Raw genomic sequence first — 57,112 nt, forward strand, 5'->3', positions numbered from 1 at the left:
GCCGCCCGACGCCTGACAGGAACGTGCGACCGCGCCCATCAAACCAACATCTCCCGCACCATAGACCAGACGCCAGCCCTCGCGCGCGATCTCGCGGCCAAGGGTTGTGGCATCCGCGTGAAAGGCGGGTTTGTTCCCGTCACGTGATCCGCAATAGACGCAAAGCGAGAAGGGAACGGCGGGATTTTGGTCTTGCATGGGCAGGGGCCTCGATTTTGACGGGGAGAAAGAAAGGAATGCTTTACCACTGTTAGACCCGTTGCTAGGCTCCCTCAAGCCTTGAAAAAAACAAAGGGCGCATGGTGTTGCTGGACACCTTTTGCGCGTGTCACGACAGGCGCGCGTGGTAGTGACATAGGGTGCGGATGCGCCCGAGGGGGACTAGGATATGACGGAAAAATCCGTATTCACGTCGGCTGCGACGCCTGTTGCGGGAGTGGCGGCTGTGGCTGTGGCGGCTGTGATCGGGGGAGTGCTTTATTTCGCCAACCCGTCGCAGGATGGTGAGGTGCCCGCCGAGAGTGCCACCGATGCGGCCATGACGACCCCTGAACCTGCGGCGGATACTCCGCCTGACGATGCGCAGGACGAGACTTCCGTGAATACGCCCGAGGTTGAGGCCGAACAGGCCGCGAAAGCCGCGATTGAAGCGCCCAAGGCACTAGATACCAGCGAGACCCCTGATATGAGTGCGGGCGAGGCGGTTGCACAGTCTGACGATGCGCAGATCGAAAATGCAGAGGATAATGGCGCAGAGGCTACGGAACAGGCGCAGGGCACCGATCTTTCCTTGTCACCGCCCAGTTTTGACGTTGTTCGGGTGCCGTCCGAAGGGTTTACCACGGTCGCTGGCCGCGCGGCGCCGTCCTCGGAGATCACGGTTTTCGTCGATGGTGTTGAGGTTGCGCGCACGCAGGCGGGGGCCACGGGTGAATTCGTCGCGCTCTTTGATCTGGCCGCCGATGGGGCCGCGCGGGAGATGACGATTGCCGCGAGTATTGACGGGGAGACGGTGTTTGGTGCGGAGAGCATCCTGATCGCCCCAGCCGCCGAGGTGGCCTCCGAGGAGACGCCCGCTGCCATGGCCGATGCGGGTGGCGAGGCGATGTCCGATGTGCCATCCGACACGATGGCGGCGGATACGGCGGAAACGATGGCAAGCGAAGAGGCGCAGGTAGCCGCCGAGGTGGCCCACGATGTTGAGGCATCCACCGAGCCTGCCGCGTCCAGCGAGGTGGCTCAGGTGGAAACCGATGCGCAGCCCGCCGAGCCAAGCGAAACAGCCGAAACAGAAATGGACGTTGCGGATACCACAGAGGTTAACGAGGACACGGCTTCCGTTGAAATGGCAAATGCGGACGCGGTGCAATCCAGTGAAAGCCCCGCTCAAGAACAGCAATCCGCAATGGATAGCGCGCCAACAGATGCGCAGGCCGAGACGCAAACCGCGTCAGTGATGGATGAGGCACCTACCGTCCTGCGTGCCGATGATGACGGGGTGAAGGTTCTGGCTCAGGGGGGCGTGGCAGATGATCTGCGGATCGACGCGATCACCTATGATCCCGAGGGGCGTGTCTATGTCTCTGGCCGTGCGCAAGCAGGTGCGGCGCTTCGGCTCTATGTCGACAATGCGTTGATTGCGGAGACAGAGGTCGGGCAGGACGGGCAATGGCGCGCCGAACTGGCGGATGTCGCGGCGGGGATTTACACGTTGCGTGCCGATGTGATCGGGGAGGGCGGTGCAGTTGTCGCTCGTGCCGAAACACCGTTCAAGCGCGAGACTGTTGATGTTCTGGCACAGATTGCTGGGCTGGATACGCCTGCCGAAGAGCCCGCGCCCGCAGCTTCCGATGATGCGAGCGGCGACGCAGAGACTGTTGCGCAGGCCAACAGTGCGCCTGCCGAGGCTGCCGCTGATGCGGTGGATGCGACCCCGACACCGCCCAAGCGCGTGGTTTCCGTGACCGTTCAGCCCGGCAATACCCTTTGGGGGATCGCAACAGACCGCTATGACGATGGCTTGCTCTACACGCGGGTGTTCAACGCCAACCGTGACCAGATCCGCGATCCCGATCTGATCTACCCTGGTCAGGTGTTCCGCCTGCCTGAATAGGGCGGCGTCGATCCGCGCGGGTCTGTCTTGTGCGTATGTGAATAGATGGGCTGTGCGCGCCGCGGCCCTTGTTGCCGCGCGGGCAGAGGGTTAGATCAGGCGAAACGGACCCCCGTGATGGTCCGCAGGAACGAAGGTCGGACAGATGCGCGGACGCCCCACAGTGACAACGACAAAAGGCCCCTCGGACGGGATGCGGGTGATCAAATCGGTCGCGCCCTATTTCTGGCCGAAGGACGATCGCGGCGCACGGGCGCGTGTGGTCCTCGCGCTTGTCGCGCTTGCGCTGTCGAAGGCGCTGCTTTCAGGCACGCCCTTGCTCTACGGCTATGCGGTGGACGCGCTGTCGGGCAAAGATACCGCGCCTGAGTTTCTGCTGGCGATCGGGGCGGTCGGTCTGACCATCGCCTACGGGATGACGCGGATACTCGCCTCGGGTTTCCAGCAGCTGCGCAACGTGATCTTCGCGCCTGTGTCGAATGCCGCGCTGCGCAAGATCGCGCTGGAGACCTTCAACCATATCCATGCGCTCTCGATGCGCTACCACATTACCCGCAAAACGGGGGGACTGAGCCGTATCATGGAGCGCGGTGTGAAGGGCGTCTCCTTCCTGCTGCAATTCCTAGTATTCTCCATCGGGCCGCTGATCCTCGAACTGGCAATTGTCTTGGTGATTATCGGGTCAAAGCTGGGTCTGTCTTACCTCTTGATCCTGCTTGTGACCTTCACCTCCTACATTGTTTTCACTCTCAAAGTGACCGAATGGCGCGTGAAAATCCGTAAGGAAATGAACGATCTGGACACAGACGCCAACCAGAAGGCCATCGACAGCCTGCTCAATTTCGAGACAGTGAAATACTTCGTCGCCGAAAGCCGCGAGGCGGACCGCTATAACGTGGCGATGCGTGGCTATGAGAAGGCGTCGATCAAGACCGAAAGTTCGCTGGCCTTCCTCAACTTCGGCCAGTCTTTGATCATCACCTGCGGGCTTGTCGCCTCGATGGTTCTGGCTGCCGTTGGCGTGGGGCGTGGCGATATTTCCGTGGGCGATTTCGTCATGGTCAACGCCTATATGGTGCAAATCACCATGCCGCTCAATTTCCTCGGCTCCATGTATCGCAACATCCGTCAGGCGCTGGTGGATATGGAGGAGATGTTCACGCTGCTCCACCAACCCGCCGAGATCACCGACAAGCCCGACGCCAAGGATCTCGTGGTCACGGGCGGGACGGTGCATCTCAACGGGGTCGAGTTTGCCTATGACCCTGCGCGGCCCATTCTCAAGGGCGTCGATATCGAAGTGCCGGCGGGCAAGACGCTGGCCATTGTCGGCCCCTCGGGGTCGGGGAAATCCACCATCGGTCGGCTTCTTTTCCGCTTCTATGACGTGACGGGTGGGGCGCTGACCATCGACGGGCAGGATTTGCGCGATGTGACGCAGGAGAGCCTGCACCGCGCCATCGGTGTGGTGCCGCAGGACACGGTGCTGTTCAACGACACGATCCGCTACAACATCGGTTACGGGCGCGACGGGGCGACCTTCGACGAGATTGTTGCCGCCGCGAAGAAGGCGCGCATCCATGACTTCGTGCAGGCGCTTCCCGAAGGTTACGAGACACAGGTGGGCGAGCGCGGGCTGAAGCTTTCGGGCGGGGAGAAGCAGCGTGTGGGCATTGCGCGCACGCTCCTGAAAAACCCTCCGATCCTCCTGCTCGACGAGGCCACATCGGCGCTCGACACCCAGACCGAACGCGACATTCTCGGTGCGCTGGAAGAGGCGGGCAAAGGGCGCACGGTTGTCACCATTGCGCACCGCCTGTCTACCGTGGCCGATGCCGACGAGATCGTCGTGCTGGAGGCGGGCAGGGTTGTCGAGCGCGGCACCCATGAAGAATTGCTTGCGCGCGGGACCAAATATGCCGCCATGTGGTCGGCGCAGGCCGAGGATCGCGACGCTGCTGAATAAGCGGAAGAGTGATCCAAGGGCAGGGCGCGTGCGTATGATCCTCAGGATCAACTTACCGAAAGCCGCCCCGTGACAGATACATCTCTGACCGACAAATCAACCCCCGCGATCTGGTGGGTTCGCCGTGACTTCCGCCTTTCCGACAATCCCGCACTTGTAGCGGCTGCACATGCTGGGCCCGTGGTGCCTGTTTTCGTGTGCGACGGGACGGTTGCGGGGCTTGGTGCTGCGCCGAAATGGCGGATGGGGTTGGGGCTTGCCCATCTGCTCTCGGTGATCGAGGCACAGGGCGGGCGGGTCATCCTGCGCGCAGGGGACGCGCGTGTGGTGATCCCTGCGCTGGCGCAGGAGTTGGGCGCAACGTCGGTCCATTGGTCGCGGGCCTATGACGCAGAGGCAATCGAACGCGATACTGAGGTCAAGGCGCTGCTCAAAGGTGCGGGCGTGGCGGCGGAGAGCCACGCGGGCCACCTCCTGCATGAGCCTTGGACGGTCGAGACCAAGACGGGCGGCTATTACAAGGTCTATTCCCCTTATTGGCGCACGGTGTCCGAGCGGCCTGTGGATGAGCCTTTGCCCGCTCCTGATGTGGTTTGGGCGAGCACGGATATGGAAAGCGATGCCCTTGATGATTGGGCGCTTGACGCGGCGATGGATCGTGGTGCGGATGTGGTGGCTGCCCATGTATGTGTTGGCGAGGTGGCGGCGCGTGAGCGGCTGTCGCGTTTCATCGACGCGCGGATGGAGGCTTATAAAAGACGCCGTGACTATCCCGCCGAGCCTGCCTGTTCGGGCCTGTCGGAGAACCTTACCTATGGCGAGATTTCTCCCCGCACGATCTGGCATGCTGCGCACAGCGCGATGGCTGAGGGCGAGAGCGGAGCCGAGCATTTCCTGAAAGAACTGGTCTGGCGCGAGTTTGCCTATCACCTGCTTTTCCACGAACCCGATCTGCCACATGAAAACCACCGCAAGGGGTGGGACGGTTTCCCGTGGGATCAAGATGCGCAGAGTGCTGAGGTCAAGGCGTGGCAACAGGGGCGCACGGGTGTGGACTTTGTCGATGCTGCCATGCGCGAGATGTATGTCACGGGCACCATGCACAACCGCGCGCGGATGATCGTGGCCTCCTATCTAACCAAGCACCTGCTGGTGGATTGGCGTATCGGGCGGGCGTGGTTTGAGGACTGTCTGATTGACTGGGATGTCGCCGCGAACGCTATGGGATGGCAATGGGTGGCGGGCTGTGGCCCTGATGCCGCGCCTTATTTCCGCATTTTCAATCCCGATGGGCAGGCGGAGAAATTCGACCCGCAGGGGGCTTACAGGTGCGCATGGATTGCCGAAGGGCAGGCCGCACCACCCGATACGGCGTTGCGCTATTTCGACGCCATCCCGCGCGCGTGGGACATGCACCCCGACGCTCCGCGCCCCGATCCCGTGGTGGGGCTCAAGGAGGGGCGCGAGCGTGCGCTTGCGGCCTATTCCGCGCACCGCGATGGCTGATCCTAAAGGGGAAGAAATGTGCGGCGGCACTGCGTCACTGGCTGCGAAACCCGCAAGATGACAGGCTTTTTCCTTGATTTCGCCCTTTGGGAGCGGAAAATGCCCTTCGTATTTACCAAGAAGAACGAGCAGCCCCATGCCCACAATGCCCCGATTGATTGCCGCGCTCTGGTATGCGCTTCTGGCGTGGTTTGTCGCGGAAATGTCCAAAACCCATATGCCCGAAGGCACGCAATTCGGACGGATGTCGCTCTATGCGGGCGCGATCGGTCTGGGCGTTGGTTGGGTCTTTGCCGGACGGCGCGCGGGCGACTCGATGCGTGCGGCCTATGGTTACGGTTTCACATCGGGTGTTCTAATCGCATTTTGGGGCGTTGGTTTCTTCGCCGTTGTCGAAATGCTCAGACGGGCGTGGGACGGGCGTTTTCGGGGGCCGATGCACGCTCTGGCGGGGATGGTTGATCTGGCGCGGGAATACGCGCTGATTGTGCTGCTCAATCCCGACATGCTGATCGTGCTTTTGGGTGGTGGTGTCTTCGGTGGCTGGCTGGTGGAGAAATCCGCACGGAAGTGGTCGTGATGGAGGCCAAGACGCGCGCGGCGCTGGACGACTTTTCGCAAGACCTCACCGAGGATCAACGGCGCTATCTTGATACCTGTTTCGCGGCGGTGGATATCCCCGATCCCGCGCTGGTGCCTGCCGCCGCCGCGGAGCTTTTGCAACACCACCGCGAGGGCCGCAGCGCCGAGGCAGTTGCCGCCGTAATGCCGCAGGTTTTGTCACGGGCATGGGCGCGGGTGCGGGCGCGCGAGGGCCGCCCGACGATGGAGCGCGCGGGTCTTCCCGATGTGGAGGCTGTCAGGACCACCGAGCGCAAGATCGGCTATCTTGGTTATTTCGCTTTGGAAGATAACACCTACGAGCAACCGCGCTTTGATGGCGGGCGGATGGGGGATGTGCCGCGCATGGTCTTTATGATGGCCGATGCGGTGACGGTTCTGCCCTACGATCCTGTGCGTGACCGCGTGCTGGTGGTCGAGCAACTGCGCTACGGGCCGCTTCTGCGCGGGGATCGCCGTCCGTGGGTGCTGGAACCGATTGCGGGGCGCGTAGATGCGGGTGAGGGGCCTGAGGCCACCGCGCGGCGCGAGGCCGAGGAGGAAGCGGGTGTCACCCTTGGTGCGCTGCATTTGATCGGGGAGCATTACGTCAGCCCCGGCGCTGTGACCGAATGCCTGATCTCCTATGTGGGCGAAGCGGATTTGCCCGACGATATCACGGGGATCAGCGGCCTTGATGTCGAGCAGGAGGACATCCGTTCGCACTTGTTGAGCTTTGATCGCCTGATGGAGCTGTGCGATGCGGGCGCACTTGATACTGGCCCGCTGTTTCTCGCAGCACTCTGGCTGTCACGGCACCGCGACCGCCTGCGTGAGGCGCGGCTCTAGCGTTCGCGCGGCTGCAACCACAGCCAGATCAGCGCCGCACCTGCGAGTGTCAGGAAGGGGATCATGGCGAGGTTTACCGCCGCCCAACCGTCCTGCGCCGAACCGCCCGAACAGTTCATCAGCCCGCCAGAGGCCAGCGAGGCCACGGTCACACCGCCAAAGACGATCAAATCGTTGATGCCCTGAATGCGGCCGCGCTCGGAAGGTTCATGCGCCGAGGCAAGCATGGAGGTCGCGCCGATGAAGCCGAAGTTCCAACCGATGCCGAGCAGGACAAGGGCGACGAAGAAGTTCTCGATATTGACGCCCGCAAGCCCCGTGATCCCCGCAATCCCGAGGATCACAAGGCCGAGCGCCATGATCCGTTCAACGCCGAAACGTGCGATCAGGTGGCCGGTGAAGAAGGAGGGGATGAACATCGCAAGCACGTGGGCGGAGACGATATCGGCCGCCGTGTTCTGCTCGAAGCCACAGCCGACAACCGCCAGCGGGGTGGAGGTCATCACGAGGTTCATCAGGGCGTAGGACACCATTGCGACAATGATCGCCACAGCCACGCGCGGGGTCTTGAGCAACTCCATGCGCGTGCGGCCCAGATGTTCGCCCTCTTTGGCAACGGGCGGCTTGGGGATGTCGAGGAAGAGGAAAAGCGCCGAGCCGACGACGTTGATCACGATCACCGCGAGGTAGGTGCCGAGGAAAGGCACGACCATCATCTGGCTAGTGACCTTGACCAGTTGCGGCCCGATGATGGCGGAAATCAATCCTCCTGCGAGAACATAGGAGATGGCTTTGGGTTTGAAGGCCTCGTCAGCGGTATCGGTCGCGGCAAAGCGGAAGAACCCCTGACTGGACTGGTAAACCCCAGTGAACAGCCCGCCCAGCACGAAAAGCCAGAAGTTCTGTTGCAGCAGCCCGATCGCCCCGACGGCCGCGCCCGTGGCGCCAGCACTCGTGCCGATCCAGAACCCCGCGCGGCGTCCGTATTTCTGCATCACGGCGGAAAGCGGTGTGGCCGAGAGCATGGAGCCCAGCACGGTGGCGGTGATGGGCAGGGTGGCAAAACACAGGTTGGAGGCCAGCGATTGTCCTGCAAGCCCCGCGATGGTGAAGATCATCGCCATCTGCGCCCCGAGGAAGGCTTGCGCCGCGACGAGGATAAACACGTTGCGGCGGGCTTTTGCCTGTGCGGCGGGGGACGTGGCGATGTCGGGCATAGGGTCTGGTCCTTGAAACTGTCCGACCCGTTTAGCGGTGCCCGTGACGTTTGGAAAGCGGCAGGGTGTCGCTGTTGTCTTGCGAATTTGTGATAGGGGTAATCAGCGACTGTGCGGTTTTGTGACGAGTGCCTTATGGAGCGGGCAGGGCGTGTGCACAATCTTCATCCACTCAGGCCCTATCGATCAGGTGCAGGAACGATCCCGACACGCTGCCACGGACAAGTCCCTGCGGCCCCAGATCGGCCCCTTCCGCGTCGGTCGCGGTGAAGAGCGGCGTGCCGTCAGCCTTTAGTGTGGTTGCATAGTGGAACTCGTGGGCGGTCCATGTGCCCTCGAATGGGACAGCCGAGGCCACAGAGGTGGCCGTGCGATAGCCGAGGTGCAGTTTGCGCGTGGCGAAGGAGGTCTCCAGATCGAGCAGGCCCGCCATGCGGTGCCGCAGGCCGTCACGGTCCACCAGCCCGTCGCCCAGCACCATATACCCCCCGCATTCGCCATAGACGCGGGCGCGCGCCGCCGCCTCGCGCAGCGATTGCAGCGTGCGGTGGTTCGCGGCGATCTTGCCCGCGTGCAATTCGGGATAGCCGCCTGGAAGGTAAACCAGATCGGCGGGCGGGGCGGGTTGGTCGTCCAATGGCGAGAAGGTGACAATCTCCGCGCCCTGCGCGTGCCAATCGTCGAGCAGGTGTGGATAGGCGAAGGCAAAGGCGGCGTCCTGCGCCACGGCGATCCGCTGCGCGGGCGGGGGCGTGCGTGTCGCGTCCTTGCTGCCCTCGAAAGGCGTGGCCAACGCTGTCAGGGCGTCGAGGTCCAGCGCCTCCTCCACCGTTTCGGCGGCACGGTCGAGAAAGGCGTCGAGGTCGGGTCGCTCTCCCGCCTGCACCAGACCGAGGTGGCGGGAGGGTGTGGCGAGGGCTTTGTCGCGCAGGATGCAGCCGATGAGCGGCACACCCACACGTCCCAACGCGCGGGTGATCATAGCAGCGTGCCGCGGGCTGCCGACTTTGTTAACGATGACACCCGCGATTGTGAGCGTGGGGTCATGGGCGATGAACCCCGCCACAAGGGGTGCGATGGATTGCGCCATATGGGAGGCATCGACCACGAGGATCACAGCGGCTCCGAGCTGGCGGGCCAGATCGGCCGAGGCGCCCTTGCCATCGCGGGTTGGATCGGTGGCATGGGGTGCCCCGTCGAAGAGGCCCATTGCGCCTTCGATTACCAATAGGTCGTCAGATCGTCCCGCGAGGGCTGCAATCCGCGCGGGCGTCATCGCCCATGCGTCAAGGTTGACGCAGGGCGCGCCGCTAGCGGCTTCGTGAAAGCGCGGGTCGATATAGTCGGGGCCCGATTTGGCGGAGGAGACGGTTACACCACGCCGCGCCAGTGCCCGCAGGATGCCGAGCGTCACGGTCGTCTTGCCCGATCCCGAAGCGGGTGCGGCGATCAGAAGTGCGCGGGGCATGTCAGGCCTCTTCGGCCGGTTTGCCACGTCCCAAGGGATCGAGGTCGCGCGGGGTCTCGCCGCGCATGAGCGCCTGCCAGTCCAACACCTGCCGCATCAGCACCGCGCGCCCGACGCAGATGATCGCGGGCGGTTCCATATCCGCCGCCGCGATGTCGTCGAGCATGGTGCCGAGCGTGGTTTCAAGAACCTTCTGGTCGGCGGTTGTGGCCTGCGTGACGATGGCGACGGGTTCATCTGCCGCGCGTCCTGCATCCATGAGACCCTTGCGGATGTGGGGGGCGTGTTTCATCCCCATGTAGATCACCAGAACGCCAGCGGAGCGCGAAAGCGCATCCCAGTCGAGACTGCCTGTTGGCCCGCCTGTCTGGTCATGGCCTGTGACGAAGGTCACGGCTTGGTTTACATCGCGGTGTGTCACAGGGATGCCCGCATAGGCCAGACCGCCAATCCCCGCCGAAATACCAGGAACGATGCGCACGGGAATGCCGTGTTGAATGAGTGTCTGTGCTTCCTCGCCGCCACGACCAAAGACAAAGGGATCGCCGCCCTTGAGGCGCAACACCCGTTTGCCCTCGCGGGCCAGTTCGATCAGGCGCAGGGAGATATCCGCCTGTTTCGCTGACGGCTTTCCTCCGCGTTTTCCTGCGTAAATTTTCTCCGCATCGGCGCGCGCCCATTCGAGAATTTCCGAGGCCACCAACGCGTCATAGACGATCACATCGGCCTGTCGCAGCGCGTTGATCGCGTGGAGTGTCATCAGCCCCGGATCACCCGGACCTGCGCCACAAAGCCAGACCCAGCCGGGTTCGATTACGGGCCAGTCACCAGTCGGGAGGGGAAGATGCGATTCGGTCATGGACACTTTATGGCGTGACGCGCGGGTCTGGGGAAGTGGTGGCGCGGCGGTTCCTGAGGGGGACGTGAAAAAACCCCGTGGTCATTTCCCCGCGCATCTTCCTATAGTGCGACCATGAGCGAGACCACATCCCAAAGCGATCCCCCCAAGCTGCGGCGCGGCTGGACCACGGGGGCCTGTGCCACTGCGGCGACGCGGGCGGCGCTTATGGCGCTATGGGGCGAGGGGTTTCCCGACCGCGTGCGGATAACACTGCCCAAGGGCGAACGGCCCGAATTCGCGCTATCTCACATGGCGCAAGGAGAAGGCTGGGCCGAGGCGGGGATCATCAAGGATGCGGGCGACGATCCCGACGTGACCCACGGCGCGGAAATCCGTGCTCGGGTGGCGGTGTCTGCGGGCGGTGTGATCTTCCGCGCGGGCAAGGGGGTCGGCATGGTGACGAAGGCGGGGCTACCCATCGGTGTGGGAGAACCCGCAATCAACCCCGTGCCGCGCCGCATGATGTGTGAACAGGTCGAGGAGATGGCTGCGCGGCTTGGCAAGTCGCCCGATGTGGAGATCACCGTCTCCATTCCCGAGGGCGAGACGCTCGCGCAAAAAACATGGAACCCGCGTTTGGGGATCAAAGGCGGATTGAGCGTGCTTGGCACCACGGGGATCGTGCGTCCCTTCTCCTGTGCTGCGTGGATCGCGTCGATCCATCGCGGGATCGACGTGGCGCGGGCCGAGGGGCTGACCCATGTGGCGGGCTGCACGGGCGCAACTTCCGAACGGGTGGTGATGGCGCATCACGGGCTTGGCGAAAGCGCAATGCTGGATATGGGCGATTTTGCGGGCGGGATGCTGAAATACCTCGCCAAACACCCCGTGCCGCGCGTCACCATCGGCGGCGGCATCGGCAAGATTGCCAAGCTCGCGCAGGGAGAAATGGACCTTCATTCCAAACGCGCACAGGTCGATCTGCCCTATTGGGCGGAGCTTCTGGGCGACCCGAAACTCGCGCAAATGAACACGGCGCTGGAGGTTTACGAGGCGCGCGGGGGTGACTTTGCCCGACTGGTGGCGCAGAAGGCACTTGAGGCGGTCGAGGCGCGGTTTGGGGGGCAGGGGATGTCCTTCGATGTCGTTGTGATAGATCGGGCGGGAACCATTATCGGAACAGCGGGCGCATGATTTTACTTCTGGCGGGCACGATGGAGGCACGCAACCTTGCGGGGATGCTCGCGCAAAGCGGCATCGACTGCATCGCCTCGCTGGCGGGCGTGACCGAAAGCCCCGCACCCTATCCCGTGGAAACCCGCGTGGGTGGTTTTGGCGGGGCGGAAGGGTTTGAGGCCTTTCTCGACGCCCAAGAGATCACGGCGGTGATCGACGCGACACATCCGTTCGCCACAGAGATCACGCGGCGCACGGCCAAAATCTGTGCCGCGCGAGGACTTCCCTATTTGCGTTTCGAGCGACGCGAATGGCGGTCACGTCAGGGGGACGCATGGCACGAAGCGGCAGACATTGCCGATCTCGCCCGTATCATCCCGCCGCGACAGCGTATTTTTCTCGCCACGGGGCGGCAGACGGTGGATCAGATGGGCCACCTTGAACACGCCTATATCTGGGCGCGGGTCGTGGACGCGCCGAGCGAACCGTTTCCGCTTGAAAACGGTGCATGGGTGGTCGGACGTCCGCCCTTTTCACAAGCCGCCGAGGAGGCGCTTTTTGCCGAGTTGCGCCCCGACTGGCTGGTGGTGAAGAATGCGGGTGGCGCGAGCGGGCGGGCCAAACTGGATGCGGCGCGTGCCCTTGGCATGTCGGTCGCCATGATTGCCCGTCCTCCCGCGCCCGAAGGGATCACTCGGCGCGAGGATGTGCTGGATGCATTGGAATGGGCGGAGGCGCACGCATGAGGATTATCGAATCTGATGAATGCGTGGCCGAAGGTGCCGCACATCTGGCGCGGGTCGAGCCGCGTTTCGCCCATGCGCTGACGCTCACGGGGCCGTTGCCTTTGCGCCGGCGCAAGGACGGGTTCGAGCAATTGTTGTCGGCTATCGTCAGCCAACAGATCTCGGTCGCCGCCGCCAATGGCATCTGGAAACGGCTCAAGGCGGCCAAACTGACGGGGCCGCGCAAGATCATGTGGGCCAGTGAAGAGGAGTTGCGGGCCTGTGGCCTGTCGCGCCAGAAGGTGCGCTATGCCAAGGCGCTGGCCGAGGCGCGGATCGACTTCCAAGCCCTGCGCGATGCGCCCTCCGAGGAGGTGATTGCCACACTCACGCAGGTGTCTGGCATCGGGGTCTGGACTGCCGAGATATACGCCATGTTTTCGCTAGGTCACGCGGATGTCTTCGCACCTGGCGATCTGGCGCTGCAGGAATCGGCACGGGTGCTTTTCGACCTACCCGAGCGGCCCAAGGAGCGTGCCTTTCGGACCATGGCGGAGGAATGGTCGCCGTGGAGATCGGTTGCAGCGCGGCTGCTCTGGGCCTACTACCATGTGGAGAAATCACGAGAGGGAATACGGTGATGGGTGCGCTTGAGAGCAAAATGAGAGACAGCCATTCGGGGCGCGTGGGCTCCGTTGTGGTCTTCCTGCACGGTTATGGCGCGGATGGCGCGGACCTGCTGGGTCTGGCCGATCCGCTGGCCGAGCATCTCCCTGACACGGTGTTCTTTGCTCCAGATGCGCCCGAACGCTGCATCGGCAATCCGATGGGCTACCAGTGGTTCCCGATCCCGTGGATCGACGGCTCGTCGGAGGAAGAGGCCCGCACGGGAATGCTGCGTGCGGTGGATGAACTCAACGACTACCTCGACAATATCCTCGTGGATTACGGGCTTGAGCCTGAACAGATGGCGCTGGTGGGCTTCAGCCAAGGCACGATGATGGCGCTCCATGTTGCCCCGCGCCGCGAGGATGCGCTGGCCGCGGTGGTGGGTTTCTCTGGCCGCCTGCTCGAACCCGAACTGCTCGAAGACGAAAAGCGCGTCGATTTTCCCGTTCTGCTCCTGCATGGCGACGAGGATGACGTGGTGCCGCCGCAATCGCTGCCAGAGGCGGCGGAAGCCCTGCAAGGGGCAGGGTTCGAGAAGGTCTACGCCCATATCATGCGCGGCACGGGGCACGGGATCGCGCCTGACGGGTTGGAGGTTGCCGTGGCCTTCCTGCGTGACCAGTTGGGCTATTCGTAACAGGGCGCGAGGATGCGGTGTGTCAGGGGGTGATGGCCGTTTACGCGGCGTTATCCCGCTCACTTTATATTCGCGCTCCGAGATCGCTTGACGCGCCGCAGCATCGTGTTACCTTTCTCACATAGAAATCTGGAGGGCTTTCCTATGGACATCATCATGACAACCGTCTTCGCATTTGCTGCAACTGCTGTCGTGATCGCCTATGGCCTCCGTTCTTCCGAGCAACGTCTCCCTGTCCGCATCCGTGTCGAGGACCGCAAACGCCGCCGCTAAGGCGCCGCGCGGGACCATTGACCTTAGCCTTTCCGACGGAGCCTACGGGCTTGTCGGACGCAAAGGTGCGGGCAAATCCACCCTTCTGAACCTCATCGCGGGCCGTGTTGGCGCGCCTTTGGTGTCGGGCTCCTGCACAACATCCGATCCAGTTCGGCTGCTTGACCAGTCGCCCGATCCTTGAGGGCCGTTTTTCGAACGATATGAGCGAACTGGACGGTGGAGGACCGTTTGACCGCGCGGCTGTCGGGGTTGAGCGGGATGTGGTATTGCATTTCGGCAGTGGATGATCCGCGCTTTGCCTGAATTTTCGTCACGGTGATGTTACAGGGGGCTGCTTAACTAGGCTCAGGGCGGCGCGCATATGCTGGGGGTTGTCAGGGCGCAACCGCGATATATAGTGATTGCAAGGGACGACATGCCGCGTCCGCAGCATTGGAAACCCTGTGACAACCGCAATCGTGGGAGCTATGATTGCAATATGGACGGTGACTTCAGAACGCAATTCGTGCGGGAACCCAATTCCTCCAAAGCGCATCCAGCGCTGGTCTTGAACGCTGATTACAGGCCACTGAGCTACTACCCGCTCTCGCTATGGCCCTGGCAGGAGGCGATAAAGGCGGTGTTCCTCGATCGCGTTGATATTGTCGCCGAATACGACAGTTTCGTGCATTCGCCGAGTTGCAAGATCAGGGTGCCTTCGGTTGTCGTTCTGAAAGATTATGTGAAACCTCAAAAGCGCGTGGCCTTCACGCGCTTTAATTTATTTCTGAGGGACGAATTCCGTTGTCAGTATTGCGGGTCGAAAGGCGAGTTGACCTTTGACCACGTAATTCCGCGCGCACGGGGCGGGGTGACGAGTTGGGAAAATATCGTCGCTGCCTGCGTGCCCTGCAATTTGCGCAAGGGGTCGAAGTCACTCCGACAGGCGAACATGAGCCTGCGCAAGCCACCCATTGCGCCCGATGCCGAGCAGCTCAAGAACATCGGACGCAAGTTTCCGCCAGGCCATCTACATGAAAGCTGGATGGATTTTCTCTATTGGGACAGTGAGTTGGACGCCTAAGCTAATGTGATGGTCTAAGCATCACACCGAACAGGACGCCCCGCCCAAGACGCAGAATTTCGCGCAATGCGGATGGTTAAGCGCAACCTCACGTTCGGCGGCGGCCAATGTATGTCCAAGGTCAAATTCCGCCTCATAGGGCAAAAGCGTGCAGGCCGCTACGCTCAGTGGCTGACCCTTGCGTTTGACAACCATTCGGCTGCTGGAGCACATGATATCTTTGGGCGATTTGTCGAGGATGGACCAGCAGGACGTGGTAATCTCGGGCACGTCGACGCTTTCGTCCATTTCAGGAAAAATAACCGTTGTGGCAGGATCTTGCGCGTCGATGTTGAAGCTCTCTCGCGCATAGAGATCCGCAAATCCGGCACGCGATTGCGCGTCGGTTTCATTCCATAGGGCGCGTGCAGCAACCGCCATGCGGAACCCGTTGTCGCGCAGCCAGCGCATTCCCATCAATGTGCGTTTGTAGCTGCCCTTGCCGCGCATCTCGTCATGATGCTCTTCGGCCCAGTGATCGAGGGAAATGCGCAAGGTGAGCTTTTCACTGTAAGTCTTTTGCAAATCGAGCAAACCTTCGCGCACGGCGGGGCGCATCATCGGCAACATGGCATTGGTGAGGATCAGCACCTCATAGCCGCGCTCCAGACAATGACGCGCCATTTCTACCATTTGCGGGTTCATGAAGGGTTCGCCGCCCGTGAAACCGATTTCGCGCAGCCCCCAGCCGCGGGCCTCTGCCTCGTCGAGGTAGGGGATCATATCATCGACGGTGATATATTCGAGCGCGTCATTGGTGGGTGAGCTGTCGATATAGCAGTTCACACAGGTGATGTTGCACAGGGTGCCCGTGTTGAACCACAGCGTTTGTGGATCGGTCAGCGCCACTGTGGCTCGCGGCTCGCCTTTGGCGGTGCGCTGCGGGTCGGTGAATTTGCCCGTGGTGGCGGGGCGGGTGGCGACTTGGTCTTTCATGCGCGGTCCTATGAATAGTTGGCGCGCAGGGTATTCAGGTGGCGTGGGTTTGGAAAGCATTCATACGCGAACGTGATGATGTGGTGGCTGGTGTGGTTTGGTGGCGAGATTTTGCGCTCTTGATGGGCATGGGGATGATTTGCGGGGCAATGCGCGCTCAAAGGGTTGTTGATGTGCGGATGGGTGCTAGACTTTGCATCGTGCGAAAGGTAAACCGCCCTCGTTAGCGCTAACGATCTTGCGCTGGTGCTGTGGCGTGATCCTCTGGCGTCCGCGCTCACGGGATCGGGTCGGACAAGGCGGCGCATGAGAGACGAAACGCGAATTGGCGAGCGCCCGTGACCGTGGCGGCTTGCGACAGGAGATGGATCATGGTGTCACGTGTCATTCCGGTCGAGGACTTCGATCTGGTGATCTTCGGGGGGACGGGCGATCTGGCGCGTCGCAAGATCCTTCCGGGTCTTTACCGCCGTTTCTGTGCGGGTCAGATGCCCGAAAACAGCCGTATCATCGGGGCTGCCCGTTCCGAAATGGACGATGCGGGCTTCCGCGACATGGTTGCGAGCGCGATCCGCGAATTTGCCAAGAAGCACGCCTGTGACGACGATCAGGTCGAAAACTTCCTCAAACGCGTTCATTACGTGGCGATTGACGCCAAGGGCGAGGGCGGCTGGAAAGCACTGAAGTCACTGGTGTGCAGCGATATCGTGAATGCCTTTTATTTCTCTGTTGCGCCGAGCCTGTTCGGCGATCTCGCACAGCGGTTGCATGACAATGGCATTGCCGATGACGATGCACGGATCGTGGTGGAGAAGCCCTTCGGTCGCGATCTGGAAAGTGCGCGCGCGCTCAATAATGTTCTGGCCGAGCACTTCGACGAGACGCAGATTTACCGCATCGACCATTACCTCGGTAAAGAGACGGTGCAGAACCTGATGGCCGTTCGCTTTGGCAATATCCTTTTCGAGCCGCTGTGGAACAGCCAGTATGTTGATCACATCCAGATCACCGTGGCCGAAACCGTAGGCGTTGGCGGGCGGGGTGAATATTACGACAAATCGGGCGCGATGCGCGACATGGTGCAAAACCACCTGATGCAGCTTCTGTGCCTCATTGCAATGGAGCCGCCGAGCCGTTTCGAGCCGGATTCGGTGCGCGACGAGAAGCTCAAGGTGATCCGTGCGCTTGAACCTATCGACCATCACCACATCGTGCGTGGCCAGTATGATGCCACTAAAGACGAGCCGAGCTACCGCGATGATGCGGGCGATCCGCGTTCGCGCACCGAAAGCTACATCGCGCTGCGCTGTATGATCTCCAACTGGAGATGGGCGGGCACGCCGTTCTACCTGCGCACGGGCAAGAAGCTCAAAGCGCGCACCTCCGAGATTGCCGTGGTGTTCAAGGATGCACCGCATTCGATCTTTGGCGAGGATGCGGGGCGGCACGCCAATGTGCTCTCGATCCGTCTTCAGCCCAACGAGGGCATGACGCTCAAGGTGACGATCAAGGAACCCGGTCCGGGGGGGATGCGTCTGGTCGACGTGCCGCTCGACATGACCTTTGCCGATGCGCTTGGTGATGATGCCGAGGAAATCACCGATGCCTACGAGCGTCTGATCATGGATGTGATCCGTGGCAACCAAACCCTGTTCATGCGCGGCGACGAGGTCGAAGCGGCATGGGGCTGGACTGATCCGCTCATTCAGGGCTGGGAGCTGCGCAACGATGTGCCGAAACTCTATGATGCCTATTCGGCAGGTCCCGAGGATGCGGCGATGATGCTGCATCGTGAGGGCCGTCGCTGGCGGGAGATCAAGGAATGAACCTCACCACCTATTCGGACCGCGATGAAATGATGCTGGCGCTGTCTCAGCGGATTGCTGGCGAATTGCGTCAGGCGTTGGAACAGAAAGACCGCGCGACATTCTGCGTCCCCGGCGGCACGACACCTGGGCCGATCTTCGACATGCTTTCCGAAGTGGCGCTCGACTGGGACCGCGTGGACGTGATGCTCAATGACGAACGCTGGGTGGATGAAAGCTCGGAGCGTTCCAACACGGCGCTGCTCAAGCGGCGGCTTCTTGTGGGGCGGGCGGCAGCGGCTAATCTTGTGCCACTTTACCGTGACACTCCCACGCCTGAAGAAGGTCTGGACGCGTTGATGCCAGCGGTCGAGGCAACATTGCCGATTGATGTGCTGCTGCTCGGTATGGGCGGTGACATGCACACGGCGAGCCTCTTCCCTGGAGCCGATCAGTTGGATATGGCGCTCTCCGACGATGCGCCGACGCTTCTGGCGATGCGCGCGGCGGGGGCGCCCGAGCCACGGATCACGCTTTCCGCCAAGGCACTGAAAACCGCGATCAACACGCATATCCTTATCGCGGGCAAGGAGAAGCGTGTCGCACTCGATCAGGCGCGCAGCTCTTCCGCGACAGATGCGCCTGTCTCGGTGTTCCTCGACGTGGCCGCGGTGCATTGGGCGCCGTAAGAGCGCCAGTCGGGCCGCCTACGCGGGCGCTTTAAGCCAATCTGTAATATTCGCGTGCTATGCGCGAACCGATCTCGATCTGACCAAGACAGGGGACCCCTCATGGCTGTAGATTTTTCCGCACTGAAATCGCTTCGCACCGCGCAGTCCGAGCGCAGCATTCTTGATCTTTTCGAGGCGGATGACGCGCGGGCCTCGACTTTCTCGGTCAAAGCCGAAGGGCTGCTGTTCGACTATTCCAAGACGCAGATCGGAGCGCAGGAGCGCGAGGGGCTTTTGGCGCTGCTTGATCAGGCGGGGTTTGCTGAGAAACGCGAGGCGATGTTCACGGGTGCGCCGATCAATGACACCGAGGGGCGTGCGGTGCTCCATACCGCGCTGCGCAATCTCGACGGTGACGGGATCTTGGTGGACGGGGCCGACGTCATGCCCGATGTGCGGCGCACGCTGGCGCGGATGGATGATTTCGCCGACCGTGTACGACGCGGGGAGATTACCTCCTTTTCTGGGGATGCTTTCGAAGATGTGGTCAACATCGGGATCGGCGGCTCCGACCTTGGCCCCGTTATGGCCTATGAGGCGTTGCAGCCCTATGTGGACGGGCCGCGGTGCCATTTCGTCTCAAACGTCGACGGGGCGCATATCCATGACATTCTGGCCAGGGTGAACCCGCACAAGACGCTCTTCATCGTCGCGTCCAAAACCTTCACGACCATCGAGACAATGACCAATGCGCAGACCGCCCGCGACTGGCTCCTTCCGCATGTCGGCGAGGACGGTCTGTCGCGGCATTTCGCGGCGCTGTCCACCGCCAAGGATAAGACCGCCGCATTCGGGGTGGACCCCGATCTGGTCTTCGGTTTCGAGGATTGGGTGGGCGGTCGTTATTCGGTCTGGGGGCCTATTGGCCTGTCGCTGATGCTCGCCATCGGGCCTCAGCGGTTCGCAGAATTCCTGCGTGGCGGTCAGGCGATGGATCGCCATTTCCGCTCAGCCTCACCGCTCGAAAACCTGCCCGTGATGCTGGCATTGGTCGGGCTGTGGCACAATCAGGTCTGCGGCCACGCGACCCGCGCCGTGCTGCCATACGAGCAACGCCTTGTTCGCCTGCCTGCCTATCTTCAGCAGTTGGAAATGGAGAGCAATGGCAAGCGCGTGGCGATGGACGGCTCGGCGCTTGAGTATCATTCGGGGCCTGTGGTCTGGGGCGAGCCCGGCACGAACGGTCAGCACGCCTTTTACCAATTGATCCATCAGGGCACCCGCGTGGTTCCTTGCGAATTCATGGTCGGCAAGCGCGGGCACGAGCCTGATCTGGCTCATCAGCACGAATTGCTCGTCGCAAACTGCCTTGCGCAATCGGAGGCGCTCATGCGCGGGCGCAGCCTCGATGAGGCACGTGCAATCATGGCGGCGAAAGGAGTTGAGGGCGCGGAGTTAGAGCGTCAGGCACGGCATCGCGTCTTCCCTGGCAACCGTCCATCGACGACGCTGGCCTATGACCTGCTCACGCCCTACGTGCTGGGCCAGATCATTGCGCTCTATGAACACCGCGTCTTTGTCGAAGGGGTGGTGCTCGGTATCAACTCTTTTGACCAATGGGGCGTGGAACTGGGCAAGGAGCTTGCCGTGGCGCTGCAACCTATCGTGGCGGGTGAGGAAGATGGCGCGGAGAAGGATGGCTCGACCCGTCAACTCGTGGCCTTCCTGCGCGGCGAGGGCTAAGCGCCATACGCGACGACGCATCAACACGAATGACACGCCCGCCTGCGCAAATTGCGCGGCGGGCGTTTTGTTGTTTGAGAGGAGTGGGTGCGTTTAGCCGAAAAGCTTCCCGAACTTGGCCGCAGTGGCCACGTCTCCCGTGACCTTCATCTTGCCAAAGAGGATCGCCTTCATCGGATGCAGATCGCCCGCGAGGATCTTCTCCAAGGTGCTGCGGTCCGACAGGATGGCGCAATCGGCGCGTGCGTCGCTGATTTCGGCCCCGTTTCCTTCGATGACGATATTGCCGACATCCTTGATGCGCAGACTCACGGATTTGGCAAAATCATGCCCCACAAGTCGCTCTAAAAGCGCGCTGCGGGCGGTGTCGAGAAAATTGTCGGCCATGGGTGGTCCTCCCCTTTGCGTAAAAGGGGTAACAGGTCACATGCGCCCGCACCACACGAACGCAGCGTCGCCCAGACGGGATGAAGGGTGGATATTCGGGGAGACGTTGGAGCGGGTAACGGGAATCGAACCCGTAACTAAAGCTTGGGAAGCTGCCGTGATACCTTTTCACCATACCCGCTCGTGGGTCAGAGAGGTAGTCAAAGCGGGCAGGGTGGTCAAGCGGATTTCGCATTCGTGATGCGCTCGATATCGTGGTTCCGCGTGCCGTTGATAGTGTGAAAAAGAGGGCCGCCCCGAAAGGCGACCCTCCCCGCATGCCCCCTTGCGGGGGAACGCAATATACCGTCGGTTACATCACCGGCATTATCACACCGTCGATGACGTGCATCACGCCGTTACCTTGAGCCATGTCCTCCTCGATGGAGGTGATGACCTGACTGGCCGCGCCGCTTACAACGATCTGATCTGTGACACCGCCGTCGATGCGAATTTTGGTGCCCGACAGGGTGGTGAGCGTGAGCATGTCCTCATCGACAAAGGCGTTGGCATCGGGGTCGGCCTCACCGTTCATCAACTCGCGCATGTGAGCGGTGGTATATTCCCCCTCGACCACATGTGTGCCAAGCACGGCGATCAGGTCATCGCGGTTTTCGGGCTGCATCAGGCTGTCGAGTGCGCCTTCAGGCAGATCGGCAAAGGCCGCGTCAGTCGGGGCGAAAACGGTCAGGGGACCGTCACCCATGAGATCATCCGCCAGCCCCGCGGTTTTCACCGCCTCAACCAGCGTGGAGAGGTTGCTGATCTTCATGGCGTTTTCCGTCACAGTGGCGTTTTCATCGAGATATTCACCATTGATGATTTCGGCGCTCAGCGGCGCAGCCGTCATAGCAACAGCGGTGGACAGGGCGAGAAATGCGTTGCGGGTCTTCATAGTGGACCTCCGGTTTATCTAGGCATTGGGCAAGGGTTGGTCCCTTGCGCCTTCCGATGAGACAACCTGTGAGGACGATAGGCGTTCCGAATGCGGCCATAAACTAAGTGTGATTGTGGCTGGTGATCCGGATTTCGCCGTTTGTCGTAAGAGCGCAGTTTCGATCAACTGCGCCGTTTACGCCTGTTCCCGCGACCCGCCCGTGCGCCGCCTTCGCCCGAGTTGAAAGACAGGTCGGGCAGGGGAACCGTGGCCCTGAGCCCCGTGAAGGGATCGGTGGCATGGGGGATCGCGTTGGCGGCGACGAAATGCTCCTGAAACTTCGGCGCGATGGCGGTCTCTACCTTGGTGATGTCATGCACAAGTGCCTCGACCTCGCGGCGTGCGGCGCGGTTGATGAGTGCGATCTGTGCCCCTGTGCCTGCCGCGTTGCCTGCCGACGTGACCTGTTCGAGGGGGCAGTCGGGGATCATGCCGAGCACCATGGCGTGTTTGGGCGAGATATGCGCGCCAAAGGCCCCCGCAAGCACCACCCGCTCAACGGTATCGGTGCCGAATTCATCCATGAGCAGCCGCGCACCCGCGTAAAGCGCGGATTTGGCCAACTGGATGGCACGAATGTCGCCTTGGGTCACTTCGATGACGGGGCCGCCTTCGGCGGAACCATCGTGAAGGAGATAGGCGTGGGTGCGCCCAGACGGGCGGCAACGCGCCGTGCCCGTGGCCTCTGACGAGCCGATCAGCCCGCCCGCATCCACCAGTCCCGCCATCCGCATTTCCGCCACGGCCTCGATAATGCCCGATCCGCAGATGCCCGAAATTCCCGTATGCAGCACCGCCGTGGTGAACTCGGGATCATCAGACCAGAGGTCGCACCCGATCACCTTGAAACGCGGTTCTTTGGTGGCGGGATCAATCTCGACCCGTTCGATGGCACCAGGCGCGGCGCGTTGGCCGCTTGAGATTTGCGCCCCTTCAAAGGCTGGGCCCGTGGGCGAGGAGCAAGCCAGAACGCGGGTTGTGTTGCCGAGCAGAATTTCCGCATTGGTGCCCACATCCACGATGAGGGTCAGCGGTTCGGCCTTCTGTGGTGCCTCGGAAAGCGCCACTGCGGCAGCATCCGCCCCGACATGGCCCGCGATCAGGGGCAGGATATAGACCTGTGCCTCTTCCGCGAAGTCGAGATCGAGTACACGGGCGGGCAGATCAAGCGCGGCATTGGTTGCCAGCGCGAAGGGCGCTTGTCCCAGCGGCGTGGGATCGAGACCGAGCAGAAGGTGGTGCATCACGGGATTCATGACGCAGACCATCTCGTAGATGTCGCCCGTAGCGATCGCGCCTTCCTTGGCCAGTTCTTCGGCCAGACCGTTGAGCGCCTCGCGCACGGCAGCGGTCATCTCGCCCGCGCCGCCCTCGTTCATCATCGCGTAGGAGACACGGCTCATGAGGTCTTCGCCAAAGCGGATTTGTGGATTCATCACGCCACCCGATGCCACAACTTCGCCCGTGACGAGGTTGGTGAGGTGGGCTGCAATGGTGGTTGATCCAAGGTCCACGGCGAGGCCATAGAGCGGCGGCTCGGCAAATCCGCCCCAGACGCCGATCACCTGCGCGGCGCCTTCATGGGCGCTGTGGATGGCCAGAGTGACCTTATAGTCGTCCTTGATCAGCGCGGCTTGCAGCTTGGCCAGCATGCGCGGGGGCAGGGTGACACCCTCGATCTCCCATTCTCGTTTGAGCGCAGCCTTGGTGCGTTCCCAGTCGCCTGTGGGCGCATGCATATCGGCAGGCTCCACCTCGACGTAGAAAAGCCGCGTGGCGGGGTCCATTTCGATCTCGCGCGTGGTCGCGGCCTTGCGCACGACTTGTTTGTGGACCTGACTTTCGGGAGGCACGTCGAGGACGACATCGCCCTGAATACAGGCCTGACAGCCCAGACGCCGTCCCGGCTTCAACCCGCGCACACGGTCATAGCGTTCTTCGACCGCGTTGAACTCGGTGAGCGCGTCCTCGGCGACGGTGATCCCGTGTTTGGAGTGCGCGCCGAAGGAGGGCTGCACCTGACATTTCGAGCAGATACCCCGCCCACCACAAACACTGTCGAGGTCCACACCCATCTTCCGCGCGGCTTCCAGAACGGGGGTGCCTGCGGGGATGCGGGCGCGTTTGCCCGATGGAGTGAAGATCACCAGAGGATCATTGTCGTTGCTCATGTCTGTTCCCAAATTCTGCGCGGATCGTCGTCGCGCCATGCGCCATTGTCCAGCCCGTCGAGACGGTAGGGCCCCACGGCCACGCGGATGAGGCGCAGCGTCGGGAAGCCCACATGGGCGGTCATGCGGCGGACCTGTCGGTTCTTGCCTTCGGTGATGGTGAGTTCCACCCAACTGTCGGGCACGCTTTTGCGGTAGCGCACGGGCGGATTGCGCTGCCAGAGCCAGTCGGGTTCATCCACGCGCCGCGCCTTGGCGGGACGTGTGCGCCCGTCTTTCAACTCAACCCCGCGCGCCAGAGCCTCAAGCGCGGTGTCATCAATCTCGCCCTCGACCTGTGCCATATAGGTCTTGGGCATCTTTGATTTAGGGTTTGCGATGCGGGCTTGTAGCTTCCCGTCATCTGTCAGCACCAGCACGCCTTCGCTGTCACGGTCCAGACGCCCTGCGGGATAGACCTTCGGCACATTCACGAAATCGGAAAGTGTGCGGCGCTTGGAGCCTTCGGTGCCCTTGTCAGTGAACTGGGACAGCACGTCGAACGGCTTGTTGAGAATGATCAGCCGTGCCATTCGCGCGCCTCCCTCGTTGGTATTTGCGTCTACTTTGCTGCGAAAATACTCAAAATGCTACATGGGTTCCGCCATTCGCGGCGAATGCGTTCACCCGCGCCGACGACGCCCGCCACCACGACGTCCGCCGCCAGAGCCACCTGCTGCTGCCGCCTTCGAGGCTTCGGCGAAAGACGCGCCCTCGGCCACGGCGTCCGCGATACGGGTAAAACCGATCCATTTGCCGCCGTCGGGGTCGTGGTTCATCAGCAGGTTGGCCGCGCGGATCGCTTCCATTTCCTGCAAGCGCACGGGGTTCATGATCGCCGATGTCATGCCCGCGCCAATCGCCATGGGCAAGAACGCCGCGTTGATCCCGTGACGGTGGGGTAGGCCAAAGGAGACGTTGGATGCGCCGCAGGTGGTGTTCACCCCCAACTCGTCGCGCAAACGGCGCACGAGGGTAAAGACCTGCTGGCCCGCTGTCGCCATCGCACCGATGGGCATAACCAGTGGGTCAACCACGATGTCATGGGCAGGAATGCCGAAATCGGCGGCACGTTCGACGATCTTCTTGGCCACGGCAAAGCGCACTTCGGGTTCTTCGGAAATCCCAGTGTCGTCATTAGCAATTGCCACAACGGGGACGTTGTATTTCTTAACCAGTGGAAGCACACGCTCAAGACGCTCTTCCTCACCCGTCACGGAGTTGAGTAGGGGGCGGCCCTCGGCCATCTCCAAACCAGACTGAAGCGCGTCAGGCACGGAGCTGTCGATACACAGCGGCACATCCACGATGCCCTGCACGCGGGCGACCAGATCGCGCATGAGCGGCGGTTCGACGAAGTTGTTATCGGCGTAGCGGGGGTCTTCGGCCATTTTGTTGGAGAAGACCGCGCCCGAGTTGATATCAAGCACATTGGCACCACAGGCCACCTGTTCGAGCGCGTCACGCTCGACGGTGGAGAAATCGCCCGCTTCCAGTTCAGCGGCGAGTTTCTTGCGCCCCGTGGGGTTGATGCGTTCACCGATGACGCAAAACGGCTCGTCAAAGCCGATCACGACGGTCTTGGTCTTGCTCTCGATCACAGTGCGGGTCATGTCAGTCGTCCTTTGTCTCAGGCTCGCGCCCGTCATTGTTCACCAGCGCGATCAGGCGCGCTTTGTCATAGGCAGCATCTAGTTCGGCAATTTTCGCCTCGACCGCCTCTTGCCCCTCATTCTCGACCGAGACAACCACATCGCGCCATTCGGCGATATAGGCGTCCTGATCGGTGGCACCGATGCGCATGGCGACGCGATCAATGGCCTGTTCAAACCGCTCAGGCATCACCGCACGCGCAGCGCGGCGGCCCCGTCCCATACGGATTTGCGCGGGTATGTCGCGCCAGTAGATGATCGTCATATCGGGCATTTCGGCACCTTTTTCCTTTGAACGAGAGAGTTATGCCAAAGGGGGCGGCGGGGGAAGGGCCGCAATTCGGAAAAATACTCATCACCTTTATGAGCGCACAGCGGCGTCGCTCTTGCGCATAGGCGCACGGCAGGCGTAAGGTGGGGGCAACTCGAAATGGAGGGCGTTCCAAATGACGCCCAAGCGTCCCAAAGGTGCGGGCGCGTTCCCGAAGCCGGTTGAGCCTCCCGTGCCTCCAACCGATGGTCCCAACGATCTTTACGCCGCGTTGGACCTCGGCACGAATTCGTGCCGCATGTTGATTGCCCAACCCAAGGGCAGTCAGTTTCATGTGGTGGACAGTTTTTCTAAATCGGTCCAGCTTGGCGCCGGTCTGGAAAGTTCTGGCCGTTTGTCACGCGGCTCGATCACGCGCACGATACAGGCGCTCAAGGTCTGCCGCAGCAAACTCGAAAAACACGATGTGCAACGGATGCGCCTTGTCGCGACCGAGGCGTGTAGGCGTGCCAAAAACTCCCGCGACTTCATGCGCCGTGTGCATCGTGAAACGGGGTTGAAACTGGAAATCATCAAACCCGAGGAGGAAGCGCGTCTGGCCGTGATCTCTTGTGCACCGTTGGTTTCGACCAAGACAGAGCAATTGCTCGTCGTCGACATTGGCGGGGGATCGACGGAACTGGTCTGGATCGACCTGTCAGCCGTGCCGCGCCCCGAACGTCCGCGCGCGATCATGCGTCTGCACACAGGGTTCAAACAGCGCGAGAGCCCCTTTCCTCTGGCCCGCGTGGTGGACTGGATTTCCGTTCCCCTTGGCGTGGCAACACTCATGGAGCAGTTCAGCGATGTCGAGGATGATGCCGCGCGCTTTGCGCTCATGTCGTGGTTCTTCGAGGAAAAGCTCGCCGATTTCGCGCCCTATGCCAATGAATCTTCCCGCGAAGGGTTCCAGATCATCGGCACATCAGGGACCGTGACCACAGTGGCCGCCTCGCATCTGGGGCTCAAACGCTATGACCGCAACAAGGTGGACGGGCTGCGCATGTCATCAGAACAGATCGACCGCGTGATCCGCGATTACCTTTCCCTTGGTCCAGAAGGTCGTCGTCGCGACCCGCGGATCGGGCGGGATCGTCAGGCACTCATCATGTCGGGATCGGCAATCTTGCAAGCGCTTTTGCGGATCTGGCCGACGGATCGCTTGTCGGTCGCAGATCGCGGGCTGCGCGAAGGGTTGCTCTATGCGCAAATGACCACGGATGGTGTGTTGGAGGAGGCGCTGCCGTAGCGCGCCTCTCTGCCGTCTTTTGTCATTTCCTGCGAGGTGATCCGCAGATCAGGGGATGATGCGCGTGTATTTCGTGCCTTCGATGGTCGCGCCTGCGCGCAGACCCGCTTGACCGAACACCACGCCGATCACGGGCGAGAAGGATGTTGTGGTCTCGGCTGAGACCTCTTCTCCACGGTTGGAAATCGCGTATTCGATATCCGCGCCCGCAGCCCAACCAGGGGAGGAGCGGAATTCCTGCAAGGCTTCGTTGGTCATGAAGAAAAGCACATGCGCATATTGCTGCGCGCCGATTTGCAGGCCGAAAGAGGCTTGCGCGGCGGAGTAGTAATCGACCGTCACGCCACCCACACGCAGCGCACCGCGCCCGTAAGAACCGCCAAGGCCGAAGCCTGCTTCCGTGACCAGCGGCATCACAAGTTGACCCACGGATTTGTCGCGCAACTGGGTAGTGCCAGGATAGTTGGCATAAAGCTCGGTCAGAGTGCGGTCGACGCGCGCGTCGATTACATTCGAGCCCGAACTGTTCAGGCTGTTGTCACAAGCGGCGAGAATGCCCGTGGCACCAAGACCGAGCAGAAAGGTTCTGCGGGTGGAAGTTGTCATCTGACTGCCCTCTTTCAATACAGTTGGCCGCATTGCGCACTTACGCCACGGCCCTGTCATGTCCTCAAGATGTGGGGTCTGGAATGCCCCGATTGCCCACAGTCTACGAAGGTTCGCGGGCTTTGTCACCGTCAAAGGGCACATTGGGAGCTTTGGGCAATCGGGCGCCGTTTCAGTTGCAACGTGCGCCCGCCTCCCGTGCGCTACTTGGCCAATGCCCGGGCCACTTCGGGGGCGAAATAGGTGAGTATCCCGTTGCAGCCCGCGCGTTTGAAACACATCAGACTCTCCATCACGATTTTCTCGCGGTCGAGCCATCCGTTCTCAAAGGCCGCCACGAGCATCGCGTATTCGCCTGAGACCTGATAGGCGAAGGTCGGTACGCCGAAGCTGTCTTTCACCTGTTTGCAAATATCCAGATAGGGCATGCCCGGTTTCACCATGACCATGTCGGCGCCTTCGGAGAGATCGCGCTCGACAAGGCGCAACGCCTCGTCGGAGTTGGCGGGGTCCATCTGGTAGGTTTTCTTGTCGCCTTTCAAAGCCCCGCTTGCGCCAACCGCATCACGGAAGGGGCCGTAGTAGGCTGAGGCGTATTTCGCGGCATAGGACATGATCGTGACCTTGTCGAAGCCCTCAACCTCAAGCCCGCGGCGGATCGCGCCGATGCGCCCGTCCATCATGTCCGACGGCCCGATGATGTCCGCGCCTGCCTTCGCCTGTGCCACGGCCATCTTGACCAGCGCCTCAACGGTGCGGTCGTTGACGATCTCGCCGTCTACCACATATCCGTCGTGTCCGTTGATGTTGTAGGGGTCCAGCGCCACATCGGTCATGATGGCCAGTTCGGGCACCTCGGCCTTGATCGCGCGGATGGCACGATTGACAAGGTTGTTGTCGTCCCACGCGCCCGCGCAGTCCTCGGTTTTCAGCTCTTGTTCGATATAGGGAAAGAGGCAGATCGCGGGGATGCCAAGCTCGAACGCTTCTTTTGCGGCCTTCACGAGGCGGTCGATGGTGAGCCGCTCCACACCTGGCATTGAAGGGATAGGCGTGGCGTCATCCTCGCCCTCGCGCACAAATACGGGCCAGATCAGGTCTGTCACCTCCAGCGCGTTTTCGCGCACCAGACCGCGCAGGGACTCCATCTTGCGCGTGCGGCGCAGACGCGTGAGCGGGAAAGGGGCAATGGTGCGGGTCATGGGAGCCTCGTGATGGTTCGGGAGTAAATTCAGTGGTGCCAATGAGGTGGCATGGATTTCCCGCGCTATCAAGTGTAGGAATCGCCTTGCGCGTGTAGGCCAATCGCCGCACATTGCACGAATGCCCGCCCCCGAGGCGCGGCAGTCCGGACAACCGCGGGTGCATACCCAGAAAAGAAGAGCGATTCCGTGAACCTGACACAGACCATTTTCGAAGTGATCGACATGCGATCCTTCTCGAACCTGTGGTATTGGATTGCGTTGGCGGTTCTTTGGTCCACAGCCTCGCATTTTGTACTCGGTGTTCCCTTTGACCTCGCGCTCAAAGCGCAACGACAGGGCGGGGCGCGCATGGCCGATCTCGAAGACCTCGTGCGTATCAATGTCTCGCGGCTCTTGGGGATCGCGGAGGTGTCGGGCCTGTTTATCGTTGGCATTGTGTCCATGCTGCTGACCATGCTGATCGTGCTGGCGGTGTTCTACGGGGTGGAGTTTGCGCAGGCGCTTGCGCTGATGGCGGTGCCCATGTCCTTCGTCTTCCTGATGAACCTACGCCTTGCCCGCCGCCTTGCGGCAACCGCACCGCGTGGTGACGATCTTGTGGCCGCGCTGCGTCGCCACCGTCTCAAGACGCAGATCATCGGGATGATTTCGATCTTCATCACAGCGATGTGGGGAATGTATCAGAATATCTTGACCGGCCCCCTCGGAGGCTAAGCGCATCATGGCCACATCTTCCCGATCCAGTCGCGCCCATATCCGCACAGGCGGCGCACCCGAGGGCTTTGACGGCTATCTTCTGGCCCGCGAAGCCGTGACCCATGACGGGGCCGTTATGCACATCGCGCGTGATGACAAGCGGTTGGCGGCGGTCAGGGCGGCACTGGCGTTCTTTGCGCCCGACCTGCCTGTGTTCGAATTTCCTGCATGGGATTGCCTGCCTTATGATCGTGTTTCACCCAATGCCGATCTGTCGGCGGCGCGGATGGCGACGTTGGCAATGCTGGCAAGCGGTGCCGCGCCGAAACGCTTTATCATGCTCACCACGCTTTCGGCCGCAACCCAACGTGTGCCCGCGCGCGATGTGATCGCGGGGGCGGCGCTGACGCTGACCAAGGGGCAGAGGGTCAACGAGGCAGAATTACGCGCCTTCTTCGTGCGCATGGGGTTCGCTCAGGCTCCCACGGTTGTGGAGCACGGGGATTACGCCATTCGGGGCGGGATCATTGATGTTTACCCGCCTGGCCACGAATTGCCGGTGCGACTGGATTTCTTTGGCGATGAATTGGACGGGTTGCGCCGTTTCGATCCCGCGACCCAAAAAACCGTCGATACGCTCGACCAGATTACCTTCACGCCGGTCTCGGAGGTCATTCTCGACGATCCCGCCATAACGCGGTTTCGTCAGAATTATCGCATAGAGTTCGGCGCAGCGGGAACAGATGATCCGCTCTACGAAGCGGTGACTGCGGGTAAGAAACACGCGGGCGTGGAGCATTGGCTGCCCTTCTTCCACGAACGCCTCGACACGCTGTTCGACTATCTCCCTGACGCGGTCATTACGGTTGATGATCAAACGGATGCGGCGCGTCTTTCACGTTGGGAACAAGTGGCGGATCAATACGAAAGCCGCCGCCTTGCCATGTCTGCCAAGGCCAGTCTCGACAGCGTATACAAACCGTGCCCGCCCGCGCTCCTCTACCTTGATGACGCGGCATGGGACGCGCAGGTGGCCGACCACCGTGTTGTGCATTTCAAAGCGGGGCGTCAGGCAAGCGGACCGGGGGTGACTGACGCAGGCGGTCATGATGGCCGCAACTTTGCACCCGAACGCCAGCAGGAAAATATCAACCTTTTTGAAGTCTTGGCGGATCATATTCGCGCGAAATCTCAAGAGGGGCCCGTGGTCATCGCCTCGTGGTCTGACGGTGCGCGGGACCGTTTGAAGTCTCTGCTGGAGGACCAAGACCTCTTTGGCGCACGGGAGATTTCCAACTGGCGCGATATCACCACGCAAGAAGGGCTTAACCTTGTTGTCTGGCCCTTGGAGCAAGGCTTCGAGGCGCCTGTTGAACTAGGCGCGGATGGTGCGCGCCGTATGCTGACGGTGATCTCAGAGCAGGATGTGCTTGGCGACCGTCTCATACGCCGCCCGACCCGAAAACGACGCGCCGAGAATTTCCTCACCGAGCATAGCGCGCTCAGCCCGGGCGACCTGATTGTCCATGTCGATCACGGGGTGGGTCTGTTCAAAGGGTTGGAAGTCGTCACGGCGGCTGGGGCAGCGCATGAATGCCTGCTGCTGGAATATGCGGGCGGGGATCGCCTTTACCTGCCTGTCGAGAACATCGAGCTTCTGAGCCGCTATGGTCATGAGGAGGGCTTACTCGACAAGCTCGGCGGTGGTGCGTGGCAGGCCAAGAAAGCGCGGATGAAGGATCGCATCCGCGAGGTTGCCGAAAAACTCATCCGCATCGCTGCCGAACGGCAATTGCGCAAGGCACCGATCCTGACGCCTGCGCCCTATATGTGGGAGGCCTTCTGCGCCCGTTTTCCCTATGACGAAACCGAGGACCAGCTGAGCGCCATTGAGGACGTGCTGGAGGATTTCGAGGCAGGCCGCCCGATGGACCGTCTCGTGGTGGGCGATGTGGGCTTTGGCAAGACCGAGGTGGCGATGCGCGCCGCTTTCGTCGCCGCTCTCTGCGGTTTGCAGGTCGCGGTGATTGCTCCCACGACCCTGCTCGCGCGCCAGCACTTCCGTTCCTTTGCCGACCGTTTCCGTGGTTTCCCCGTCAATATCCGCCCGATGTCGCGCTTTGTCGGGCAAAAGGACATGGCCAAAACCCGCGAGGGGCTGGCCTCGGGTGAGGTGGATATCGTGGTGGGCACCCATGCGCTTCTGGCCAAGGGCGTGACGTTCAAATCGCTCGGACTTCTGGTCGTGGACGAGGAGCAGCGTTTCGGCGTGACCCATAAGGAACGGCTGAAATCGCTCAAGTCGGACATTCACGTCCTCACGCTCTCTGCCACGCCGATCCCTCGCACTCTGCAAATGTCGCTCACGGGCGTGCGCGATCTGTCGATCATCGGCACGCCGCCCGTCGACCGCCTGTCGATCCGCACCTATGTCAGCGAATTCGACACGGTGACGATCCGCGAGGCGCTTTTGCGGGAGCACTATCGCGGGGGCCAGAGCTTCTTCGTCGTGCCGCGGGTAAAGGACATTCCCGATATCGAAGCCTTCTTACGTGACCATGTGCCAGAAGTCTCCTTTGTGGTCGCTCATGGCCAGATGGCGGCGGGTGAGTTGGATGACCGCATGAACGCCTTTTACGATGGGAAGTATGATGTGCTTTTGGCCACCACCATCGTGGAGAGCGGTATCGATATTCCGACGGCCAACACCATGGTGATCCACCGCGCCGATATGTTCGGTCTGGCGCAGCTCTACCAAATCCGTGGCCGTGTGGGGCGTGCGAAAACCCGCGCCTATGCCTATCTGACGACGAAACCGCGCACCCCTCTGACCGCCACGGCACAGCGCCGTTTGCGCGTCCTGGGATCGCTCGACACCCTCGGTGCGGGGTTCAATCTGGCCTCGCAAGACATGGATATTCGCGGCGCGGGCAACCTTGTAGGCGAGGAGCAGTCGGGCCATGTGCGCGAGGTTGGCTTCGAGCTTTACCAGTCGATGCTGGAGGAGGCGATCGGGCGGATCAAATCGGGCGAAGAGGCCGTCACGCTCGATGACGGAGCATGGGCGCCGCAGATCAATCTGGGTGTGCCCGTGTTGATCCCCGAAGATTACGTGCCTGATCTTGACGTTCGTCTGGGACTCTATCGTCGCTTGTCGAGCCTGAAGACCAAGGTGGAGCTTGAGGGCTTTGCTGCCGAGTTGATCGACCGTTTCGGCAAGCTGCCGCGCGAGGTGAACACGCTTCTGCTCGTGGTGCGGATCAAAGAGAAGTGCCGCGCGGCGGGGATTGCGCGGCTTGATGGCGGGCCGAAGGGCGCGACGATCCAGTTCCACAACGACAAATTCGCAAGCCCCGAGGGGCTCGTCGAGTTTATCCACGCGCAAAAGGGTCTGGCCAAGGTCAAGGACAACAAGATCGTCCTGCGTCGCGACTGGAAAAACGACCGTGACAAGATCAAGGGTGCCTATGCCATTGCACAGGATCTGGCCAAGGCGGCGAAAGTCGGGCAGGCCGCGAAAAAGACCGCCGCCAAACCCGCAAAGTAAAAGGGCTTATTCCGCTGGCGCGGGGGTGTCTATCGTGCGGCGTAGCAGCAGGAATGCGCCACCGGAACACAGCAACGTCCCGATCAGGATCGGCACCAACGTGCCGTTGAAGGCCAGACCAATGGGGGCTGCGATTAGCACGGCTAGGACCGTGGCAATCCCTTGTGTAACCGAGGCTCCAAGCCCCGCGAGATGGCCAAGTGGTTCAAGCGCAAGCGAGATCAGGTTGCCGAAGGTCACGCCTGCCATGAAGAAGACCGACACCGACCAGAAGAAGAACACGGGGAAGGCCAGCCCATCGGGCAAAAGTCCCGACAGGGTGATGACTAGCACGATGGAGGAAATGGCGATCTGCGTGGCATAGGCGGACAGTGCAATGCGGCGCATGCCCAATGTCACCACGAAACGCGCGTTGAAGAATGTGCCAAAGCCCGAAATGAGCGCCTGTAGCGCGAACCACATCGGGAAGCTGTCAGCTCGATCGAAGATCTCGCCATAGATCTGCTGGATCGAGGAGAGCAGTCCGAACATCTGACCAAAGCCGAGAGTGAGAGCGGCGATATAGATACGCACCGAGGCGTTGGACAGGGTTTCGCGCGTGCCCGCGATCAGTTTGGAAATGGAGAGCGGGCGGCGGTTTTCACGCGGCAAGGTCTCTTCCTGACGCGACATCAGCCAGAAAGTGGAGATTGCGGCAAAGACCGCGAATGAGCCGAACACGCCGCGCCAGCCGAAGCCCGAAATGATGACCGCGCCGATAGCAGGGGCCACGGCAGGGACAAGGATGAAGATCATCATCACGAAGCTTTGTAGCCGCGCCATTTCCCGCCCTTGATAAAGGTCGCGCACCATTGCGGTTGAGACCACGCGCGGCGCGGCGGCGCCCAGCCCTTGGATAACGCGCAGGGCCACCAGTGAATCAAGCGATTGCACCGTCATCGTCAGAATGGCGGCAACAGCATAGAGCGCCAGCCCCCCGACAATCACCGTGCGCCGACCGAAGGCATCTGAAAGCGGCCCCGCCAGAAGCGTCCCGAGCCCGAGGCCGAACATGAACGAAGTCAGGATCAGCTGCGCACGGTTGGGCGCATCGGGGGAAAGGGTCTGTGCAATCTCGGGAAGGGCGGGCAGCATGCTGTCCATTGAAAAAGCCACGGTGGCCGAAAGCAGGGCAAGCAGGGCGATAAATTCTGGCTGGGAAAGGCGGCGCGGCACGTGTGAAATCCTATATTTTTACGGCGGCAACCTAGGACGGGGCCGCAATCTTTACCAGCCGATAAATCAGAAGTCGGATCTGCGCAGATGCACATCCTCCACTTGGGCAGCGCGCAAAAGCGCAAAGCAACCCGCAACGGCGACGACCCAGACCCAGATGCCACCCGATGCCAGAGCGATGCCAACAAAGGACATGGACTGGCCGATGTATTGCGGATGCGCGGTAAAACAGTAGGGGCCTTTGGTAGATGCCATGTCGGGCGTGTCCGCACCCTTGGGCCATCCAGATGTGGCACGCAGACCAAGCGCCGCCGTGCCCCACGATTGAAGAACCGAGCCTGCGACCGTGATCGGCAGCCCGATGCCGAACCGCAAACCGTCCGAAAGGCCAAGTGCATTGCCTTCGGCCAGACCAAGACGGATCAACCCCACATAGATCGCTATGGTTAGCCCCCACGACCAAACCACGGTCCAGAGGGTCGCGCGGCGCGGGGGCCAGAGGCGTTTGGCGGGCGCACGGCTGGCGTGGGCGAGGATGACAAGCCAAGCGCCAGCGCCAAAGAGACCGAGGATGAGATGGGGCAGGAGGGGCGACGTCATGCGTCGCGCATCCGCTCCTCTTCTGCGGCAAGGCGCGCGGCCTCTTGTTCGGCGATTTCGTCAATCACATTAAGCCAGAGGTTTGTGTCCTGCGCACCAGGGACGGCGTGCTGGTTGGCGACGACAAAGAGCGGAACGGCATTGACCCCGCGCTCGCGCGCATGGGCATCGCGGGACCGAATGGCGTCCTTGTCCTCATCCGTCTTGAGCAGGCGCGCAACGAGGCTCGCGTCCATTGAGATGCTGTCAGCGATATCGGCCAGCACTTCGGCGTCACCAATATCACGGCCCTCGTGGAAATAGGCGCGGAAGAGGCTGGAGACGGCGGCGGTCTGCATCCCTTCGATCCCCGCCCAATGAATGAGGCGATGCGCGTCGAGCGTATTGGGTGTGCGCTTGATCGCGCCCAGATCGGCCTTGGGCAGTTCCTCGGACATCACTTTGACGATGGGTGCGTAGGCTTTCTTTGCGCCCTCGACGCCGCCGAACTTGCTTTCGAGATAGGCGCGTCGATCCATACCGGTTTCTGGCATGTCCGGATTGAGCTGGAACGGATGCCACTCCACCACGAAGGGATGGTTGGGGCGCTGCTCAAGTGCGCGATCTAGGCGCGCCTTGCCGATGTAGCACCACGGACAAATCGGGTCTGAAAAGATATCGAGTTTGATCATAGGCCAGACATAGCGCGGGCAGGGGGCGGGGGCGAGAAGAATGTGACATGGCGGGTGCGCAGCCGATGTGCGGAAGGGCGGCGCCACGAGGCTGGTGCGGTGGCGCGGGCGATTCCAAATCAGAAAAGAACAATTTCCCGCCAATCACGATTTTCATGAATTTCGGATGTTCTCCTTGCCCTACATCTTGTGTCTGGCGGGGGTTTGCAACTTTGCAAAACCGCGAATCGGCACTGATGTTCGCGGGACGTTCTTGATAGGTTCACGTTGTGCGGATGTGCCTCTTGTAACAATCGCGACGTTTGGTGATGAGGCAAAACTTCGGTTAATCTGTTGGTGAGCAACGATAAATTCTCCAGATCTCTCGCTGCTCGATACGTCACGATGTGCCGCGCCCTAGCGCGGTTCAGGTTCACCCTAGTGGAGGCACACATGGCCTTTTACAGCGACAGCAACTTCACGACTTTTCAGGGGCGCGCCATTTCCCGAGGCGAGATCCAACGTTTGCGCCTGCCGCTTGCGACCCTCGCACTTGGCCTGATTGCAGCGCTCGCGATTGCCGCTGGTGCGCTAAACTGGATCCCTGAGCAACAGGCGGCGCCATCGGGTGAATTGACGAATATCGAATTTCTCACGGGCGTTCCCACGCCCGCCGAGTGACCCAGACCCCATAGGGCAGGTAAGGACCTCACGAGCAGTCCCCCCCACTCCTCCCCCTGTCCTAAAGAACCCCCGAAGATGCGATCAACAGCATCCGGGGGTTTTCTTTTGTGCGCTCTCCTCGCTAAATACGAGCATGACTGATGACCACACACCCAGCCTGATCCGTCTGGCGCGCGAAAGCGATGCGCAGGACGAGGCGCGCCCCTTGGACCTTGGTGCGCGGGTGCGTGAGTTGCGCAAGTCGCGCGGCTGGACCTTGGAGCAGGCCGCGGGACAAGCGGGACTTGCCCGCTCTACACTCTCCAAGATCGAGAACGGTCAGATGTCCCCTACCTACGAGGCGCTCAAAAAGCTCGCGACGGGGTTGGAAATCACCGTGCCACAGCTCTTCACCCCTCCGCGCAAAGCGATGATCTCGGGGCGGCTGGCCACAACACGTTCGGGCGAGGGGGCGGCTCATGCCACCACGACCTATGAGCACGAGATGCTGGCGGGTGCGCTAACCACGAAGAAGATGCTGCCCTACCGCGCCACGATCCGCGCGCGTAGTTTCGATGAGTTCGATGGCTGGGTGCGCCATGATGGTGAGGAGTTCCTCTATGTGCTCACGGGTGTGATCCAGTTGATCACTGAGTTTTACGAACCCATCGAGATGCGCCGTGGCGACAGCGCTTATTACGACGCGACAATGGGGCACAACGTGATCTCCGTCTCCCCCGAAGACGCCACGATCCTGTGGGTCACATCTCTGGATTAGTCGTTTTAGAGCAATGGCTTGAAGATGTAGATTCATGTAAAAAACCGCGCCCCGTTTTGCGGTGGCGCGGTTTTTCTTTTCGAGGTCGATGCGCCCTAAAACACAACCCGAGTGGCGGTTTTGGCAACAGCTTTCGTAGCTTTCACACCCGTCCCAACTGTTTTTCCCGCAACATAGGCTGGCGCGCAACCCGCCGTTGCAAGTGCGGCCATGATGGCAAACACGCGCATCACAACCAACCTTGCACTGTGCGCGCACCGTTCTGGATATCTTCGCCCATACCCGCGACCGTGCCGCAGGCACTCAGGCCCGTGAGGGCCGCGATTGAGAGGGCACAGATTAATCTACGCATGTCGGCAATCCCTGTAAGATCATTCTTCCCAATACCAGACATCAGGCTGCCACCCGATCCAGTCGCCATAAATTGGTAATGTTTCGGGGAATTTCAACTCCTTGGCATGCGCCAGACGCGAAATATTCCACTGGTAGATCGGGATGGCATAACGCCCCGCCGTCAGCACGCGATCAAGCGCGCGGGTGGCGGCGATGAAATCGTCCTTGGAGGTGGACGACAGCATGGTGTCTATCAGCCCATCCACGGCCTCGGACTGGATGCCGATGATGTTGCGCGTTCCGTCTGCCGCCGCCGCCTCGGAGCCGAAGTAGTTTTTCTGCTCATTACCAGGGGAAAGGGACAGGCCAACACGATAGTTGGTCATGTCGAAGTCATAGGACTCCATCCGCTGACGGTATTGCGGGCGGTCCACCACGGTGATTTTCGGCGTGATCCCAAGTTGTTTCAGCGCGGTGGTATAGATGTCGATGATCGACTGGTTCTCGTCATCGCCCGACTGCAACAGGATCTCGAAGGTGAAATCCTCACCCTCGGCATTGCGCATCTTGCCGTCCTGAACAGTCCAACCCGCCTCCTCAAAAAGGCCGAGTGCGCGACGTGTGGAGGCGCGATCGTTCTGTGTGCCGTTGGTGGCGGGGAAGTTGTAGCCTTCCAGCGCACCTGGGGGCAAGGTGTCCGCGTAGGGCTCAAGAAGCTCGCGCACGCGGCCTGTGGCGGGACCTTCCTCCATGCCAAGCACGGAGTTGGAGAAATAAGAGGTGATGCGGTTCTGCTTCGATCCTGTCTGCACCTCGTTGATGTATTCGAAGTTGAACGCTTCGATCAGTGCCTGACGCACGCGCCAGTCTTGTAGGATCGGCTGGCGCACGTTCATCGCAAAACCCGTCATGCCCGAGGGTCGCTCGTGAGGCACGATAGATTTCACCACATCGCCGCGCTCGACGGCGGGGAAGTCGTATTGATCTTCCCAAGTCTGCACGTTGAATTCGCGGTGGCTGTTCAATTCGCCTGCCTTGAAGGCCTCGATAACCAGCGAAGGATCGGCGAAGAATTCCCAACGGATCGTGTCAAGATTGGCCTGACCGCGCATGAAAGGCACATCCTTGCCCCAGTAATCAGGGTTGCGCGTGAATTCGACGAAACTTCCCGCGTCGAAATCGCTGAGGACATAGGGCGCTGAGCCAATCGGAATGTTCTCGAACCCCGACTTGGTGAAGTCCTTGCCCTCCCATTGCGCCTTTTTCAGGATCGGACGCAGGCCCACGAGTAGGGCCAATTCGCGGTTGTCGGTGTTGAAGGTGAACTTGACCTTATTCGGGCCAGTCTCTTCGATGCTCTTGAGCTGCTTGCCAAGCGAGACGTAACGGGCGTGGCCTTGGGTGGCGAGCGTCTCGAAGGACCAGATGACATCCTCGACCGTCACAGGCGTTCCATCAGAGAATCGGGCCTCTGGACGCAACGTGAATTCGGCCCATGTTCGCGCCTCGTCGGTCTCGATTGTCTCGCACAGAAGGCAATAAAGCGTGAAAGGCTCCGAGTAGGCACGGCCCATCAGGCTTTCTGCGATGACATAGCGGAGCTGCCACGGCGTTGTCCCTTTCTGGATGAAGGGATTGAGGCTGTCGAAGGTGCCGCCTTCGCCCGTGACGATCTTTCCACCCTTGGGCGCATCGGGATTGGCGTAGGGCAGGGACGCAAAATCTGGTGGGAGATCGGGTTCGCCATACATAGCGATGCCATGCATCGGCTCGCCAGATGCGCTCGCCGCCGCCGCGCAAAGCGCGATCACACCCGCCGTGCGCCATGCACGTTGGAAATACTCTAGTGCCATTTCGAGAACAATGCCTCCCGTCCCGTTGTTTTTCTGATCCTGAACCTACGCGCCGCTTTGTGTGTTTTCAAACTTTTAGCTTGGAGTGCGGCGGAGAAACGCGTATAACAAGGTCACTGCTCGATAGGTTTCTTGCCTGTATGAAACCTGCCTCAATAACTTTGCGCCAGCCTTGTGCTGGCGCTTTTTTTTGGCCAAATGGCAGCCCTCCGCACTGCGCCGAGGACGATAATATCCAGACATGATTGGACGGAATCGGTTTCTCGGCGCGAGGGGCAATGTGGTTGTGCAATGCCGTAGCGAAGGTGCCGTGCACGGTGGTCTCGTCGCGAAAAGGTGATTCTTTGTGCAGGAAAGCGATTCTTTCCTTGGCTTTGCAGTCGCAGCATTTACCTTACATGCAACCAAGGAACAGGAGGCCTATTCATGGAACTCAAAGGAAAAACCGCCGTTATAACAGGGTCCAATTCGGGCATCGGGTTGGGCGTTGCACGCGAGTTGGCAAAAGCGGGCGCAAATGTGGTCCTCAATTCATTCACCGACAATGACGAGGATCACGCGTTGGCCGCCGATATCGGCAGCGAATTCGGCGTCGAGGCGCGCTATATCAAGGCCGACATGTCAAAACCCGACGAATGCCGCGCGCTCATTGAGAAGGCAGGCGTTTGCGACATTCTCGTCAATAACGCGGGCATCCAGTATGTCGCGGGGATCGACGAATTTCCTGTCGAAAAATGGGACGCGATCATCGCGATCAACATGTCTTCGGCCTTCCACACCACCGCTGCCGCACTCCCCGTGATGCGCAAGGCAGGATGGGGCCGTGTAATCAACATCGCCTCCGCCCACGGGCTTACCGCCTCGCCCTATAAATCGGCCTATGTTGCCGCGAAACACGGGGTTGTCGGGCTGACCAAGGTGACCGCGCTGGAAACGGCGGAAGAGCCGATCACCGCCAATGCGATCTGTCCAGGCTATGTGCTGACCCCGCTGGTCGAAAAACAGATCCCCGACACGATGAAGAAATACAACATGGGCCGCGACGAGGTGATCCGAAACGTTCTGCTTGAGCGCCAACCGTCCAAAGAGTTCGCAACCGTCGAGCAACTGGGCGGCACCTGTATCTTCCTCGCGTCCGATCACGCAGCCCAGATCACGGGCACGACGATCTCAGTCGATGGCGGATGGACCGCGCTGTGATCGAAAGCCGGCGCTGTTGCTCGCTATAACTTTGGATATTTGAGAACAGGTGAAGGGCAGGGCTCGCGCCTCTTTCACCTGTTTGAAAATATCCATATTCGACCTTTGCAACCGATCCGAAGGATGACCCCATGACCAAACGCATCAACCTCGCGCTTCAAGGTGGCGGCGCCCATGGCGCGTTTACCTGGGGCGTGCTTGATCGTCTGCTCGATGAAGAAGATATCGAGATTGCCGCGATCACGGGTACCTCGGCGGGCGCGCTCAATGCCGCGGCTCTGGCGTCTGGGCTTGCAAGGGGAGGACGAGCGGAGGCACGGGCCGCCCTTGATGGGGTTTGGGAGGAAATGGGCGCGGTGACGGACATGCGCGTGTCGTCGTGGCTGACGCAATTCGGACCGACTTCGGCGATGATGGCGGCATGGGCAGGGGCGACCTTGCCGCTTCTTGACGGGCTGACCACCGTCATGAGCCCTTATGCCTTCGGGCCGTTCTATTCCAATCCGCTCCAAGGGATCGTTGAGGATCTCGATCTCTCGGGGTGCGCGATGGATGACGGCCCCGATCTGTTCATCTCCACCACCAATGTCCATACGGGAAAGATCCGCGTCTTTGCCAATGACGAGGTGAGCGAGGATGTCATTCTGGCCTCGGCCTGTTTGCCCGAGGTTTTTCAGGCGGTGGAGATCACCGACCCCAAGACGGGGCAGACCGATCCCTATTGGGATGGCGGCTATACAGGAAATCCCGCGCTGTTTCCCCTGTTCGAGCCGCAATACCCCGATGATGTGGTGATCGTGAATATCAACCCGCTGGAGCGGACGGGCACGCCGAGAACGCCTGAAGAGATACGCAACCGTGTCAATGAGATCAGCTTCAACTCATCATTGCTGCGCGAGTTGCGCGCGGTCCAGTTTGTGCGCGACCTGATCGCGGAGAAGCGGATGCCAGAAGGACTGATGAAGGCTGTTCTAGTGCATATGATATCTGACGATGAAATGATGCGCGATCTTTCCGTGCGCACCAAAATGGTCCCTTCGCCAGTCATGCTGGCACGTCTCAAACACGCGGGGCAGGCGGCCTGTGACACTTTCCTGAGTACGCATAAAGACGACATTGGAAAGCGCGGGACGGTCGATCTGTCCGAGATGTTCAGCTAGGCGAGACGGCCTACGCATGTAAAAGGCCCCGCGCAGGCGGGACCTTTTTCATGTATTTAAATCTGTAGGGCCACCACTAGTTCAAATCAGATGGCGATCCGAACGAGCCGCCGCTCGCGCTTGAGGTAAGCGCGAGAAGGAAGAGCGCGGCAAGGAGCGCCATGGCGGCAGGATTTCCGCCTGCGGAAGTTGCGGAATCCACAACCACGTCCTCGGACATGGATTGTGCGAAGGCGGTATTAGAGATCACGGTCATAGCTGCCGCGAGACTTACGAGTTTCTTCATGATTATCCCCCAGGATACGGGTTGAATGGGACGCAAGCTCGCACACTTCGGATGGGTGATTTGCTTGCGCAGTTAAGACGCGACTTGTCGCGCCATCCGCACCGCGTGATACGCGATGCGGTGATTGATCGGATTAAACTGCCGTAGGAAAAGAACTAGTGAAACCCCTGCATTGGGCTCGAGCTGCCACTCGATGCTGAAAGTGCCAGAATAAAGAGAGCCGCAAGCATCAGCATAGCTGTGGCACTTCCGCCTGCGGAAGTAGCGGAATCCACAACCACGTCCTCGGACATGGATTGTGCGAAGGCGCTCGAAGAAATGGCAGAAATGGCAGCTGTAAGTGCAACGATTTTTTTCAAGGTATTATCCCCCTTAAGTAAAAGTACTCGGAAGCTATCGCGAAATTATGTCGTAATCAAACATTCGTGTGCTTGAATCAGTTTCAATTCCTATCACGCGCAAAAAATTGTGCTGCGCGCTGCGATGATACTCTGTGCGTAGGTAGTGGGAGCGAGGGGTCAGGGGCGCGGCGTGCTTTCGGGCGCGCTCGGTCCTTTGGAGTTGGGATAGACGAGCCCTGCCGAGATCACCAGTTTCGCCGCATCTTCCACTGTCATGTCGAGCATTTGCACCTCGTCACTTGGGAAAAAAAGCAGGAAGCCCGATGTAGGGTTGGGTGTGGTCGGCACAAAGACCGAAAGCATGTCGCGGCCCTCGGGTGTGCGTTCGGCGATCTCGCCCTTGGCGGCGGTAGAGACAAAGCCCACGGCCCAGATGCCCTTGCGCGGATATTCGATCAGACAGGCTTTATCGAAGGAGGTCTCCGATTGTGCAAAGACCGTCTCGGCAATCTGTTTCGCGCCATTGTAGATCGAGCGCACGATCGGAGTGCGGTCGACGAGGTTTTCGGCCCAACGTAGAAGCGAACGCCCCACAAGTCCCTTGGCGATCCAGCCGACGATAATGGTGAAGAGCAGGAAGAGGATAACGCCCACACCCCGCAGGTTGATGCCGATATATTGCTCGGGCTGGAATTTCTGCGGCACGAAGGTCAGCGCCCAGCCATCGACCCAGCCGATCACGGTCCAGATCACATAGGCGGTCAGGCCGATAGGAGCGACGACCACGAGACCCGTAAGGAACGAGGCACGTAGCCAGCCGAAAAATCCCCCGCGCTTGTGTTTGGGGTGGGTATCTTCTTCGAACGGGTTGGTCATTTTGGTGGTCCGGATCCTGCGCGCACGTGAACTACGGTCTTCGGCTCGAATTTAGGTGTGTTGAGCGCAGTTCACAATGAGGCGTGATGTAAAAAGCGTGCGAAACACTTACCCTTTGGCCAAATGCTGTGCGATCTGCGCGGCAAGGCGCGCGTTATTACGCACCAAAGCGATATTCGCGGTCAGCGAGCGGCCTTCGGTCAGCTCGAAAATCCGTTGCAGGAGGAAGGGAGTCACGTCCTTGGCCGCGATCCCTTTCGTCTCTGCCTCGGCAAGCGCCGTATCCACCACAGGGCCGATCACATCGCGGGTAATCTCGTCTGCCTCCGGGATCGGGTTGGCAACCAATTGTCCGCCCGAAAGGCCCATTGCCGCGCGCATCTTCGCGGATGCCGCGATGGCGGCTGCATCGTCGAGACGCAGGGGGGCGGTAATGCCAGAGCCGCGCGACCAGAAGGCCGGCAACTCGTCTTGCCCGTAGGCGATGACGGGCACGCCGTTGGTTTCCAGCACTTCGAGTGTTTTAGGAATGTCGAGAATGGCTTTCGGACCTGCGGCCACCACGGTGACAGGGGTTTGCGCGAGTTCGAGCAGGTCGGCGGAGATATCAAAGGTTTCGCTCGCCCCGCGATGCACACCACCGATGCCACCCGTGGCGAAGGTGCCGATCCCTGCGATATGGGCGGCGATCATGGTGGCGGCGACAGTTGTAGCACCCGTTGCGCCTTTTGCGATGCAAACGGGCATGTCGGCACGCGAGACTTTCATCACGTCCTTGGCCTGCGCCAGTGCCTCAAGTTGCGCATCCTCAAGTCCGATATGCAACGTGCCGTCGAGAATGGCGATGGTCGCGGGAGTGGCACCCGCGGCGCGCACATCTTCCTCCACCATCCGCGCGGTCTCGACGTTTTGTGGATAGGGCATCCCGTGCGTAATGATTGTGCTTTCCAGCGCAACCACAGGCGCACTCGCCTCCAGTGCTTTGGCGACATCGGATGCGAGGGTGAGGGGCAGGGTGGTGGTCATAAAGGTGTGTCTCCTGAGACGTAAGCGGCGGCGGCCTTGAGGGCTTCGGCGAGGGCTGTTTCGGAATTGGCTCCACGCAGGTCAGCGGCGATATGGGCGGCCATGAAGGTGTCTCCCGCGCCTGTCACGCGTGCAACGAGGACTTCGGGCGGGGTTTGGGTAATGCAGTCGGTTTGATCGGCAAGCGTCGCGCCTTGTCCGCCGTTCGTCACCAGCACGCGATGCGAGCCCTTGTCGATGAGCGCGGTGGCGGCTTCCGTAGAGGTGTCGAAGGTGGTGTGCAAGAGCAGACCCGCTTCCTCAAGGTTCACATAGAGTGTGGCGCGAGGATGGGTCAGCAGGGGCAAAAGGCGCTCGGCCTTACCAGGGGACGCGGGCGCCACACGAAGATCGGCCTGCGCAAACAGAGGCGACTTCGCGATCTCGCGCAGCAGTTCCGTCGTCAGGTTTCCGTCAAGCGCCACGGGACCACTATAGGGTATCTCGGACGTGCCAAGGCGCCCGTCCTCTAGAGGACGCAGGATCTTTGCGCCTGCCGCCTCAAGGGAATGGGCATCGGCAATCGCGGCAATGAGACCGTTTGCACCCTCGACCGCCATATAAGTGTCGGTCGGCAGATCGTCGGAGCGGTAGATATAGCCCGTGCCGATCCCGCGCACCTGAGCGGCCTTGATCAATTCGTCGCCCTCGGGGTCACGGCCAACGGCGGTCAGCAAGGTGGGCGTCAACCCGAAACGCGAAAGCGCCATTGCGATGTTCATTGCGACACCACCAGGCACGCGCACGATCCGTCCCGGAACATCCGATCCAACCCGCATCGCGCGATCAGACCGCCCGATGACATCCCATAGCACCGAGCCGATGCAGAGTATGTCGTGATGCGATATGTCATGTGCCTGTGTCATGCAGTCTAGATGCCCCGCTTTTTGACCAATTGGCAAGAGAACAGCCATACCGATTTGCTGGCTTTCCTCATTTGCATATGTTGGGAGGGAAAATGGCCCCAAATCCACGAAAACAGGCCGCAAAAGCGGGTAGGGGCTTGCCACCCCCCGATATCCGATCTATACGCGCGACCACTTCACAGACGGAGGCGGGCCCTCGGGGGAGACATCCCCGAACAGGTCCACCGGTTGGGACAGTCGTCCTGAGACCCTCCGTCAAGGATCAAACCGGAAAGGAAAAACGCATGGCGCTTCCCGAATTCACCATGCGTCAGCTCTTGGAAGCTGGCGTACACTTTGGTCACCAGACCCAACGTTGGAACCCCCGTATGGGCGAGTACATCTATGGCTCGCGTAACGGCATCCACATCTTCGACCTGACCCAGACCGTGCCGATGCTCGATCAGGCGCTTCAGGTCGTGCGCGACACCGCTGCTAAAGGCGGCCGCATTCTCTTCGTCGGCACCAAACGTCAGGCAGCTGGTCCCGTTGCCGAAGCCGCTGAGAAATGCGCACAGTACTACATGAACCACCGCTGGCTCGGTGGCACGCTGACCAACTGGAAAACCGTTTCCCAGTCGATCCAGCGCCTCAACGACATCGACGCCAGCCTTGAGTCGGGCGCCGAAGGCCTCACCAAGAAAGAGCGCCTCAACATCGAACGCGCTCAAGAGAAGCTGCAAGCCTCTCTCGGTGGTATTCGCGAAATGGGCGGCGTGCCTGACCTTCTCTTCGTCATCGACGTGAAGAAAGAAGACCTCGCCATCGCCGAAGCCAACAAACTGGGCATCCCCGTTGTGGCCGTGGTCGACACCAACTGCTCGCCCAACGGCGTGGACTACGTGATCCCTGGCAACGACGACGCATCGCGCGCCATCGCTCTCTACACCGACCTTGTGGCACGTGCCGCGCTTGACGGTATGACCGAGCAAATGGGCAACGCAGGCGTTGACCTCGGCGCGCTTGAAGAAGCACCCGTCGAAGAGGTTGTTGCTGAAGAGGCCGCCGCAGAAGCACCCGCTGCTTCCGAATAAGGGCGATGCCTCTGCTACGAGGCGTCACAAAACAGACACGGGGCGCGGGTTAGACCCGCCCCCGTAACCGATCCCAGAATTTTGCGAGGAGAGCCGACATGGCAATCACAGCTGCACAGGTTAAAGAACTGCGCGAATCCACCGGCGCGGGCATGATGGACGCGAAAAAAGCGCTCGTCGAAACCGACGGTGACATGGAAGCGGCCGTTGACTGGCTGCGCACCAAAGGTCTGGCGAAAGCCGCCAAGAAATCCGGCCGTACCGCCGCTGAGGGCCTCGTGGCCGTCGCCGTCGAGGGTGGCAAGGGTGTTGCGGTTGAAGTCAACTCCGAGACCGACTTCGTTGCTAAAAACGCCGATTTCCAATCCATGGTCCGTGACATTGCTGGTGCCGCTCTTGGCGTCGCCGACGTCGAAGCGCTGGCTGCTGCCGATCTCGGTGGCAAATCCGTTGCCGACACCGTGACCGACAAAATCGCCACCATCGGCGAGAATATGTCCGTGCGCCGCATGGCCAAAATCGAAGCCGACACTGTTGTGACCTATGTCCACAACGCTGCGGCCGATGGCCTTGGCAAAATCGGTGTGCTCGTTGGCCTCAAAGGCGGTGACGAAGCCTTCGGCAAGCAGGTTGCGATGCACATCGCTGCTGCCAACCCGCAGGGCCTCGACGAGGCGTCTCTTGACGCGGCTGTTGTCGAAAAAGAGCGTCAGGTTCAGATCGACATCGCACGCGAAAGCGGCAAGCCCGAGAACATCATCGAGAACATGATCAAAGGCCGCATGGCCAAGTTCATCGCGGAATCGACCCTTCTTGGTCAGGCTTTCGTTGTGAACCCCGATCTGACCGTTGCCAAAGCTGCGGCTGAAGCAGGTGCGGAAATCGTTGGCTTTGTCCGTATGGAAGTCGGCGAAGGCATCGAAAAAGAAGAAGAAGATTTCGCCGCTGAAGTCGCGAAAGCGATGCAGGGCTAAATTCCTTCGCACCCGTCACGGACGGGATGTGATCTTAGTGAAAGGCCGGCGCAATTTGCGTCGGCCTTTTTCGTGCGTGGCGCTTCGGTGTGATGTGAGGACGCGGCGATAATTGTGAGGACGCGGCGATAATTGTGAGGGCGCGGCGATAATAATGACACGCTTAAGGGCAGGGGGCTTGGAAGGAGGGAGGGACGTGCCAAAGGCGTGCGGCGTGGCGGTTGTCCGCCACGCCGCTGAACTTTCGAACACCACAATCGGGATGAGTGAGGCGCACGTACTTGTTACAAACTACCTCGGCGAAGGTGACGACCAGATCAATATGACCGTCCCCTCTGGCCGGTAACAATGGCCGAGGAACAATGTCGTCGCAAACAGACCGACTGTCACATTGCCCCCAAGTTCCAGTGCCAAGCACATGTCGACGGAACGTGCCTAACTTGCGCAGATCGCAGTCGGGATTAAAGTCTGGAAAACCCTACCTTTTGCGCCAACGTATCAGGCTTTGGCTCACAGGTCCGCGTGGCGTGCCGTGATGCGCAGGAATCCGCTCACGCTTCGGCGTAGATCTGGTTGTAAACGGAGGCGCGCAGAACCGCCTGTGCTGTGGTTTCCACATTGAGAGCCTCGCGGGCATTGCGCAGGTGCTTGTCCACCGTGGCAATGGTGACGCCGAGAATTTCGGCCACGTCAGCGGTGGATTTTCCTTCTCCGACCCATTCAAGCACCTCACGCTGACGTGGCGAGAGAACACGCACAGGCATCGGCAGGGTCTGGAACTTCAGATGCGCAACATGGCAGATCGTTTCGAGAACCTCGCCATATTTGGCCCAGAGCGCGTTGGCGTCAGCCTGCGTGCCACTGTGCGGAGCAAGCGCGAGGCCGATCCCGCCTTTCTCATGTCTACGGCTGGAGGGGAATCCGATGGTGATGCCCGCATTCAGCCCGTATTTGGCGTTGAACTCAATGAGCTCCAACTGCTCGGACGAAAGACTGTTGCGGATTGTCTCGACGTAGTCCCAGGATTGGGTGCCGACGTTATCGAGCGCCCATTGCGCCATTGGAGCAATGCGGTAGCGTTCTCGCGGGCCGATAAAGGCATGCATATATTCGGCGGGATAGCTCGACAGGATAAGATGTCCCATCGACTCGCCCATGCTCTTGTCCGTGCGAAACCGTGTCAGCGCATAGAGCGCTTGTCCGAAACCAGCCGCCTCAATAGCTTGATGCAGCGCGCGCCAGACACACTCGACCGTCTGTGATGCGGTAATTTTTCGGAGCGTTTCAATTGCAAAGCTATTGTTCACTCGATCCCCCGAACCCTCTAGCAGCATTCAAAAAGCAACTTTGGGTAGATAGAGTCAACATGCAGTAGCGGTAAAATTTAGCAATCACGTCGAACCGATTTTCCTCAAGCAATCCGCAAAGTTACCCAACGCTACTTTGTTCTGTTATATTTACGTCATAGGTTTTTGCCGCGAACAAAAGCGCTTTGCCATCCGACGAACGGGGGATGCCGTCATTTTTCGCAGTTTACCGCATAGATGGGCAGGACTTTTGCGCGTTTGTCTATCTGTCCGTGTGCATCACTCGCACCGACGCTACGGTCCATTAAAATGAATGGATTGCGCAGCCTGTGGTGCGGGTAAGGTTGCGGTCATCGTAGGCTGTGCGGCGCGTCAGAGTATCGGGATTAAGCGCATGCGTATTGGTCGGTAACGTTAATTGGAGCAATGGAGTTGGTTTAATAGAGGGCGGTTAGTCTCTGTATCTAAACATATTTCGCTCTCTAAGTCGCGCTTCTCACCACGTCCGTCCTTTACATAATACCGATTATGAGCATACCCCAGCACGCGACGCAGCACCTTATCACTACACGCTCAAACCCTTTTCTTCACGCCCTATCGCAGCTCCATGTTGATGTAATGCTCTCGCACGGCATTTGGCGGCATTCCGTATGCGGTTTTGAAATGCGCGTAGAATTGCGATGTCGAGGAAAACCCCGACACTTCCGCGACCCGTGCGATCGGCAGCGTACTTTCGATGAGCAAACCGCGTGCGCGGATCAGGCGCAGACGAACGACAAACTTTTTGATCGGAGTTCGCATGACTCGTGAGAACAATGTAATCGCATAATTTTCGTGCAGCCCTGTCACGGCTGTGACGTCGGCATTGCGGATCGGCTTCTCGAGATTTTCCAGAATGAAACGCACCATCTCCACCACGTGACGAATATGCGCCGAATACAGTGCCCGTTCGTTTGGATCATCAACTCTGTCTGGCGCATGAAGTGGCGTCAGTTCGTCGAGCAAAATGCGGCGGAACAAGGCGTTGAGTTCCATTTTCACAACCTCGATCCGTTCCACATCGCCAGTGCGATAATCCTCGTACCAACCCTGCATACGGCGGTGGTCACAGAGGTCCTTGGGCGCCGATATCACGCCCCCTGCCAGCAAAGCCACCTGCAACCGCGCGATATGCGGCATCATCAGAAACATATCAGAAGGCAGGTAAATATTGCATAAACGCGGTGCGCGCCCCGGTTTTTCACGCACGTCGAGCAACTGATGCGGCACCCCAGCCCAGAACATTGCAAAGGTGTTTTCGGGCACTTTTATGCGTGATCCATCGAAATCGTAGACCAATTCGCCATCGACGCAAAAGTTCAACTCCACGTGCCCGTGCCAATGAGGAATATCCATCGTGGTGGGCGCAAATGTCCGAATTCCGAAACGTCCGAAAGCTCGATCACGGGCGTAGAATTGGCGTTCGTGCTTGGGGATTCCCGCCTCGCGGCGCGGTGATTTTTCACGAGTCATAACGAGTCCCTGCTCTCCCACGGCAGCGCCAATCTTAGAAACTCGGAAAAGATACGTCAGTTTCGGGATTGTGACCATCCCCCTGCCCGCGCAACCTTTGATACACGGGAGGCGCCGCTGTTGGAGGAATGGCCGCACCCGTAGAACGAATAGCGGCAGCAGCCGCAATACAGGCCGCGCAATGCGGCATAGGGAGGGAATATGTATACATTTCTGAGAGGTACGGCATATGCCGTGCTGTCAATCTCCGTTTCCGCCACTGCGCTACAGGCGCAGATGGTCGAGCCGACAACGCCACCGCCGCCGCCCGCCTTCGATGCGCAGGGCGAGCCTGTTTTCGTCAAACGCTCGGATGTTTTCGAATACCGCGCGCTCGACAGCTATTCCGAACCCGAATGGGTGACGAAGAAATTCGTTGAAACTGGCAAGCTGCCACCCGTCGAAGAGCGCCTGCCTGCCGAGCCTCTGGTCTACAAGACCGCGAACATGCCCGATGGTCCTGGTGTCTATGGCGATGTGATGCGCCATGTCATCGGTGGACGCCCCGAGGGGTGGAACTACATCGCGGGCCAGTCACAGGGCTGGGGCGGGATCGACATTGGCCTGTCGGAATGTCTGACGCGCACTGGCCCCCTCTTCATGATCGAGCCCGAAGATCTCGAACCCATGCCCAATCTCGCGAAGTCGTGGGAATGGTCCGAGGATGGCAAGACCCTGACCGTGCATCTCATCGAGGGTGCGAAATGGTCGGATGGCGATCCCTTCGACATGGACGATATCGAGTTCTACTGGAACGACCACGTCCTCAATCCTGACATCACACCGCTCAACGGTGCGACGCAGGCTTCCTTTGGCGAAGGCACGACGCTGGAACGAGTGGACGACTACACGTTCAATTTCCACTTCCAGACCCCCTTCCCCGAGCAGGTTCTCTACAACATGGCCTACGGCAACTTCTGCCCTGGTCCGTCGCATATCCTCAAGCCCGAGCATCCCAGCTATTCGGACAACACGGTAGAAGAGTATAAGAACGCCTTCCCGCCCGAAATGATGAACGTTCCCGTAATGGGGGCGTGGGTGACTGTGGAATACCGTCCCGACGACATCATCATCATGCGTCGCAACCCCTACTACTGGAAGGTGGACGAGACAGGAAAACAGCTCCCCTACCTCGACGAGATGCACTACCGCCTCTCCACATGGGGGGATCGCGATGTGCAGGCTGTGGCTGGCACGGGTGACTTCTCCAACCTCGAACAGGCGGAAAACTTTGTCGAAAGCCTCCGCTCATCGGCACGCGAAGATGCTCCCGCGAAGCTTGAATTCGGTCCGCGCATCATCGGTTATTCGCTCTATCCGAACCTGTCGGGCAACGGCTGGGGTCAACCTGACGAGCGCGAACAAGCGATCCGCGAGCTGAACCGCAACCTGAAGTTCCGTCAGGCCGTTTCCTACGGGATTGATCGTGAACGCCTCGGCAACTCGCTTGTCAAAGGTCCGTTTACCGCGATCTATCCGGGTGGCCTTCATGCGGGCACGTCCTACTATGATGCCGACAGCACGGTCTACTACCCCTACTCCGTCGAGACAGCCAAGGCGCTCCTCGCCGAGGTCGGGCTGGTCGATACCGATGGCAACGGCTTCCTGAACTTCCCCGAAGACACTGCGGGCGGTGTGGATGTGAACATCTCGCTCCTGACCACCTCCGACTATGCCACCGACAAGAACCTCACCGAAGGTATCGTGGCGATGATGGAGGACATCGGGCTCAAGGTGACGCCGAACATCGTTTCCAACAACGACCGCGATGCTCTGCGGCGTTCGGGCGAATACGACTGGCAAACCTTACGCAACCCGCCAAACCTCGTCACAGTGATCCAGAACACGCCGCAACTGGCACCGACGGGTCCGCAGACCGCCGAAGGTCACTATGCGAACGCTGATGGCGAGCTTGATCTGTTGCTGTGGGAGCAGGAGATGGCGGATGTGGTCAATGCCTTCATTGCCAGCCGCGATCCTGTTGAACGTGCCGAGCTGATGAAGACCTATCAGAAGCTTTACACCACCAACATGCCAGCAATCGGTCTCACGCAGTATCCCGGGGCGTTGATCATCAACAAACGCTTCTCGAACGTTCCTGCGGGCGCACCGATCTTCATGTTCAACTGGGCGGAAGACAACATCATCCGCGAGCGTGTCTACGTCGCAGAAGATGCCCAGCAGGATCATCAGGTCTATCCCGAAGCGCTGCCCGGCGCGCCGGGAAGCGACGGACCGATGGAATAAGTAGGTCCTCCCAACGGTCGCCAAGACCGTGACCGAAAGCGTGGGGCGCGGGTTTCCCCTGCCCCACGCAGATCAACCACATCGCGCAACTCGCGCGCTCCCCAACACAAAGACCGCATGAGCGGCTGAAAAGAGCACATCCAATGTTACGTTTTCTGGCCATTCGGATACTTCAAGCGATCCCTGTGCTTCTGGTGATGAGCATTATCACGTTCGTCATTATCAACGCCCCGCCAGGGGATTATGCCGACTACCTGCAAGGTCAGATGATCTCGCAAGGCAACGCCTCGGTAGAAGCCGCGCGGGCCTTTGCCGAACAGTACCGCATCGATAACGGCCTCAACGATCCGCTGGTCATCCGCTATGTCCGCTGGATCACGGGCATCGTCACGCAGGGCGATTTCGGCCACTCCTATTATTACAACAAACCCGTTTCGACCGTGATCGCAGAGCGTCTGCCGCGCACCCTTGCACTGGCCCTGACCTGCCACATCCTCGCGTCGATCCTCGGCATCTCCTTCGGCATCATTGCCGCCACCCGCCAGTATTCGTGGATAGATACCATCCTGTCCTTCGTGGCCTTCATGGGCATGACGATCCCGCGTTTCCTTCTGGCGCTGGTGATCCTCTACATCCTCGCCTTCCGCCTCGATGTGCAGGGTATCGGTTCCTTCCATTCCACACGCTACGGCGGTCAGGATTACTGGGTGGGCTTTCTCGATTTCAACTGGGCGAAGCTGTGGGATTTGATCAAACACGTCTGGCCCGTGATCTTCGTCGCGACCCTCGGTGGTCTGGCCTACAATATGCGTGTCATGCGGGCGAACCTGCTCGACACGACCAACATGCAATACGTCGAAACCGCGCGCGCCAAAGGGCTGTCTGAAAGCACCGTTATCATGCGCCACGCGGTCCCCAATGCGCTTCACCCGCTGGTGGCCTATCAGGGCGTTGTGCTGCCCTATATGCTCACGGGCGAAATCGAAGTGGCCATCGTCTTCGGTCTGGCCACGGTCGGCCCCGCCATCGTCGGCTCCATGGGTTTGGGCGACGTGATGGTGACGGCCTCCTTCCTACTGATCCTCGGTGTGACATTGATCATCGGCAATATCATCGCCGATCTCCTTCTCGTTGCGCTTGATCCGCGTATTCGTGTGGGGAACGATACATGAGCAATCACGCCAACACCTCCGCCAACTCCGATCCTGAGATCACGGAAATCGCGCTCGGTGCGGATGCAATCTATGAGGGCGAAGCCGCCGACGCGCGCCTGTCCACCGTCAACACCGAAAGCCAGAGCTATGGTGCGCTGGTGTGGCGCCGTTTCCGTCGCTCCACGCCCGGAATGATCGGTCTGACACTGGTGACGATGCTGCTTGTCGTGGCCTTCTTCGGCTCCTTCTTTGCTCCGATGAACCCCAAGTCGGCCTCCATTGCCTTCGCGCCGCCCGACAAAGTGAGCTTCTACCATACCCAGAACGGCTGGCAGCTTACCCCCGTGCTCTACCGCGTCACCGAAGGCGACGAGTTCGACCCCGTGACGTTCCAGCCGATCGCCGCACCAGATCTGGAAAACCCGATCCCGTTGCGCTTTTTCGGGAAGGGCTGGTCCTATGACTTCATGGGGTTGTTTACGGCGAAGCGTCATTTCTTCGCGCCCACCGATGGGGGCACCTTCCATGTGCTGGGCACGGACAAACTGGGCCGCGATATTTTCTCACGCGGCATTATCGGGGCGCGGGTGTCGCTGGCGATTGCCTTGGTCTCCGTCACCCTGATCACCATTATCGGCACCATGGTCGGCATCACATCGGGCTATCTGGGCGGACGCTTCGACCTGTGGCTGCAACGTCTGGTCGAAGTGTTCCTCGCCTTCCCGCAACTGCCGCTCTATCTCGCACTGGCCACCCTGATCCCCGCCACGGCCCCCTCCCCGCTCTTCATCACCTTCGTGGTGTTGGTGATCGTGGGTCTCGGATGGGCGCAACTAAGTCGCGAGGTGCGTTCGAAAACCATGTCCCTGCGCCGCATCGACTACGTGCGTGCTGCTCAGGCTGTGGGATCAAGTGACGCGCGCATCATCACCCGCCACATCCTGCCCAACGTGCTGAGCCATGTGATCGTCTCGGTCACGCTCGGTGTCCCCACGATCATCCTGCTGGAGAGTTTTCTGGGCTTCCTCGGCCTCGCCGTGAAGCCGCCGATGATCTCATGGGGTCTGATGCTTCAGGATGCGGGCACCTTCTCCGTCATCGGGTCTTACCCGTGGATTTTGTCCCCTGTCGGGTTCGTCCTGCTTGCCGTCTTTGCGTTCAACGCTCTGGGCGACGGGCTGCGCGACGCGATTGATCCCTACTAGGAGTTGCCAAGATGCCTGATACAGCACCAACCTCCCAACCGCCCCTGATTGATGCCCGCAACATCGGTGTGTCCTTCGCCGTGGACGGCGGCATGGTCGAAGCCGTGCGCGATGTCTCCTTCCGCCTCACCAAGGGCCAAACAATCGCGCTGGTGGGCGAAAGCGGCTCGGGGAAATCCGTCACCGCGCGCGCCATCATGCGGCTTCTGTCCAAACGTGCCACCGTATCCGATGGAACGCGGATCGAATACGAAGCCACGGACATGGCGAAGATGAACGACAAGGAGATGCGTCGCCTGCGCGGCAATCGCCTGTCGATGATCTTTCAGGAGCCGATGTCCTCGCTCAATCCCGTCTACACCATCGGGGCGCAGTTGATCGAAGGCATCATGCTGCACCAGAAGGTCTCGCGCAAAGAGGCGATGGCGCAGGCGCGCGACCGTCTTGAAGAGGTGCAGATCCCCGACCCAGAAGCGCGGCTCAAACAGTATCCGCACCAGCTTTCGGGCGGCCAGCGCCAGCGTGTGATGATTGCCATGGCGCTTGCCAACAAGCCCGATGTGCTCATCGCCGATGAACCGACCACCGCGCTCGACGTGACGGTGCAGGCGCAAATCCTGCATCTCATCGACGACCTCAAGAAACGCTACGGCATGGGTGTGATCCTCATCACCCACGACCTCACCGTGGTCCGCCAGTTCGCCGATCATGTCTATGTCATGCAGCATGGCGAAGTGCGCGAGGACGGGTCGACCGAGGAGATTTTTGCAAATCCTACGCATCCCTACACACGCCGCTTGATCGCCTCGGATCCCAAGGGCGTGGCAGAACCTCTCGAAGGGACGCCCGAAACCGTGCTGAAGGCCGAGAAGGTTCATGTCACCTTCACCCTGCGCAAAGGCGGTGCCTTTCGGGGTCGCTTTACCGATCTGCACGCCGTGGACGGATTATCGCTTGATCTCAAACGGGGTGAAACCCTTGGCATCGTTGGAGAAAGCGGCTCTGGCAAAACCACATTCGGCATGGCAATGATGCGTCTGGGGCGGCTCAATTCGGGGGCTGTTACCTTCAAAGGCACCCGCGTGGACCAACTTGACCGCAAGGGCATGAAACCCATTCGCCAGCAGATGCAGGTGGTATTCCAAGACCCCTTTGCCTCGCTCAATCCGCGCATGTCCGTGCGCCAGATCATCGAAGAGGGCCTGATCGTCAACGGCATAGGATCGGGGCGTTCTGACCGTCTGGAACGTGTCAAACAGGCTCTGCGCGATGCAGGGCTTCCCGATACAATCACCTCCCGTTTTCCACACGAGTTTTCGGGTGGCCAGCGCCAGCGCCTTGCCATCGCGCGGGCTATCGCACTGGAGCCGGAGTTCATCCTGCTCGACGAGCCGACCTCCGCGCTCGATCTCTCGGTGCAGGCCCAGATCATTGAGTTGTTGCGCAAGCTGCAGCGCGAAAAGGGCCTGTCCTACCTCTTCATCTCACACGACCTCAAAGTGGTGCGCGCCCTGTGTCACCGCGTGATGGTCATGCAACGCGGCCGGATCGTCGAACAAGGTCCGACCGAAAACGTTCTTGTCACCCCGCAAACCGACTACACCCGCCGCCTCGTGCGTGCGGCCTTTGAAATCGCAACTTGAAAATACAATCTTAAGGATACTCCCATGTCCAAAACCGTCATCACCTTCATCGGTGCAGGCTCCGCTGTTTTCACGCGCAACATCGCTGGCGACATCCTGCTGCGCCCTGCGCTTGCGGATGCTGAAATCCGCCTGATGGATATCAACCCCAAACGTCTCGAAGAATCCGAGATCATCGTCGGAAAAATGGCCGCGTCCCTTGGAGGAAAGGCCACCGTTAAGACCTACTCAAACCAGCGCGAGGCGCTCACGGGCACAGATTTCGTCGTCTGCTGTTTCCAGGTCGGCGGCTATGATCCCTGCACCATTACCGACTTCGAGGTGCCCAAGAAATTCGGCCTGCGCCAGACCATTGCCGACACGCTCGGCATCGGCGGGATCATGCGGGGTCTGCGCACCGTGCCACACCTTTGGTCGATCTGTGAGGATCTCACCGAGGTCGCGCCCGAGGCCGTGATGCTGCAATACGTGAATCCTATGGCGATCAACACATGGGCGATTGCGGCGAAATATCCGCATATCCGTCAGGTCGGCCTGTGCCACTCGGTGCAAGGCACCGCCTTTGAACTCGCGCGTGACCTCGATATCCCGCTCAAGGAGATCCGCTACAAGGCCGCTGGCATCAACCACATGGCCTTCTTCACCCGTTTCGAACACCGCCAACCCGATGGCAGCTACAAAGACCTCTATCCCGCGCTCAAGGCGGGCTACCGTGAGGGGCGTCTGCCCAAACCGTCGCATTGGAACCCGCGCTGCCCCAACAAGGTGCGCTACGAGATGCTCACACGTCTGGACTATTTCGTTACCGAAAGCTCGGAACACTTCGCTGAATACACCCCCTATTTCATCAAACGGGACCGTCCCGACCTGATCGAGAAATTCGGCATTCCGCTCGATGAATACCCCGTGCGTTGCGTGGAGCAGATCGAGAACT

Annotated in this window: 53 protein-coding genes and 1 tRNA gene (2 of these 54 running past the window's edge); 29 read left to right on the forward strand and 25 right to left on the reverse strand. The window is 60.4% G+C overall.

What is annotated here, in order from left to right; translation table 11 throughout:
* Positions 1-198: the 5' portion of a TIGR00730 family Rossman fold protein gene (locus ACN0SC_RS05980; protein ID WP_417248748.1), read on the reverse strand. It extends 372 nt beyond the left edge of the window; the window shows 198 of its 570 coding nt (coding positions 1-198); the start codon lies at positions 196-198; the stop codon falls past the left edge of the window.
* Positions 199-388: 190 nt separating this feature from the next.
* Here ACN0SC_RS05980 and ACN0SC_RS05985 point away from each other — a divergent pair, with 190 nt between their 5' ends.
* From ACN0SC_RS05985 to ACN0SC_RS06005, 5 genes are all read left to right on the forward strand, one after another.
* Positions 389-2,113, forward strand: a complete 1,725-nt coding sequence (locus ACN0SC_RS05985; protein WP_417248749.1) for a LysM peptidoglycan-binding domain-containing protein — start codon at positions 389-391, stop codon at positions 2,111-2,113.
* Between the two features lie 145 nt (positions 2,114-2,258).
* Positions 2,259-4,079: an ABCB family ABC transporter ATP-binding protein/permease gene (locus ACN0SC_RS05990; protein WP_417248750.1), complete on the forward strand. Its 1,821-nt coding sequence runs from the start codon at positions 2,259-2,261 to the stop codon at positions 4,077-4,079.
* 69 nt (positions 4,080-4,148) lie between these two features.
* Positions 4,149-5,585 carry a cryptochrome/photolyase family protein gene (locus ACN0SC_RS05995; protein WP_417248751.1) on the forward strand — a complete coding sequence of 479 codons (1,437 nt, stop codon included), beginning with the start codon at positions 4,149-4,151 and terminating at the stop codon, positions 5,583-5,585.
* A 136-nt stretch (positions 5,586-5,721) separates the two neighbouring features.
* Entirely contained in the window at positions 5,722-6,165 is a 444-nt protein-coding gene (locus tag ACN0SC_RS06000; protein WP_417248752.1) for a TrgA family protein, read from the forward strand.
* Positions 6,165-7,034: an NUDIX domain-containing protein gene (locus tag ACN0SC_RS06005; RefSeq protein WP_417248955.1), complete on the forward strand. Its 870-nt coding sequence runs from the start codon at positions 6,165-6,167 to the stop codon at positions 7,032-7,034. The genes ACN0SC_RS06000 and ACN0SC_RS06005 overlap by 1 nt, the downstream gene beginning before the upstream one ends.
* On the opposite strand, the gene ACN0SC_RS06010 is transcribed toward ACN0SC_RS06005, so the two are convergent.
* The 3 genes from ACN0SC_RS06010 to cobA form a co-directional block, all read right to left on the reverse strand.
* Positions 7,031-8,251, reverse strand: a complete 1,221-nt coding sequence (locus tag ACN0SC_RS06010; RefSeq protein ID WP_417248753.1) for an MFS transporter — start codon at positions 8,249-8,251, stop codon at positions 7,031-7,033. The two genes, ACN0SC_RS06005 and ACN0SC_RS06010, sit on opposite strands and share 4 nt — an antisense overlap.
* A gap of 172 nt (positions 8,252-8,423) precedes the next feature.
* Positions 8,424-9,719 carry a cobyrinate a,c-diamide synthase gene (locus ACN0SC_RS06015; RefSeq protein WP_417248754.1) on the reverse strand — a complete coding sequence of 432 codons (1,296 nt, stop codon included), beginning with the start codon at positions 9,717-9,719 and terminating at the stop codon, positions 8,424-8,426.
* Between the two features lies 1 nt (position 9,720).
* A complete protein-coding gene (cobA, locus tag ACN0SC_RS06020; RefSeq protein ID WP_417248755.1) occupies positions 9,721-10,578 on the reverse strand; it encodes a uroporphyrinogen-III C-methyltransferase in 858 nt (285 codons plus the stop codon).
* Positions 10,579-10,692: 114 nt separating this feature from the next.
* Here cobA and ACN0SC_RS06025 point away from each other — a divergent pair, with 114 nt between their 5' ends.
* The 6 genes from ACN0SC_RS06025 to ACN0SC_RS06050 all read left to right on the forward strand — a co-directional run bounded on the left by ACN0SC_RS06025 (position 10,693) and on the right by ACN0SC_RS06050 (position 15,106).
* The gene (locus tag ACN0SC_RS06025) at positions 10,693-11,754 is read left to right on the forward strand and encodes a cobalt-precorrin-5B (C(1))-methyltransferase (RefSeq protein WP_417248756.1); all 1,062 of its coding nucleotides are present in this window, start codon (positions 10,693-10,695) and stop codon (positions 11,752-11,754) included.
* A complete protein-coding gene (locus ACN0SC_RS06030; RefSeq protein ID WP_417248757.1) occupies positions 11,751-12,482 on the forward strand; it encodes a cobalt-precorrin-6A reductase in 732 nt (243 codons plus the stop codon). The genes ACN0SC_RS06025 and ACN0SC_RS06030 overlap by 4 nt, the downstream gene beginning before the upstream one ends.
* Complete coding sequence (locus ACN0SC_RS06035; RefSeq protein ID WP_417248758.1) at positions 12,479-13,102, forward strand: DNA-3-methyladenine glycosylase family protein; 624 nt, start codon at positions 12,479-12,481, stop codon at positions 13,100-13,102. The genes ACN0SC_RS06030 and ACN0SC_RS06035 overlap by 4 nt, the downstream gene beginning before the upstream one ends.
* Entirely contained in the window at positions 13,102-13,767 is a 666-nt protein-coding gene (locus ACN0SC_RS06040) for an alpha/beta hydrolase (RefSeq protein WP_417248759.1), read from the forward strand. Before ACN0SC_RS06035 ends, ACN0SC_RS06040 begins: the two co-directional genes overlap by 1 nt.
* A gap of 244 nt (positions 13,768-14,011) precedes the next feature.
* Complete coding sequence (locus ACN0SC_RS06045) at positions 14,012-14,224, forward strand: ATP-binding cassette domain-containing protein (protein WP_417248760.1); 213 nt, start codon at positions 14,012-14,014, stop codon at positions 14,222-14,224.
* 297 nt (positions 14,225-14,521) lie between these two features.
* Positions 14,522-15,106, forward strand: a complete 585-nt coding sequence (locus ACN0SC_RS06050) for an HNH endonuclease (RefSeq protein ID WP_417248761.1) — start codon at positions 14,522-14,524, stop codon at positions 15,104-15,106.
* 21 nt (positions 15,107-15,127) lie between these two features.
* On the opposite strand, the gene ACN0SC_RS06055 is transcribed toward ACN0SC_RS06050, so the two are convergent.
* Complete coding sequence (locus ACN0SC_RS06055; protein WP_417248762.1) at positions 15,128-16,081, reverse strand: radical SAM protein; 954 nt, start codon at positions 16,079-16,081, stop codon at positions 15,128-15,130.
* A 371-nt stretch (positions 16,082-16,452) separates the two neighbouring features.
* Between ACN0SC_RS06055 and zwf the strand changes: the two genes are divergently transcribed.
* From zwf to pgi, 3 genes are all read left to right on the forward strand, one after another.
* Positions 16,453-17,907: a glucose-6-phosphate dehydrogenase gene (gene zwf / locus ACN0SC_RS06060; RefSeq protein ID WP_417248763.1), complete on the forward strand. Its 1,455-nt coding sequence runs from the start codon at positions 16,453-16,455 to the stop codon at positions 17,905-17,907.
* Positions 17,904-18,575 carry a 6-phosphogluconolactonase gene (gene pgl, locus ACN0SC_RS06065; RefSeq protein WP_417248764.1) on the forward strand — a complete coding sequence of 224 codons (672 nt, stop codon included), beginning with the start codon at positions 17,904-17,906 and terminating at the stop codon, positions 18,573-18,575. The genes zwf and pgl overlap by 4 nt, the downstream gene beginning before the upstream one ends.
* A 102-nt stretch (positions 18,576-18,677) precedes the next feature.
* A complete protein-coding gene (gene pgi / locus ACN0SC_RS06070) occupies positions 18,678-20,300 on the forward strand; it encodes a glucose-6-phosphate isomerase (protein ID WP_417248765.1) in 1,623 nt (540 codons plus the stop codon).
* A 93-nt stretch (positions 20,301-20,393) separates the two neighbouring features.
* Here the strand turns inward: pgi and ACN0SC_RS06075 are convergent, their stop codons facing one another.
* From ACN0SC_RS06075 to ACN0SC_RS06105, 7 genes are all read right to left on the reverse strand, one after another.
* Positions 20,394-20,687, reverse strand: a complete 294-nt coding sequence (locus tag ACN0SC_RS06075) for an SCP2 sterol-binding domain-containing protein (protein WP_417248766.1) — start codon at positions 20,685-20,687, stop codon at positions 20,394-20,396.
* A 107-nt stretch (positions 20,688-20,794) separates the two neighbouring features.
* Positions 20,795-20,868: transfer RNA gene (locus tag ACN0SC_RS06080), tRNA-Gly, on the reverse strand.
* Between the two features lie 171 nt (positions 20,869-21,039).
* On the reverse strand, positions 21,040-21,621 hold the full coding sequence (locus tag ACN0SC_RS06085; protein ID WP_417248767.1) for a fasciclin domain-containing protein: 582 nt from the start codon (positions 21,619-21,621) through the stop codon (positions 21,040-21,042).
* Positions 21,622-21,785: 164 nt separating this feature from the next.
* Positions 21,786-23,834: an ASKHA domain-containing protein gene (locus tag ACN0SC_RS06090; protein WP_417248768.1), complete on the reverse strand. Its 2,049-nt coding sequence runs from the start codon at positions 23,832-23,834 to the stop codon at positions 21,786-21,788.
* Positions 23,831-24,406 carry an rRNA large subunit pseudouridine synthase E gene (locus ACN0SC_RS06095; protein ID WP_417248769.1) on the reverse strand — a complete coding sequence of 192 codons (576 nt, stop codon included), beginning with the start codon at positions 24,404-24,406 and terminating at the stop codon, positions 23,831-23,833. Before ACN0SC_RS06095 ends, ACN0SC_RS06090 begins: the two co-directional genes overlap by 4 nt.
* Before the next feature lie 90 nt (positions 24,407-24,496).
* Entirely contained in the window at positions 24,497-25,486 is a 990-nt protein-coding gene (locus ACN0SC_RS06100; protein WP_417248770.1) for a methyltetrahydrofolate cobalamin methyltransferase, read from the reverse strand.
* A gap of 1 nt (position 25,487) precedes the next feature.
* Positions 25,488-25,799: a virulence factor gene (locus tag ACN0SC_RS06105; RefSeq protein WP_417248771.1), complete on the reverse strand. Its 312-nt coding sequence runs from the start codon at positions 25,797-25,799 to the stop codon at positions 25,488-25,490.
* 172 nt (positions 25,800-25,971) lie between these two features.
* Between ACN0SC_RS06105 and ACN0SC_RS06110 the strand changes: the two genes are divergently transcribed.
* Entirely contained in the window at positions 25,972-27,084 is a 1,113-nt protein-coding gene (locus ACN0SC_RS06110) for a Ppx/GppA phosphatase family protein (RefSeq protein WP_417248772.1), read from the forward strand.
* Between the two features lie 48 nt (positions 27,085-27,132).
* Here ACN0SC_RS06110 and ACN0SC_RS06115 read toward each other — a convergent pair whose 3' ends face one another.
* Together ACN0SC_RS06115 and hemB are read right to left on the reverse strand one after the other, a co-directional pair.
* Positions 27,133-27,690, reverse strand: coding sequence for a YSC84-related protein (locus tag ACN0SC_RS06115; protein WP_417248773.1), 558 nt, complete (start codon positions 27,688-27,690; stop codon positions 27,133-27,135).
* A 203-nt stretch (positions 27,691-27,893) separates the two neighbouring features.
* Complete coding sequence (gene hemB, locus ACN0SC_RS06120; protein ID WP_417248774.1) at positions 27,894-28,892, reverse strand: porphobilinogen synthase; 999 nt, start codon at positions 28,890-28,892, stop codon at positions 27,894-27,896.
* Positions 28,893-29,081: 189 nt separating this feature from the next.
* Between hemB and ACN0SC_RS06125 the strand changes: the two genes are divergently transcribed.
* The gene (locus ACN0SC_RS06125) at positions 29,082-29,609 is read left to right on the forward strand and encodes a component of SufBCD complex (protein ID WP_417248775.1); all 528 of its coding nucleotides are present in this window, start codon (positions 29,082-29,084) and stop codon (positions 29,607-29,609) included.
* A 7-nt stretch (positions 29,610-29,616) separates the two neighbouring features.
* Positions 29,617-33,138 (forward strand): transcription-repair coupling factor, encoded by a 3,522-nt coding sequence (mfd, locus tag ACN0SC_RS06130; RefSeq protein ID WP_417248776.1) that lies wholly within the window; start codon positions 29,617-29,619, stop codon positions 33,136-33,138.
* A gap of 6 nt (positions 33,139-33,144) precedes the next feature.
* Here mfd and ACN0SC_RS06135 read toward each other — a convergent pair whose 3' ends face one another.
* The 3 genes from ACN0SC_RS06135 to ACN0SC_RS06145 all read right to left on the reverse strand — a co-directional run bounded on the left by ACN0SC_RS06135 (position 33,145) and on the right by ACN0SC_RS06145 (position 35,624).
* Positions 33,145-34,353: a multidrug effflux MFS transporter gene (locus tag ACN0SC_RS06135; protein ID WP_417248777.1), complete on the reverse strand. Its 1,209-nt coding sequence runs from the start codon at positions 34,351-34,353 to the stop codon at positions 33,145-33,147.
* Positions 34,354-34,419: 66 nt separating this feature from the next.
* The gene (locus ACN0SC_RS06140; protein ID WP_417248778.1) at positions 34,420-34,953 is read right to left on the reverse strand and encodes a methyltransferase family protein; all 534 of its coding nucleotides are present in this window, start codon (positions 34,951-34,953) and stop codon (positions 34,420-34,422) included.
* A complete protein-coding gene (locus ACN0SC_RS06145; RefSeq protein WP_417248779.1) occupies positions 34,950-35,624 on the reverse strand; it encodes a DsbA family oxidoreductase in 675 nt (224 codons plus the stop codon). The genes ACN0SC_RS06140 and ACN0SC_RS06145 overlap by 4 nt, the downstream gene beginning before the upstream one ends.
* Before the next feature lie 432 nt (positions 35,625-36,056).
* On the opposite strand from ACN0SC_RS06145, the gene ACN0SC_RS06150 reads away from it, so the two are divergent.
* Entirely contained in the window at positions 36,057-36,284 is a 228-nt protein-coding gene (locus ACN0SC_RS06150; protein WP_417248780.1) for a hypothetical protein, read from the forward strand.
* 136 nt (positions 36,285-36,420) lie between these two features.
* On the forward strand, positions 36,421-37,044 hold the full coding sequence (locus tag ACN0SC_RS06155; protein ID WP_417248781.1) for a helix-turn-helix domain-containing protein: 624 nt from the start codon (positions 36,421-36,423) through the stop codon (positions 37,042-37,044).
* A 229-nt stretch (positions 37,045-37,273) separates the two neighbouring features.
* Here the strand turns inward: ACN0SC_RS06155 and ACN0SC_RS06160 are convergent, their stop codons facing one another.
* Complete coding sequence (locus tag ACN0SC_RS06160; RefSeq protein ID WP_417248782.1) at positions 37,274-37,396, reverse strand: entericidin EcnA/B family protein; 123 nt, start codon at positions 37,394-37,396, stop codon at positions 37,274-37,276.
* Positions 37,397-37,415: 19 nt separating this feature from the next.
* Positions 37,416-39,230 (reverse strand): extracellular solute-binding protein, encoded by a 1,815-nt coding sequence (locus tag ACN0SC_RS06165; RefSeq protein ID WP_417248783.1) that lies wholly within the window; start codon positions 39,228-39,230, stop codon positions 37,416-37,418.
* 426 nt (positions 39,231-39,656) lie between these two features.
* Between ACN0SC_RS06165 and ACN0SC_RS06170 the strand changes: the two genes are divergently transcribed.
* Positions 39,657-40,430: a 3-hydroxybutyrate dehydrogenase gene (locus tag ACN0SC_RS06170; protein WP_417248784.1), complete on the forward strand. Its 774-nt coding sequence runs from the start codon at positions 39,657-39,659 to the stop codon at positions 40,428-40,430.
* Between the two features lie 131 nt (positions 40,431-40,561).
* A complete protein-coding gene (locus ACN0SC_RS06175; protein WP_417248785.1) occupies positions 40,562-41,590 on the forward strand; it encodes a patatin-like phospholipase family protein in 1,029 nt (342 codons plus the stop codon).
* Between the two features lie 76 nt (positions 41,591-41,666).
* Here ACN0SC_RS06175 and ACN0SC_RS06180 read toward each other — a convergent pair whose 3' ends face one another.
* The 4 genes from ACN0SC_RS06180 to ACN0SC_RS06195 all read right to left on the reverse strand — a co-directional run bounded on the left by ACN0SC_RS06180 (position 41,667) and on the right by ACN0SC_RS06195 (position 45,024).
* Positions 41,667-41,876: a hypothetical protein gene (locus tag ACN0SC_RS06180; protein WP_417248786.1), complete on the reverse strand. Its 210-nt coding sequence runs from the start codon at positions 41,874-41,876 to the stop codon at positions 41,667-41,669.
* 518 nt (positions 41,877-42,394) lie between these two features.
* Positions 42,395-43,093 carry a DUF502 domain-containing protein gene (locus tag ACN0SC_RS06185; protein ID WP_417248787.1) on the reverse strand — a complete coding sequence of 233 codons (699 nt, stop codon included), beginning with the start codon at positions 43,091-43,093 and terminating at the stop codon, positions 42,395-42,397.
* A 108-nt stretch (positions 43,094-43,201) separates the two neighbouring features.
* A complete protein-coding gene (locus ACN0SC_RS06190; RefSeq protein ID WP_417248788.1) occupies positions 43,202-44,119 on the reverse strand; it encodes a pseudouridine-5'-phosphate glycosidase in 918 nt (305 codons plus the stop codon).
* Positions 44,116-45,024, reverse strand: a complete 909-nt coding sequence (locus tag ACN0SC_RS06195; protein WP_417248789.1) for a PfkB family carbohydrate kinase — start codon at positions 45,022-45,024, stop codon at positions 44,116-44,118. The genes ACN0SC_RS06190 and ACN0SC_RS06195 overlap by 4 nt, the downstream gene beginning before the upstream one ends.
* 284 nt (positions 45,025-45,308) lie before the next feature.
* On the opposite strand from ACN0SC_RS06195, the gene rpsB reads away from it, so the two are divergent.
* From rpsB to ACN0SC_RS06210, 3 genes are all read left to right on the forward strand, one after another.
* The gene (gene rpsB / locus ACN0SC_RS06200) at positions 45,309-46,097 is read left to right on the forward strand and encodes a 30S ribosomal protein S2 (protein ID WP_417248790.1); all 789 of its coding nucleotides are present in this window, start codon (positions 45,309-45,311) and stop codon (positions 46,095-46,097) included.
* A 98-nt stretch (positions 46,098-46,195) separates the two neighbouring features.
* Positions 46,196-47,071 carry a translation elongation factor Ts gene (gene tsf / locus ACN0SC_RS06205; RefSeq protein ID WP_417248791.1) on the forward strand — a complete coding sequence of 292 codons (876 nt, stop codon included), beginning with the start codon at positions 46,196-46,198 and terminating at the stop codon, positions 47,069-47,071.
* A 196-nt stretch (positions 47,072-47,267) separates the two neighbouring features.
* On the forward strand, positions 47,268-47,417 hold the full coding sequence (locus ACN0SC_RS06210) for a hypothetical protein (RefSeq protein ID WP_417248792.1): 150 nt from the start codon (positions 47,268-47,270) through the stop codon (positions 47,415-47,417).
* A gap of 205 nt (positions 47,418-47,622) precedes the next feature.
* On the opposite strand, the gene ACN0SC_RS06215 is transcribed toward ACN0SC_RS06210, so the two are convergent.
* Together ACN0SC_RS06215 and ACN0SC_RS06220 are read right to left on the reverse strand one after the other, a co-directional pair.
* Positions 47,623-48,378 (reverse strand): autoinducer binding domain-containing protein, encoded by a 756-nt coding sequence (locus tag ACN0SC_RS06215; protein WP_417248793.1) that lies wholly within the window; start codon positions 48,376-48,378, stop codon positions 47,623-47,625.
* A 594-nt stretch (positions 48,379-48,972) separates the two neighbouring features.
* Positions 48,973-49,890 (reverse strand): helix-turn-helix domain-containing protein, encoded by a 918-nt coding sequence (locus ACN0SC_RS06220; RefSeq protein WP_417248794.1) that lies wholly within the window; start codon positions 49,888-49,890, stop codon positions 48,973-48,975.
* A gap of 201 nt (positions 49,891-50,091) precedes the next feature.
* Between ACN0SC_RS06220 and ACN0SC_RS06225 the strand changes: the two genes are divergently transcribed.
* The 5 genes from ACN0SC_RS06225 to ACN0SC_RS06245 form a co-directional block, all read left to right on the forward strand.
* Complete coding sequence (locus ACN0SC_RS06225) at positions 50,092-52,176, forward strand: ABC transporter substrate-binding protein (RefSeq protein ID WP_417248795.1); 2,085 nt, start codon at positions 50,092-50,094, stop codon at positions 52,174-52,176.
* A 143-nt stretch (positions 52,177-52,319) separates the two neighbouring features.
* Positions 52,320-53,348 carry an ABC transporter permease gene (locus ACN0SC_RS06230; RefSeq protein ID WP_417248796.1) on the forward strand — a complete coding sequence of 343 codons (1,029 nt, stop codon included), beginning with the start codon at positions 52,320-52,322 and terminating at the stop codon, positions 53,346-53,348.
* Positions 53,345-54,535: an ABC transporter permease gene (locus tag ACN0SC_RS06235; RefSeq protein WP_417248797.1), complete on the forward strand. Its 1,191-nt coding sequence runs from the start codon at positions 53,345-53,347 to the stop codon at positions 54,533-54,535. Before ACN0SC_RS06230 ends, ACN0SC_RS06235 begins: the two co-directional genes overlap by 4 nt.
* An 11-nt stretch (positions 54,536-54,546) precedes the next feature.
* Positions 54,547-56,178: an ABC transporter ATP-binding protein gene (locus ACN0SC_RS06240; RefSeq protein ID WP_417248798.1), complete on the forward strand. Its 1,632-nt coding sequence runs from the start codon at positions 54,547-54,549 to the stop codon at positions 56,176-56,178.
* A 24-nt stretch (positions 56,179-56,202) separates the two neighbouring features.
* Positions 56,203-57,112 carry the 5' portion of an alpha-glucosidase/alpha-galactosidase gene (locus ACN0SC_RS06245; RefSeq protein WP_417248799.1) on the forward strand. 458 nt of this gene lie beyond the right edge of the window, so only the first 910 of its 1,368 coding nucleotides appear in the window; its start codon is at positions 56,203-56,205; its stop codon lies beyond the right edge, outside the window.

Origin of the sequence: Celeribacter sp. (genome assembly GCF_048261515.1) — a bacterium.
In the GTDB taxonomy this organism is placed as follows: Bacteria; Pseudomonadota; Alphaproteobacteria; order Rhodobacterales; family Rhodobacteraceae; genus Celeribacter.

Coding starts and splice junctions, on each gene's coding strand:
- ACN0SC_RS05985 (WP_417248749.1), top strand. CDS start 389: ATGACGGAAAAATCCGTATTCACGTCGGCTGCGACGCCTGTTGCGGGA.
- ACN0SC_RS06085 (WP_417248767.1), bottom strand. CDS start 21,621: ATGAAGACCCGCAACGCATTTCTCGCCCTGTCCACCGCTGTTGCTATG.
- ACN0SC_RS06145 (WP_417248779.1), bottom strand. CDS start 35,624: ATGATCAAACTCGATATCTTTTCAGACCCGATTTGTCCGTGGTGCTAC.
- ACN0SC_RS06190 (WP_417248788.1), bottom strand. CDS start 44,119: ATGACCACCACCCTGCCCCTCACCCTCGCATCCGATGTCGCCAAAGCA.
- ACN0SC_RS06040 (WP_417248759.1), top strand. CDS start 13,102: ATGGGTGCGCTTGAGAGCAAAATGAGAGACAGCCATTCGGGGCGCGTG.
- ACN0SC_RS06185 (WP_417248787.1), bottom strand. CDS start 43,093: ATGACCAACCCGTTCGAAGAAGATACCCACCCCAAACACAAGCGCGGG.
- ACN0SC_RS06115 (WP_417248773.1), bottom strand. CDS start 27,690: ATGACAACTTCCACCCGCAGAACCTTTCTGCTCGGTCTTGGTGCCACG.
- ACN0SC_RS06035 (WP_417248758.1), top strand. CDS start 12,479: ATGAGGATTATCGAATCTGATGAATGCGTGGCCGAAGGTGCCGCACAT.
- ACN0SC_RS06160 (WP_417248782.1), bottom strand. CDS start 37,396: ATGCGTAGATTAATCTGTGCCCTCTCAATCGCGGCCCTCACGGGCCTG.
- ACN0SC_RS06055 (WP_417248762.1), bottom strand. CDS start 16,081: ATGAAAGACCAAGTCGCCACCCGCCCCGCCACCACGGGCAAATTCACC.
- ACN0SC_RS06100 (WP_417248770.1), bottom strand. CDS start 25,486: ATGACCCGCACTGTGATCGAGAGCAAGACCAAGACCGTCGTGATCGGC.
- ACN0SC_RS06225 (WP_417248795.1), top strand. CDS start 50,092: ATGTATACATTTCTGAGAGGTACGGCATATGCCGTGCTGTCAATCTCC.
- tsf (WP_417248791.1), top strand. CDS start 46,196: ATGGCAATCACAGCTGCACAGGTTAAAGAACTGCGCGAATCCACCGGC.
- ACN0SC_RS06155 (WP_417248781.1), top strand. CDS start 36,421: ATGACTGATGACCACACACCCAGCCTGATCCGTCTGGCGCGCGAAAGC.
- ACN0SC_RS06075 (WP_417248766.1), bottom strand. CDS start 20,687: ATGGCCGACAATTTTCTCGACACCGCCCGCAGCGCGCTTTTAGAGCGA.
- ACN0SC_RS06095 (WP_417248769.1), bottom strand. CDS start 24,406: ATGGCACGGCTGATCATTCTCAACAAGCCGTTCGACGTGCTGTCCCAG.
- rpsB (WP_417248790.1), top strand. CDS start 45,309: ATGGCGCTTCCCGAATTCACCATGCGTCAGCTCTTGGAAGCTGGCGTA.
- ACN0SC_RS06150 (WP_417248780.1), top strand. CDS start 36,057: ATGGCCTTTTACAGCGACAGCAACTTCACGACTTTTCAGGGGCGCGCC.
- ACN0SC_RS06110 (WP_417248772.1), top strand. CDS start 25,972: ATGACGCCCAAGCGTCCCAAAGGTGCGGGCGCGTTCCCGAAGCCGGTT.
- ACN0SC_RS06025 (WP_417248756.1), top strand. CDS start 10,693: ATGAGCGAGACCACATCCCAAAGCGATCCCCCCAAGCTGCGGCGCGGC.
- ACN0SC_RS06005 (WP_417248955.1), top strand. CDS start 6,165: ATGGAGGCCAAGACGCGCGCGGCGCTGGACGACTTTTCGCAAGACCTC.
- ACN0SC_RS06230 (WP_417248796.1), top strand. CDS start 52,320: ATGTTACGTTTTCTGGCCATTCGGATACTTCAAGCGATCCCTGTGCTT.
- ACN0SC_RS05990 (WP_417248750.1), top strand. CDS start 2,259: ATGCGCGGACGCCCCACAGTGACAACGACAAAAGGCCCCTCGGACGGG.
- ACN0SC_RS06240 (WP_417248798.1), top strand. CDS start 54,547: ATGCCTGATACAGCACCAACCTCCCAACCGCCCCTGATTGATGCCCGC.
- pgi (WP_417248765.1), top strand. CDS start 18,678: ATGGCTGTAGATTTTTCCGCACTGAAATCGCTTCGCACCGCGCAGTCC.
- ACN0SC_RS06000 (WP_417248752.1), top strand. CDS start 5,722: ATGCCCACAATGCCCCGATTGATTGCCGCGCTCTGGTATGCGCTTCTG.
- ACN0SC_RS06180 (WP_417248786.1), bottom strand. CDS start 41,876: ATGAAGAAACTCGTAAGTCTCGCGGCAGCTATGACCGTGATCTCTAAT.
- ACN0SC_RS06195 (WP_417248789.1), bottom strand. CDS start 45,024: ATGACACAGGCACATGACATATCGCATCACGACATACTCTGCATCGGC.
- ACN0SC_RS06220 (WP_417248794.1), bottom strand. CDS start 49,890: ATGACTCGTGAAAAATCACCGCGCCGCGAGGCGGGAATCCCCAAGCAC.
- ACN0SC_RS06015 (WP_417248754.1), bottom strand. CDS start 9,719: ATGCCCCGCGCACTTCTGATCGCCGCACCCGCTTCGGGATCGGGCAAG.
- ACN0SC_RS06170 (WP_417248784.1), top strand. CDS start 39,657: ATGGAACTCAAAGGAAAAACCGCCGTTATAACAGGGTCCAATTCGGGC.
- cobA (WP_417248755.1), bottom strand. CDS start 10,578: ATGACCGAATCGCATCTTCCCCTCCCGACTGGTGACTGGCCCGTAATC.
- ACN0SC_RS06010 (WP_417248753.1), bottom strand. CDS start 8,251: ATGCCCGACATCGCCACGTCCCCCGCCGCACAGGCAAAAGCCCGCCGC.
- ACN0SC_RS06030 (WP_417248757.1), top strand. CDS start 11,751: ATGATTTTACTTCTGGCGGGCACGATGGAGGCACGCAACCTTGCGGGG.
- pgl (WP_417248764.1), top strand. CDS start 17,904: ATGAACCTCACCACCTATTCGGACCGCGATGAAATGATGCTGGCGCTG.
- ACN0SC_RS06175 (WP_417248785.1), top strand. CDS start 40,562: ATGACCAAACGCATCAACCTCGCGCTTCAAGGTGGCGGCGCCCATGGC.
- ACN0SC_RS06235 (WP_417248797.1), top strand. CDS start 53,345: ATGAGCAATCACGCCAACACCTCCGCCAACTCCGATCCTGAGATCACG.
- ACN0SC_RS06140 (WP_417248778.1), bottom strand. CDS start 34,953: ATGACGTCGCCCCTCCTGCCCCATCTCATCCTCGGTCTCTTTGGCGCT.
- zwf (WP_417248763.1), top strand. CDS start 16,453: ATGGTGTCACGTGTCATTCCGGTCGAGGACTTCGATCTGGTGATCTTC.
- hemB (WP_417248774.1), bottom strand. CDS start 28,892: ATGACCCGCACCATTGCCCCTTTCCCGCTCACGCGTCTGCGCCGCACG.
- ACN0SC_RS06165 (WP_417248783.1), bottom strand. CDS start 39,230: ATGGCACTAGAGTATTTCCAACGTGCATGGCGCACGGCGGGTGTGATC.
- ACN0SC_RS06090 (WP_417248768.1), bottom strand. CDS start 23,834: ATGAGCAACGACAATGATCCTCTGGTGATCTTCACTCCATCGGGCAAA.
- mfd (WP_417248776.1), top strand. CDS start 29,617: ATGGCCACATCTTCCCGATCCAGTCGCGCCCATATCCGCACAGGCGGC.
- ACN0SC_RS06050 (WP_417248761.1), top strand. CDS start 14,522: ATGGACGGTGACTTCAGAACGCAATTCGTGCGGGAACCCAATTCCTCC.
- ACN0SC_RS06105 (WP_417248771.1), bottom strand. CDS start 25,799: ATGCCCGATATGACGATCATCTACTGGCGCGACATACCCGCGCAAATC.